Source organism: Terasakiella pusilla DSM 6293 (genome assembly GCF_000688235.1).
GTDB classification, from domain to species: domain Bacteria; phylum Pseudomonadota; class Alphaproteobacteria; order Rhodospirillales; family Terasakiellaceae; genus Terasakiella; species Terasakiella pusilla.
On record NZ_JHYO01000007.1, the window covers coordinates 1 to 57671 of the forward strand.

Here is a 57671-nt window from a genome sequence, read left to right on the forward strand (position 1 = left end):
CCAGAAACCAGCGATAGGCCACATTGACCTCAATCTCGCGCACCAACTGACGCTCGGAGCGAATGCCAAAGAGATAACCGACCAGTAAAGCCTTAAACAACATAGTCGGATCAAGCGGAGGTCGACCATTATCGGCGCAATATAAAGGCGCCACTTTGTCGTGAATGAAACTGAAATCAATATGCGCATCAATTTTGCGCAAAAGATGGTTGGACGGAACCAGACTATCCAGACTGACCATCTCAAGTTCCGTTTGTTGAGGACCGCGTTTTTTAAGCATTCCTCATTGAATCACAAAGGCCTCGCCAAGGCGAGACCTTTGTCAGCAATCTGAAACGGCCCGCACATGCTGGGCCGTTTTTTTTATACATTATCCGAGGTAGTTCAACTATCTTCATAGCCCAAAACCATATCGCGCAACGTTACGATCCCAACGGGGTTGCGTTCATGATCAACCACTAGCGCACGAGACAGGCTGTAGCGCACCAACAAACGCACAGCATATTTAATGTTCATTTCCGCAGCGACTGTCAAAACGGGCTTGGTCATGATCTCATAAACACTGGTGCGTTCTGCCGCACGATCCGTCGCCACAACCTCGCGGGCGATATCGCGAATGGTCAAGACGCCAAACTCATCACTCTCGTCATTTCGTTCTACGACAAGCGAGGCCACATTTGCACTGCGGATCACCTCAATAGCCTCAGCAACCGATGCCACGCGACCGATTGTTTTAACCTCTGGCGTCATCACATCGCTTACACGCACGAATTTTTTCTCAGTCATACTTCACCTGCTATTTCTTCCATAATTTTAGGCAATTGAGTGTTCAGCCCCACGGCATCTTCAATATCAATTTGGAAAGCCAGACCGGCGCCCTGATTTTTATCAAAGCCACCTGCTTCGCAAATATGTTCCAAAATCCGTCGCGCTGATGTGCCTGCCACCAAAAACAAGATGACATCGCGATTTGACGTCAGCTCTAGACCCATAAACCCTTTTTCAGGGGTTAGGCCTTCGCCACGAACGGAACTGATGGTTGTTGCCCCCGTCGCACCGGCTTCGCGCGCCGCTTCGGTCACAACGTCTGTCAAGCTATCGTCAACCATGGCAACGATCAGTTTTAAATTCATGATTTCCTCCGAGATGAAGAGAGTTCCGTTTTCGCCTTTGCACGTTTTGCCATCCACTCGGCAAGTAAAGCGTAAGCTAAAACAGACATAATTGGAAACACACTCGCAAAAGCGATCAGGCCAAAGCCGTCCAGCAACGGGCTACGCCCCGGTACGGTGGATGCCAACCCAAGCCCAAGCGCGGCAACCACTGGCACGGTCACCGTAGATGTTGTCACGCCGCCGCTATCGTATGCAAGCGGAATGATTGTCTTGGCTGCAAAAAAAGTTTGTATGATCACAATGACATACCCGACCATAATATAAACGGGCAGGGATGTCCCGGTCACAATCCTGAATGCCCCAAGCGCCACACCAATTGCGACACCAAGCGCGACAGCTGCCCGCAATCCCCTGGCACTGATCTTACCGCTTGAAATTTCTTCCGCCTTCAGCGCCACCGCTATCAAGGAAGGTTCTGCAACCGTTGTTGAAAAACCGATCGCAGCGGCAAACAAGTAAACCCAATAATAGTCATGCCATTCCAGTATCACACCTTCTTCGCCACCGGACAGAAATTTTGGGTCCGACAGTTGCGTCGCCATCGTTTCCCCAAGCGGGAACAAGGCTTGTTCCAACCCGACCAAAAATAACGTCAGCCCCAGCAGAACATAAACAAACCCGATCAGGATTTTTTTAAAGTTCGGCACGCGCTTGCGAATGATCAGAAACTGAAATCCCAACAAAATGGCGAGAATTGGCAGAACATCCCGACCTGTCGAGATTGCCGCACGAAAAATATCGAACACCCAATCCAGCATCACATCACCATGCCGAACAGCAGAACAAAAATCATAGGCGTCAAACTGGCGAAGGCGATCAGACCAAACCCGTCAATCATCGGGTTACGTCCCTTGATGGTATGCGCAAGGCCAACCCCTAACGCCGTTACCAAAGGCACGGTAACTGTAGAGGTTGTGACCCCACCACTATCATAGGCAATCCCCACGATCTCCGGCGGTGCAAAATTTGTAATGATGATCACAAGGACATAGCCCCCAATAATAAAATACTGGATAGGCCAGCCCTTCAAAATACGAAAGACACCCAAAACAATGGCAAATCCCACCGACAGGGCAACAACCATACGCAATTCGAACGCATAGGCCCCTTGAGCCTCAACTGTTTCGGGGATTTGGCCTCCTTTTGCGGCAATTTCCGCAGCTTCTGCCGCGACCGCGATCAAGGCAGGTTCCGCAACCGTGGTTCCAAACCCCAAACAAAAAGCAAAAGAGAAAAGAGCGATCAGGCTTCCTTTTCGGGCAAAGGCATTTGCCATGCTTTCCCCCAGCGGGAAAAGACCCATTTCAAGCCCTTGGATAAACAAGGCAAGGCCTAACACCACCAAAAATAAACCCGGTATCACTTTATCCAGGTTAGGAAAGGGTTGCTGTAACACCACAATCTGAAAAAAGGCGATAACCAAAATAATGGGTGCCAGATCTCGCAATGCCCCTAAAAATAAGCCGAGAAACTGTTTAATACCCGAATTCAATGCCATTAACAAAAGCACCTTTAAAAAATTAATGCTTACTATTAATGCATTTAGATCGAAACTACAAGTTAACGCTTAATGACATACAGATGAACAGAGGCAGAGCGTCCACGCACATCGGTTGAACCAATACTCTCCAACTCAATATGCTTAATCAATTTCGCCGTGTCTTCAGAAATCAAAATATCTGTACCAAATTGCTTGTTTAGGTTCTCAATACGCGCCGCCAGATTTACTGTATCCCCATGTACTGTATAGGTCAGACGTCCTTTCGCCCCGACAGCACCAGCAACAACATTGCCCGTGTTCAACCCGATCCGGCCTTTCAAGGAAATGCCATCGAATTTTTTATGATGCAACAGGTCCTGAATTTCAATTGCTGCATTCAAAGCATTCTCTGCATGATGTTCGGATTGAATAGGGACGTTGAAGGTCGCCAAGACCGCATCCCCCTGAAACTGTGTCACCACACCACCATGACGTTCCAGAATGTCTACCACCTCGCTAAAATAACAATTCAGGACAGAGACGATGCGTTCCGGCCCGACCTCTTCCGTCAGTTTTGTAAATCCTGCAATATCAGAAAACAAGATGGTCGCCTGCGTCGAAATCGGTTTCAACTCGCCATTTTCGTGCATTAGAGAAGCAGCGATGGACTCTGGGACATATCGCCCGAACACTTCCCGGATCATGTCCCGTTCCCGCAGTCCCTCAATCATATCATTGACGGCCAAAGCCGCTTGATCTAGCTCTTTTAAACGGCTACGCGGAAGGGGGCTAATCGGATTCATCAAACCTTTTCTAATCCAGATCGCCGTTTCAGCAAGCCGAATAATGGGACGCGCAATTTTACGCCCCACCTTAACCGATAGAATCACCGAGATAATCAGAACAACAAAACCCGCACCCGCCATTTCAAACAATTGGGTCGTCGCCGTAACGTCAGATTTTTCCGCATTGATATAAACCCCTGTGATCCACGGTATGCGCCCGAACCGGGTCAGCTTACGCGTTGCGACAAGGTGCATGTCGTCATCAATGCGCGCGACATTAACATCCACATCTTCAAAGGGAGCAATCAATCTTGCAGGCTGCACATCCCGACTGCGCAGTTTAATCAATTTGGTATCAAAAAACTCACTTACACGAGGTAACGGAATTTCACCTTTCCCCTCAACCCAGTCCGCTTTCTTTGATTGCTCCAGTGTGATCGTGCGTCCACTAATCAATAACGGGTGGGCAAGGATATGATCATCCCCATACAGGATAAACGGTGTTAAAAACCGGTCTTTGGAGGTTTCTAAAATCTGCTTTGACAGTTCCGCAACGGTCACCCCGATAAACAAGACCGCTTTTAGCTCCCCATCCTGATAAAGTGGGGCACGGACATCAATGACGGTTTGTTCCAAAGCCTCATAATAAAAAAGCTCCCCCCAGACAAAAGGCTTAACTCCGTTCATAACCTCAAACAAACGGGTATTGTTTTCATCACTTACCTGTTTTTCAACAAGCCATTCATTCGTTTTCCTGAGAATAAAACGGGCATATCCATCAGGGTATTGAATGCCGGCCCCCGTCACATTGGGCGTCGCCCCCAAAATACCTCTTAAAAAAACCTCAACCTGTTCATAGTTATCAACATCCAGCTTTCCATTCTCGACCTGATCACTAAACCATGATGCCTGATATTCAACCGGCACCAACAGTTTCTCGACCTTGCTTTGCATCTTGTCCAAAACAGTTTCGATCAGCATATGGTGGTAGTCTTTGGTTAAACGTGCCGTTGAGCTTAGACCCAAGTATAAAACAACAGCGACTGCCAACAGAATCAATCCACCAAACCCGATAAAAAGGACATTCTGTATAGATTGCCGGGGAAAGGTTATTTTTCTCCATAAATTCATAGAGTTAGACCAAGCCTGCCATATGTTGATGAAAAATAAACTGCTTCCTTGAACCGAGAAACAGGATTAAGGTACAGTGTGCACCAAAACTTCATCCCTTAACAAGAAAAACTAAAATGCAACTCGCTGATTTTGTTCATCTTCGTATTCATACTGCCTACTCCCTCTCCGAAGGTGCCATCCGAATAAAAGAGCTCCCCAAATGGGTCGAGAGCGAGAATATGCCTGCGATCGCCATGACCGACACCAACAATATGTTTGGCGGTTTGGAATTTTCACAAACCATGTCTGGTGCAGGTATTCAACCTATTATCGGCTGCCAGCTTTCCATTGTTGCTCAAGCAAGCAATACAGAAAACAAGGGGATGAAGGGCCGTCAGGTTGGCCCCGCAGAACCAGATCAAATTGTACTCCTTAGTCAAAATGAGGCCGGATACCTCAACCTGATGAAGCTCGTCAGCCGCGCCTTCCTGAACTCCCCCGAAGGCCTCGATCCACAGGTACCACTAGATGATGTGCTAGATAACAATGAAGGGCTGATCTTGCTAACCGGCGGCCACAAAGGGCCGATCGGGAACCTGCTTCTGGAAGGCGAAAAAGAAAAAGCAGAATCAGTTTTATCTAAAATTAACAGCGCACTACCTGGTAGAGTTTACGTAGAACTTCAGCGCCATAATATGCCTGAGCAAAATCAGATCGAACCCGATATGATTGATCTAGCCTACAAACTGGACATTCCACTCGTTGCGACAAACGAAGCCTTCTTCCCCACAAAAGATATGTTTGAGGCCCACGACGCCCTGATCTGTATTGCAGCCGGAAGCTACGTGGATCAGACGGACCGACGCAAGCTAACGCCAGAACATTACCTAAAGTCGCCCGCAGAAATGCGCGAGCTGTTCAAAGACATTCCCGAAGCGTGCGACAACACACTGATTATTGCACAACGCTGTGCTCAAAAGGTCCAAAACATTGACCCGATCCTGCCGCCGTTTGACTGTGGGGAAGGGCGAAACGAGGCCGACGAACTTCGCAAAATGTCTGAAGACGGCCTTAAACGTCGCCTTGAAAAGGATGAATTCAAGGAGGGAATGACACCGGAAGAACGCGACGCCATTGCCAAACCATACTGGGAGCGTCTGGATTACGAACTGGGGATCATCAACCAGATGGGTTTCCCCGGCTACTTCCTCATCGTTGCCGACTTCATCCAGTGGGGCAAAGAACATGACATTCCCGTCGGGCCGGGCCGTGGTTCCGGTGCGGGCTCACTTGTCGCCTACGCTCTGACGATTACCGACCTTGACCCGCTTAAATATCAACTCCTCTTCGAACGCTTCCTCAACCCGGAACGTGTGTCCATGCCTGACTTCGATATCGATTTCTGTCAGGATCGACGCGAAGAAGTCATCAAGTACGTTCAGGATAAATACGGTTACGATCACGTCGCCCAGATCATTACCTTTGGTAAATTACAGGCCCGCGCGGTTTTGCGCGATACAGGTCGCGTCTTGCAGATGCCTTTTGGTCAGGTTGACCGTATCTGTAAGTATGTGCCAAACGATCCCGGCAAAGCCATGACCGTTTCCGAAGCGTTAGAAGCCATCCCCGAATTTAAGCAGGAAGTTGAAGACGACGACACCGTCAAGCGCATGGTTGGCATTGCGAAAAAGCTGGAAGGCTTGTTCCGTCATGCCTCCACCCATGCGGCGGGGGTTGTGATCGGGGATCGACCACTTGATAAGCTGGTTCCCCTATACCGAGACCCGAAATCCGACATGCCCGTCACCCAGTTCAACATGAAATTTGTTGAGCAAGCAGGCCTCGTGAAATTTGACTTTTTGGGCCTGAAAACCCTGACAGTTATCTCTACTGCCCTCAAATTCATTAATGCCAAGCGTGAAACACCGCTTGATATCTCACAAATCCCGCTAGATGACAAACCGACTTACGAAATGTTGGGTCGCGGGGAAGGCGGGGGCGTCTTCCAGTTGGAATCCGAAGGGATGCGTGGCGTCCTGCGTTCCATGAAACCTAACCGTCTTGAAGACTTGATCGCGGTCGTGGCCCTGTACCGACCGGGGCCGATGGATAACATCCCCAGCTACATTAAGCGGAAACACGGTCAGGAAGAACCAGACTACCTTTACCCGACGATCGAACCCATCCTGAAAGAAACCTACGGGATTATGATCTATCAGGAACAGGTCATGCAGATCGCGCAGGTCATGGCGGGCTACAGCCTTGGTGGTGCGGATTTGCTACGTCGTGCGATGGGTAAAAAAATCGCTGAGGAAATGGAAAAACAGCGAAAATTGTTCGTTGACGGTTCCGTTGAACGAGGCGTTCCCCAAAAGAAAGCCAGCGAAGTCTTCGACATCATGGCAAAGTTTGCATCCTACGGCTTCAACAAATCCCACGCAGCGGCCTATGCTTACGTTGCTTATCAAACGGCTTATCTAAAAGCCAACTATCCTGCCGAATTTATGGCGGGCATCATGTCGCTTGACTTGAACAACACAGATAAACTGAACAGCTTCAGACAAGAACTCGACAAACTTAAAATTCCACTACTGCAACCGGACATCAACAAGTCTCAAGTCATCTTCAGTGTAGAAGAAATCCCACATCCGAACGAAGAGATCGGCGGCACCATAAAAGCAGTGCGATACGCTTTATCTGCCATTCGAAATGTGGGCGACGCCGCCATGGTCTCTCTGGTTGCAGAGCGTGATAAAAATGGCCCCTACAAAGATCCGTTTGATTTCGCAAACCGCGTAGACAATAAAAGCATCAACAAGCGGATCATGGAAAACCTCGTCCGCGCAGGCGCGTTTGACAACATTAACAGCAACCGCCGACAAGTGTTCGACGGAATTGAGACGCTGATCAAACATTCCAACCTTGCTGCGGAAGAAAGAAACTCAGACCAGATTGGTATGTTCGGGGCCGATGATACGGCTGCAAAAAAAGCAGCTCAACTCCCCAATGTACCAGACTGGCCATTGATGGACCGATTGCGCGAAGAAGCCTCCGCTATCGGCTTTTACCTATCAGCCCACCCGTTGGACGCCTACAAGACAACACTTAAACGGATTGGTGTTAAGACTTATACGGAAATTTTCCAAGGCGGCATCTCCGGGCCCGTTAAGATGGCCGGCACCGTCATCAGCAAACGAGAAAAGATTTCACAAAAAGGCAATCGCTTTGCCTTTGTTCAATTGTCAGACGCCACCGCAGCCTTTGAGATTGCGGTCTTTTCTGAAGCCCTGTCTGTTTCGCGCGATTATCTGGAACCCGGACAGTCGGTCTTTATTATGGCGGCGGCGCAATTTGAAGAGGAAAGCGTCCGCTTTATCGCAAACGGCATCGAGCTGCTGGATGTAAAAGCCGCACGCGCCTCTGCTGGCCTAAAGGTTTACATCGAAGATCAAAGCGCCGTCCCGCTAATGAAAGAGCTTCTGGAACGCGAAGGCAAGGGCAGGGGGAACGTACTCATTATGGCCCGTGTGGATGCGACAACCGAAGCGGAAGTACATCTTAATCAAGGCTACAGAATCACCCCAAGCCTGCTGCAAGCAGTAAAAGCCGTACCCGGCATTGCAGACGTACAGGAAGTCTAATGCGCTGTCTGCTCGGCGATTATTATTTTTCACTTGCTTTTTGAGCCAATAAAGCTTATCAAGCGCGCCTTAACTTCACACGTAGGGATTTACGGGCCCATGGGGAGACATCCCATGACTCGATCCGGTGTTCTTAAATGAACCATCACCCCCTACGGAGGATCAACCGGAAAAGGATTTATAAGATGGCACTGCCAACCTTTACTATGCGCCAGCTTCTGGAAGCTGGTGTCCACTTCGGACACAACACTCGCCGCTGGAACCCAAAGATGGATCAATATCTCTTTGGTGTCCGCAATGGCATTCACATCATCGACCTTGCACAAACAGTTCCGCTGCTTCACCAAGCAATGGTTCAAATCCGTGACAAAGTTGCTGCTGGTGGTCGCGTTCTGTTCGTTGGTACAAAACGTCAAGCTTCTGAAGTTGTTGCAGAATCTGCAGGCAAATGCGGTCAGTACTACGTCAACCACCGTTGGTTGGGCGGCATGCTGACAAACTGGAAAACTGTTTCCGGTTCCATCAAACGCCTGAAAGAGCTGGAAGCTCAGCTTGCTGGCGACATGGCTGGTCTGACTAAAAAAGAACAGCTGAACCTGACACGTGAGTGCGAAAAACTTGAGCGCACCCTTGGCGGGATCAAAGAAATGGGCGGCCTGCCTGACGTAATGGTCGTTTTCGACACACAAAAAGAAGCGATTGCAATCAACGAAGCCAAAAACCTTGGTATTCCCGTTATTGCGATCCTCGACTCCAACAGCAGCCCGCTGAACATCACGCATCCGGTGCCGGGTAACGATGATTCCATCCGCGCTCTGAAACTGTACTGCGACCTGTTTGCTGGTTCCGTTCTTGACGGCATCCAAAGCCAAATGTCCGCTGCAGGTATCGACGTAGGTGCACAAGAAGAAGCACCGGTAGAGAACCTGCCGGAAGCTGAAGCCGAAGCACCGGCTGCTGCAGAAGCATAAGTATTTAGCGACAGTGGGGACTTTTTTGTCTCCACTGTCATCGCTTTGACACACTAAATGTGTAAAAGCATATAGTTTTTTTAGAGAAAATGAGGATCCTATGGCCCAGATTACTGCTGCGCTCGTAAAGGAACTGCGCGAAACATCCGGCGCAGGCATGATGGACTGCAAAAAAGCATTGAACGAAACAGACGGCGATATCCAAGCCGCACAAGATTGGCTTCGCCAAAAAGGCTTGGCTTCTGCTGCTAAGAAAGCTGGCCGTGTTGCTGCTGAAGGTCTTGTTGCTGTTTCCACAGGTGAAAACTCTGCTGCCGTTATCGAAGTTAACTCTGAAACAGACTTCGTTGCCAAAAACGACCAATTCCAGACTTACGTGAAAAACACTGCAGGTGTCGCAATCGAAGTTGCTGACTTTGATGCGTTGAAAGCTGCGAAATACCCGGGTTCTGAAAAGTCTTGTGAAGAGACCCTGACTGAACTGGTTGGTACAATCGGTGAAAACATGAACATGCGTCGTATGGAAAAACTGTCTGTTTCCAACGGTGTTGTTGCCTCTTACATCCACAACGCAACAGGCGAAGGCCTTGGTAAAATCGGCGTTCTGGTTGCACTGGAATCTACTGGTGATAAAGACAAGCTGAACGGCCTTGGCAAGCAGATCGCTATGCACATCGCTGCGACTAACCCGCTTTCTCTGGACCGCAACAGCGTAAACCCGGAAGATGTAGAGCGTGAGCGCACAGTTCTGATCGAACAAGCTAAAGAAGCTGGCAAACCGGAAGAGATCGCCATCAAGATGGTTGAAGGCCGTATGCGCAAGTTCTACGAAGAGAACTGCCTGCTGGAACAAGCGTTCGTAATCGATCCGGACACAACAGTTGGTAAAGCTGCGGAAGCTCTTGGTAAAGAACTCGGCACTGACATCACTGTCACTGGCTATGTTCGCTTTGAACTTGGCGAAGGTATCGAAAAGAAAGAAGACGATTTTGCTGCTGAAGTAGCTGCTGCTGCAGGCGCATAAGCAAAGCCGGTTCTTTTTTAAAGATACATTCAAACGGCGGTATGGTTTATATCCATGCCGCCGTTTGTTTTTTTTAACCAGTTAGACAAACAGCCGTTGATTCTTCATCAGGGGCAGGGTATTTCTAGCACTCCATCCAAACATGGTAAGAACGGCCCAAACTTATGTCTGATACTCCCGTATTTAAACGCGTCCTTTTAAAGCTTTCCGGTGAAGGCCTTATGGGGAAAAAACAATTCGGCTTAGATACCGAATATGTTGATCAAATCGCCAGTGAAGTTAAAAAAGTTCACGACCTTGGCGCACAAGTCTGCCTCGTCATTGGGGGCGGGAATATCTTTCGCGGCATTTCCGATGCTGCTGCGGGTATTGATAGAACCAGTGCAGACCATATGGGTATGCTTGCAACCGTCATGAATGCTCTGGCCATGCAAAGTGCTTTGGAACGTCAAGGCGTCCAAACCCGGGTCCAGTCGGCCATTCCAATGCAAAGCGTTTGCGAGCCTTATATCCGCCGACGTGCAATCCGCCATATGGAAAAAGGCCGGATCGTTATTTTTGCTGCCGGTACAGGTAACCCGTTCTTTACAACAGATACAGCCGCAGCCCTGCGCGCAGTCGAAATGAATTGCGATGCCATCCTCAAAGGGACACAGGTTGACGGTGTATACTCGGCCGATCCTAAAAAAGACCCAAATGCAGAACGCTACGATACATTGACGTACCGAGATGTTCTGACCAAGGATCTCAAAGTCATGGACGCAGCCGCGATCACACTCGCGCGCGAAAACAACTTACCGATCGTCGTATTTTCAATGCACAAACCGGACTCTTTTGCCAATGTTATCAATGGCCAAGGACTCTTCACGGTTATCAAGAATTAAAAGAGGGGAAGACAAGTGTCTGACGTAAATTTCAATTCCATCAAAAAAGAACTCCACAGCAAAATGGATAAAGCTGTAGAGGTTCTCCATAATGAATTTTCCGGCCTTCGTACAGGGCGCGCATCTACAAGCTTGCTGGACCCAATTCTGATCGATGTTTATGGTGCAAAGATGCCCCTGAACCAAGTCGGCACCGTTGGTGTTCCGGAACCTCGTATGCTCTCAGTACAAGTCTGGGACAAAGGCAACGTGAAAATGGTTGAGAAAGCGATCCGTGAATCAGGTCTCGGCCTAAACCCACAGTCTGATGGCACCTTGATCCGCGTTCCGATCCCGCCACTTAATGAAGAACGCCGTAAGGAATTGGTGAAGATTGCAGGGAAATACGCCGAAGATACACGCATTGCCATCCGCAACGTGCGTCGTGCCGGCAATGATGAACTGAAAAAACTCGAGAAAGACGGTTCGATTACCGAAGATGAACACCGTGATTTTGCAAAAGAAATTCAAGTAGAAACTGATGCGGCCATCAAGAAAGTTGATGAAACTTTGGCCCACAAAGAAGAAGAGATCATGCAAGTCTAACTCGCATGCACAGTATGACTTCTCAAGACAATAACACCCCACATACCTTGCACGTTGCCATCATTATGGATGGCAACGGGCGTTGGGCTAAAAAACGCTTTCTACCGCGCACTGCCGGCCACAAGAAGGGCGCAGACGCAGTGCGTCGTTGCATTGAAGGCGCTGTTGAGCTCGGCGTTACCCATTTGACCCTTTTCGGTTTTTCATCCGAAAATTGGAAGCGCCCGCAAGATGAAGTTAATGACCTCATGGGGCTATTACGCTATTATCTTAAAAATGAAGTTATACGTCTTCATAAGGAAAATATCTCCGTTCGCTTTATAGGCGAACGCAATAAGCTATCTGACGATATCATTCAGGATATTGAAGCCTCCGAAAAGCTTACTGCCCAGAACACGGCTCTGCAACTAACCATAGCTCTGAGTTATGGGGGGCGCGCTGAGATCGTGAATGCCGCGCGCGACCTAGCATATGATGTGCAAGCTGGCCTCATCGCACCACAAGATATTAACGAAAATTCCTTTGCGAACAGGTTGTTCACCAAAGGAATGCCGGACCCAGACTTATTGATCCGCACCAGCGGTGAACAACGGATCAGTAATTTTCTTTTGTGGCAATTGGCTTACACCGAATTTGTATTCCTAGACGTACTTTGGCCAGATTTTGAAAAAAAGCATCTTGAAACCTCACTAAAAGAGCTCTCAAGTCGCGACAGACGATATGGAATGATCAGTGACTGTTAAAAAAACAAACGGACTGTTTTTAAGAATCATTTCTGCACTGATCATTGCCGGTCCGGCATATCTGGCTATCTACCATGGTGCACCGTATTTCAATTTTATGATTGCTCTTTTTGGCCTCCTGATGGGGTGGGAGTGGTCAAAGATGTGCCTTGGTGAATTTAAATTTCCTGGCATCCTGTTATCGACCTTTTGCGGTGGCATTGCCGTTCTACCGTTCCTCGGGATACCGATAGAAGAAGCACTGCTGATAGCGCCAATACTCTGTACAGTTCTCTTCGCCCTCAGCCTGCATAAACAAGGGCGCATTTGGTTTGCCATCGGCAGTCTCTACCTCGCCCTACCAATCTGCGCTTTTCTGTTTCTCAGATCTACGGGTGATATTGGCTTAAGTTTTGTCTTCTGGCTCGCATGCCTGGTTGTCGCGACGGACACAGGCGCCTATGCTGCTGGTATTACGATTGGTGGCCCAAAACTAGCGCCGCGGATTAGCCCTAAAAAAACGTGGGCCGGCTTGCTTGGTGGCATGACATCTGCTTTCCTCACAGGTTTTATCTTTGCCACGGTCTTTGAATGGGAAAAATCCTTACTTATTGCAATCTTGAGCACAGTATTGGCCGTTGTTGCCCAAATGGGTGATCTATTTGAGTCCCACGTTAAACGCCGCTTTGGTGTCAAAGATTCGAGCCAGATTATTCCTGGACATGGCGGAATTTTGGACCGTCTTGATGGTATGATGTCTGCCTCCGTTTTACTTGCCGCGCTCATTATTGCGACCAATGGACACTTACTGACATGGTTTTAAGTCATTCAACAGCACCTAAAAAAGTCAGTATTCTTGGATCAACTGGTTCAATTGGTACCAGTACGGTTGATCTGCTTTTACGCACCCCTAATAAGTTTGACGTCGTTGCATTAACCGGTAATTCAAATGTCAAACTGTTGGCTGAACAAGCGCGTCTACTTCAACCCGAATTTGTCTGCGTCGCTGACCCGAAGAATTATACAGCTCTTAAAGAAGAGCTGTCTGGCCTGAATATTGAGATCGGGGCAGGGGAATCTGCCGTTATCGAAGCAGCACAACGCAATGCCGAATGGGTCATGGCCTCTATCGTGGGGGCCGCAGGTCTCGCCCCGACACTCGAAGCGGTGAAACGTGGCGCAACTGTCGGCCTTGCCAACAAGGAAAGTCTTGTATGTGCAGGCGATTTGATGATGGAGTGCGTGACCCAGCATGGCGCGACACTTCTCCCTGTAGACTCTGAACATAATGCGATCTTTCAGGTTCTAGACTTTAATAAACCAGACAGTATCGAAAAAATCATCCTTACAGCATCCGGTGGGCCCTTTAGAACTTTCTCGCTCGACGACATGCAAATCGTAACGCCGGAGCAAGCCGTTGCCCATCCGAATTGGAGCATGGGGGCAAAAATTTCTGTCGACTCAGCCAGCATGATGAATAAAGGGCTAGAGCTGATTGAAGCCTACCACCTCTTCCCCGTCGAAGAACGAAATATCGAGATATTGGTACACCCACAGTCCGTCATTCATTCCATGGTCTCTTACGTTGATGGTTCTGTCCTTGCTCAGTTAGGCTCGCCTGACATGCGAACACCGATTGCATATGCCTTAGCTTGGCCAGAACGCATGGCGGCACCTTCTCCGAAGTTGGACCTTGCTGAAATTTCGCAGCTCAACTTCGAACGCCCCGACACTGAACGTTTCCCCGCTTTACGCCTTGCGCGAGAAGCTCTACAAGCTGGAAAGTCAGCCCCTTGCGTACTGAACGCAGCTAATGAAGAAGCTGTCAGCGCCTTTCTCAAACGTCAAATTGGTTTTCTTGATATTCCTGCCCTTGTGGAAGAAACTTTGTCACAATTTGACCATCAATCAATGTCATCAATTGATGATGTCCTGACGGTAGATAGAAAAGCGAGACGGATGGCACTTCATGCCATTGAAAAAAATCGTTAATCGCCTTACCTTACCAAAACTTTAAACTCTATTGGTTCTCATTTATGTACGATCTGCTTTTTGCCAATCCTGTTGTCGCATTCATCTTTGCACTTAGTGTTTTGGTCTTTTTTCACGAACTGGGTCACTATTGGGTTGCCCGTCGCAGCGGCGTAAAAGTCGAAGTTTTTTCTATCGGGTTCGGACCTGAACTTTTCGGCTGGAATGACAAAGCAGAAACACGCTGGAAAGTGTGCCTTTTGCCTTTTGGCGGATACGTAAAAATGTTTGGCGACGCTGATGCCGCTAGCTCAGGTCTTGATGAAGGTACGCGCCCGTTTACTGATGAAGAAAAGGCAGTCTCTTTTCACTATAAATCGTTAAAAGCTCGCTCCGCCATTGTTGCTGCTGGACCTATTGCCAATTTCATTCTCGCTGCAGTTCTGTTCGCCTTACTTTATATGGCTGTCGGCGTACCTGAAAAATTCTACGCAGGCATTGGCGATGTGGTAACAGAAAGTGCCGCAGAACAAGCAGGGCTGCAAAAAGGTGACCGGATTCTGTCGCTAAACGGTGAAACAGTCGAAACATTTGATCAACTGCGTGAAATTGTTTTGGTAAACCCCGCCCGAGAACTACAGGCTACTGTTTTACGAGACGGTTCTGAAATTAGCCTCGCAATCACACCACATGCCAAGGAAGCCGGGGATAAGACAGTTGGTGTTCTGGGCGTACGACCAGACCCGGACCAAGCCGAATATGTAACATACAACCCGGCACTCGCACTATGGATGGGCGTAGAAAGAACGTATCAACTTTCTGCACAGATCCTCTCTCACTTAGGCACACTTGTTACTGGCGGTGGGAGCGTTAAAGATCTTGGTGGACCTCTTCGCATTGCCCAAGTTTCTGGAGATGCTGCTAAATCCGGCTTTGATAATCTGATTTATTTGATGGCGGTACTTTCTGTTAACCTTGGTTTGATAAACTTGTTCCCAATTCCGATGCTAGACGGCGGACACTTGGTTTTCTATGCTATAGAAGCCATTCGCGGAAAACCTTTAAGTGAAAAAGCACAAGAATATGGTTTCCGTTTGGGGTTAACTCTGGTATTGGGTTTAATGGTCTTTGCAACATGGAACGACCTTGTCCAGTTGAAAGTATTCGATTTTGTTACGCAGCTCTTCACCTGAGCTAAAACCAATTACGGGGGAATAGGGTGAACAAACGTCAACGCCTCGCATCAATCGGAGCAGCATTTGCTCTTGGTGTAACAACAACAATGACAAGTACCGCAGCGTTGAGCGCCGGACTTATTGAGCAGATTACGATTGTCGGATCTCAACGAGTCGAGCCTGAAACGATCAGAACCTATCTGACTTTTCAGGAAGGAGACGAATTTAGTTCTCGACAGGTTAACCGTTCCCTGAAGAAACTCTTCTCAACAGGCCTATTTGCCGATGTTACCTTCAAACAAGAAGGGGGTAATCTCGTTGTAAATGTTGTTGAAAACCCCGTTATCAACCGTATCGCTTTCGAAGGGAACAGAAAGCTTGATGATGAAACGCTGGAAGCAGAAGTCACGCTGCGCCCACGTGTCATCTATACTCGTACTCGTGTGCAGCAAGATGTGGAGCGTATTTTAACGCTGTATCGACGTAGTGGTCGTTTTGCTGCCACAGTGGAACCAAAAGTCATTCAACTTGACCAAAACCGCGTTGACCTCGCATTTGAGATTAAAGAGGGCTCCCAAACTGGTGTTGAAAAAATTCGTTTTGTCGGTAACCGGGAATATAGCGACGGCAAGTTAAGTGAGATCGTGCGTACTCGCGAGACGCGCTGGTACAATATCCTCACTGCTGATGACAACTATGACCCTGATCGTTTGAACTACGACAAAGAACTCTTGCGTCGTTTTTATCTTTCACGAGGCTATGCCGATTTCAAAGTGACATCTGCTGTCGCAGAACTCAGCCCATCTCGTGAAGAGTTTTTCATTACGTATACAATTGATGAAGGGCCCCGTTACGAAATTCGTAATATCGCCCTCAATAACTCATTACGTGGCTTACAAGAAGAAAGTTTGGACGGCATCGTTACCCTAGAACAAGGGGATTGGTATAATGCAGATGAAGTTGATGAGTCTATTGAAGATCTCGTTGACAATATCGGCTATCAAGGGTTCCCGTTCGTGCGTATCGAACCGCAAATCGAACGTGACACAGCAGAACAAAAGATCGATCTGACATTCAATATTGAAGAAGGTCCGCGCGTCTTTGTCGAGCGTATCAATATTAACGGGAACTTCCGTACGCTTGATAGAGTTATACGACGCGAATTCCAACTCGTTGAAGGTGACGCGCTGAACGCTGCCAAGTTGAAACGCAGTAAAAAACGCATCAATGACCTCAACTTCTTTGAAAAAGTTGAAATTAATCAAGTTGCGGGTAGTGCGCCAGACCAAACAGTCATTGACGTCTCCGTTGCTGAGAAATCCACCGGCTCCCTATCTGTTGGTGCAGGCTACTCCTCTACATCTGGTGCAATCGGTGAATTTGGTATTTCCGAATCGAACCTGTTAGGTAAAGGCCAAAAGCTAGGTTTTAAAGCCAGTATCGCTGCAGAAAAAACAAAATTCGATGTCAGCTTTACCGAACCCTACTTCCTTGATCGGGAGCTGGCTGCCGGCTTTGATGTATATAAGGTCACTCAGGACCTGCAGGATACCAGCTCTTACGATATCTCACGAGTAGGGATGGTTCTTCGAGCAAGTTATCCATTCTCCGACAATATGACACAATCTTGGAACTATAAACTCGACCAGACCACAGTTGAGAATGTTCAGTCAAACGCCTCCACGCTTATTCAAGAGCAAAAAGGTGAAGAAATCACTTCATCTATTACGCATAGTCTGGTCTATGACAAACGGGATAGTCAGCTGATGCCAACTGAGGGTTATCGACTCGGCGTTTCAAACACTTTGGCTGGCCTTGGCGGGACCGTCGCTTATTTGCAAAACCAAGTAAACGGCGCTTATTATTATCCTCTTGATGATCAATGGGTTCTAAGTGCTAAAGGCCGGTTAGGGCATATCATTGGCCTTGGCGAAGATGTCAAAATGCAAAACCGATTCTTCTTGGGCGGTGACAACCTTAGAGGTTTTGAATCCAGCGGTATAGGTCCACGTGATAAACTCACATCTGACGCTTTAGGGGGGGAGTATGTGATGAACGCGACAGTCGATATGCGTTTCCCATTAGGCCTTCCAAACGAATATCAAATTTCCGGTGTCCTCTTCTCTGATGTAGGGACTGTGACAGAAGTAAATCCGAGTAACTCGAATGTCCAAGACGCGAGCTCTATCCGAACTTCTGTTGGCTTTGGCATTTCTTGGATTTCCCCCATGGGTCCGATCGGACTTGATTGGGCGATCCCTCTTATGAAAGAGGATTACGATAAAACCGAATATTTCCGCTTTTCTTTAGGCACAAGCTTCTAGGACAAATTATGCGCTTAAAACGAATTTTACCAACAATCGGTGTCGCTGTTTCACTGTTTTTTGCATCCGCACAAACCTCGCAGGCACAGGATGTTCCTTTAAATATCGCTGTTGTAGACTTCCAAAAAGTCATGACTGTTGCCGCAGCTGCAAAAAACGTGCGCGAACAAGTAAAAGCTATCCGAGAGAAGTACCGCGCTGAAGTTCAAAAGGAAGAAGGTGAGCTGCTCCAAGCAAATCAATCTCTTGCACAAAAACAATCCCTGTTGGCACCGGAAGCTTTTAAAGAAGAGCGTCGTAAATTCGAACAAAAAGTCCGTAACGTGCAAAAGAAAGTTCAGGAAAAGAACCTGAACCTTCAAAAAGCACAGAACGAAGCTCAGAAGAAAATTAACGACAATCTGCGTGAAATCATTTTGAAGATTTCTGCGGAGAAAAACTACACGTTGGTTCTACGTCGTGAAAACACAGTCATTGTCGCCGACAAATTTGATATTTCAGACGAAGTTATTCAACGCCTGAACACCCAACTTCCAACGATCAAGGTCTTTAATTAAGGTCATGGCGGACACTCGTTTTTTTACATGTAAAGGACCCTTTACAGCGGAAAAATTAGCTGAAGTCGCTCAGGCTGACTTGCATGGTTCGCCGGAATCCCTGTATTCTGATGTTGCATCCGTTGATAAAGCCCGCCAATCTGACGTCACTTTTCTAGATAACCGAAAATATCTGGAAAGCTTCAAAGTAAGTGAAGCAGGTTTATGCGTCGTTCACCCGGATCTTGCAAGGCTTGCCCCAGAAGGAATGGCATTGTTGGTGACGCCACAGCCCTACATGGCCTACGCGCGAATTGCTAACCTGTTCTACCCGAATGAAAAGGTAGAAGGCTACATTTCTAAAAATGCATATGTAGACGACACAGCGGAAGTTGACGAAACGGCTAGGGTTGAACCCGGCGCATATATTGGCGCAAATGTGAAGATAGGTGCCAGATCTTGGATCAAACCTAATGCCGTACTGCATGACGGTGTCGTTATTGGTAACGATTGCGTCATTGCAGCCAATGTCACGATCTCACACAGTTTGATTGGAAATGCTGTTACCATTCATGCTGGCGTGCAAATTGGTCAGGACGGTTTTGGTTTTGCCAGCAGTATGGAAGGCCATTTACGTATTCCACAATTAGGTCGCGTCATTATTCACGATCATGTAAATATCGGTGCGAACTCCACAATCGACCGTGGCGCGGGACCTGATACAATTATTGGTGCTGGTACCCAGATCGATAACTTAGTTCAAATCGGGCATAATGTGGAACTCGGGTTCGGTTGTGTTCTGGTTTCGCAATCAGGTATTTCCGGTAGTACAAAACTTGGTAATTTCTGCGTATGTGGGGGACAAGCGGGGCTTGCCGGTCACCTAAAAGTTGGTGATGGTGTAACCATTGCGGCAAAATCAGGTGTGATGAAGAACGTCCCCGCGGGTCAAACAATTGGCGGGTTTCCAGCTATTCCTCAAAAAGATTGGCTTAAAAAACAAGCCGTCATCAATAAAATTATAAAAGAACGAAAGTAAAGGGCAAAAACATGTCTGAACAAGAAGTGACTTCTGTAGATATCATTCGGATCATGGAGATGATCCCACATCGTTATCCTTTTCTTCTAGTCGACCGCGTTGAAGATATCGTTGTCGGGGAAAGTGCCACAGGTATCAAAAACGTCACAATTAACGAGCCTTTCTTCCAAGGTCATTTCCCCTCAAAGCCCGTTATGCCGGGCGTGCTGATTGTTGAAGCCATGGCGCAAACGGCTGCTGTACTTGTGGTGCAAACAGAAGGCGAGGAAATTGAAGGCAAGCTGGTTTACTTTATGTCTATCGAAGGCTGCCGTTTCCGCAAACCAGTTGGCCCTGGCGATACCTTGAACATCAAAGTACAGAAAGAGCGTCAACGCGGCAACATCTGGAAATTCAAGGGTGAAGCCTATTGTGGTGACTCCCTGATGTCCGAAGCTGTCATCACTGCAATGATTGTGAAAGAATAATGGCTGAAATCCATCCCAGTGCGCTTGTTGATCCCAAAGCTGAATTAGCCGACAGCGTGAAAGTTGGCCCATTTTGCATTGTTGGCCCCAACGTTAAATTGGGTGAAAATGTCGAGCTCCTCTCGCACGTTGTTGTAGAAGGATGGACCACCATCGGGAACAACAATAAAATCTTCCCATTTGCTTCCGTTGGCCATTGTCCTCAGGATTTAAAGTACAATGGCGAACAATCCCGTCTTGAAATTGGGGAAAACAACACCATCCGTGAACATGTAACCATCAATCCGGGTACAGAAGGCGGTGGCATGTTGACTAAAATCGGCAACAACTGCTTGATTATGGTCGGGGCTCATGTTGGGCATGATTGCCAAATTGGCAACAATGTTATTCTAGTCAATAATGCCACACTTGCTGGACATGTGACTATTGAAGACTGGGCAATTATCGGTGGCTTGTCTGCGGTTCACCAGTTCTGCCGAATTGGAAAGCACGCCATGATCGGTGGAATGTCAGGCATTGAAAATGATGTCATTCCTTACGGGTCTGTCACGGGTAATCGCGCACGATTGGCTGGCCTAAACATCGTCGGTCTTAAACGTCGAAGCTTTGACAGAGAAGTCATTCATTCCATGCGTACGGCCTACCGTCTACTCTTCGCACAAGAAGGAACGATGGCAGAACGTGTGGAAGATGTTCAGAAAATGTTTAACAACGTTGAACCTGTCATGGAAATTGTCAAATTTATTCGCCAAGAATCATCAAGGGGCGTGTGTACGCCAAAATAACATGGCTGAAAAAATCGGACTTCTGGCTGGACGTGGCGATCTTCCGAAACGCATTATCGATAAATGCGTGAAAGAGGGTCGCCCTTTTCATATTATAGCCTTTAAAGATCAAACAGATCCGGCCCTCGTCAAAGGCCACCCACATGATTGGGTAAGGCTGGGGGCTGCGGGAAAAACCATTTCCCTTCTGAAAGAACAAAATGCAACAACCTTGTTAATGGCAGGGCAAATAAAACGTCCCTCCATGCTGTCAATTCGCCCTGATGCTTGGGGGCTTAAATTCTTAGCGAAAACAGGGGCAGGGGCCTTTGGTGACGACGGGTTACTCTCGCGAATTGTCACAGCGTTGGAAACTGAAGGTTTTAAAGTTATCGGCGCTCATGAAATTCTTGATGACCTATTGGCCCCGAAGGGCATACTCGGTGACGTGCATCCAGACCTGCAGGCGCAGAAAGACATCGAAAAAGGGATCAAGCTCGCACACGAGATCGGTGCGCTGGATATCGGGCAAGGTGTCGTGGTCCAAGATGGTCTCGTCCTCGCTGTCGAGGCGATTGAAGGTACAGACCAAATGCTTGCACGTTGCAAAGATATTGCCAGAGAAGGGCTTGGTGGGGTTTTGGTAAAGGCAAAAAAGCCGGAACAGGAAAAACGGGCAGATCTGCCTACCATCGGGATTAAGACCGTTCAAAACGCCAAAGAGGCGGGTTTACGCGGGATTGCAGTGGAAGCCAATGGAACCATTATTGTTGATCGAGACGCTGTTATTGCCGAAGCGAATAAACTCGGCCTTTTCGTTGTAGGCATCACACCATGACAAAAAAAAGAATTTACTTGATTGCGGGGGAACCGTCCGGTGACTTGCTTGGGGCGCGTCTCATGCGCGGCCTAAAAGAGCAAACAAACAACAATATCGAATTCTTCGGCATTGGTGGTCCGAATATGGAAGCAGAGGGAATGACCAGCCTGTTCCCGATGAAAGAACTCAGCATCATGGGTTTAGCGGAGATCATCCCCCATATCCCGAAAATACTCAAACGGATCAAGCAAACGATCCAAAATATCGAAACCCTAAAACCGGATTGCTTGGTGACCATTGATGCGCCCGGCTTTACCTTTCGTGTTGCAAAGAAACTGAAGGGGAAGGGCATTCCTCTGTGCCACTATGTCGCCCCCTCCGTTTGGGCCTGGAAGCCTAAACGTGCAAAAAAGGTCGCACAATTTCTCGATCACCTGATGGTGCTGCTCCCATTTGAGCCCCCCTATTTTGAAAGGGAAGGTCTGGCAACAACATTTGTCGGTCATAGCGTCATTGAAAGTGAAGTTGAACAAGCCGATGGCGATGCCTTTAGAGCCCGTCACGGCATCCCGCAAGATGTGCCTCTCCTTTGCCTTCTCCCTGGTAGTCGTCAAAGCGAGACTTCACAACTACTGCCGGTCTTTGAAGATGCTTTGGCCCTGATCCGCAAACAAGTACCTAACCTGCGGATTGTCTTGCCGACCGTCTCCACCGTTGCAACAATCGTGAAAGAAACCACGGCAGGCTGGAACATTCCTGTCCTAATCGTGGAGGGGAACGACGAAAAATTCGGTACCTTTAAAGCAGCGAATGTTGCGCTAGCCGCATCGGGCACTGTCAGTCTAGAACTTGCCCTAGCACAGACACCGACCGTCATTACATATCGTATGAAGAAAATAACCCATTGGCTTGCGAAGCGGCTGATTAAGGTTAAATACGCTAGTATCGTTAACTTGCTACATGATCGCGAAGTCATGCCTGAGCTTCTTCAGGATGACTGCACTCCCGAAAATATAGCGACTGAGGTGATTGGACTTCTCAAAAAAGACCGTCTGAACAGCGCGCAACAAGCTGACCTTGAAAGTGCTATGGTCATGTTAGGGAAGGGGGAAGCTGACCTACCTAGCAAACGCGCTGCCAAATGCGTACTGTCCCTCATTACAAAGGAATAACAATGTCACAATTTCGTTTTCTCCACACTATGATCCGTGTTTTTGATCTGGAAAAATCCATTTCCTTTTACACAGAAATCCTCGGTATGAAAGTTTTGCGTCGCACAGATTATCCAGACGGCAAGTTCACCAACGTATTTGTTGGCTATGGTGACGAAAACGCCAACACTGTCGTCGAACTAACATACAACTGGGACCCGGAAACACCTTATACACACGGCAGTGGTTTTGGTCATTTGGCCTTGGGTGTGCCGGATATCTACAAGACGTGTGATGAACTGCGTGCCGCTGGCGCTGCCATCTGTCGCGAGCCGGGCCCCATGAAGCACGGCACAACCGTCATTGCCTTTATTGAAGACCCTGACGGCTATAAAATCGAGCTTATTGAAGAAAAAACTATTTAGTTTGAACCAGTTCCATCTGCGCAATTGCTCTTGTCATTTCGACAACAGATTTAAGGATGGTACTGTCAATATTATGCGAATGGAGATAAAGAGGTCGAATGATCTCTTTATCACATATTTTGACCAACTCCCCATCTTCCAAATATGGTCTGACTTGGTTTTCTGGGACAAGGGCGTAGGCCATCCCCGTTCTCGCTACATTAACAAATCCCTCAGAAGAGGGGACCACATGGCAGGGGAATTCACCCGCTGAAATTCTATAGTGCTGTTTTAAAAATTGCTGATGCAGATCATCATCTCTCCCAAAAATCACCGCCGGCGCTTTCTTGAGTGCGGAAGGTGAAACGCCATCCGGGAAATAGCGGGAAATGAAATCAAGACGCGCAACCGGCACATATCTCATAGCCCCAAGCTTCGACACTTTACAGCCTTGAATGCGCTTGTCCTGCGTACTAATTGCGGCCATTACAGTACCCTGTTTCAACAGATCTAGCGTCTTTGTTTCATCCGCCGTAGAAATATCAACAAGCATATTATAATCTAAAAAGAGCACCTCAGCGACACGCACAAACCATGTTGCCAAACTATCAGCATTTACAGCCAAGGCCACCCGTCTAAAGCGATCCCCTTGCTCATCAGGTAGATCGTTCAGAATTTCCTGTTCCAACATATTTACATGCTGAAAGTGTCGGTATAGCCGGGTCCCCGCGTCCGTTGCCCGAATGGGCTTGGACCGGACCACAAGCGGCTGGGCCACGCGCTCTTCTAGCAGTTTGATCCGTTGAGAAACAGCTGACTGGGTCATCCCCAATTCCAAGGCCGCTTTTTCGAACGACCCCAAACGAATGACTGCGGACACCGCTTCAACTAATTTGTAATCCAGCATGTATTAGAAACCCTTATTTGTCTTTAGAACTATTCAGTTCCCTTTATGAAAAATCTTTAGCATAATCCGCCAACTTTGCCAGTTAATTTTAAGGAATAAAAAGAATGAGCGCTTTCCTGAGTGGAATGGGTATTGGGGCGGGACTGATCATTGCCATCGGTGCCCAAAACGCCTTTGTCCTCGCCCAAGGTTTACGTAAACACCACCATATCAGCGTTGCATTGGTCTGCGCCCTATGTGATGCGATCTTCATCACCATAGGTGTTGCTGGGTTAGGAGCCTTAGTTTCCGAAAACCCTTTATGGTCCAGTATTATGGCATGGGGCGGCGCTGGATTTCTATTCTGGTATGGTTTTTCTAGCTTTCGGGCTCTATTTTCAGACCACAGCCTGAAGCACGAAAAGGCCAAAAACAGAGGCTTGAAAGAAGTCTTGATGATTACCTTGGCGCTTACCCTGCTTAACCCGCACGTCTATTTAGATACGATCGTTTTACTAGGTGGCATTGCAGCCCAATACTCAGACGAACAGCGTCCTTTCTTCGGCATGGGCGCAATTTTATCTAGTTTCTTGTGGTTTACGACCATTTCTGTCGGGGCTGCATGGCTATCACCGTACCTTGCACGCCCCGTCACTTGGAAAATCCTCGACTTTCTGACGGGGGTTGTCATGTGGGTTGTTGCGGCAAGTCTGCTCATCAACTTATATAACTGAACAAAAAAAAGCCGCCTGATATATTCAGGCGGCTTTATCGATCAAAGATCTTTAGATCTTAACGCTCGTGGATCGGAACAAAGTCGCGATCTACTTCACCTGTGTAAAGCTGACGCGGACGACCGATACGCTGGCTCGGGTCTTCGATCATTTCGTTCCACTGTGCAATCCAGCCTGTTGTACGGGCCAATGCAAACAGTACTGTGAACATAGAGGTCGGAATACCCATCGCTTTCAGGATGATGCCTGAATAGAAGTCAACGTTCGGGTAAAGTTTCTTCTCGATGAAGTACTCGTCTTCCAAAGCGATTTTCTCAAGTTGCATTGCAATGTCAAGAAGCGGCTCGTCTTTAATACCCAACTCACCCAAAACTTCATGACACGTCTTCGCCATGATTTTAGCGCGCGGATCGAAGTTTTTGTAAACACGGTGACCAAAGCCCATCAGACGGAACGGATCGTTCTTGTCTTTCGCTTTCGCAACGAATTCACCAACACGATCAGGTGAGCCAATTTCTTGCAGCATGTTCAATACGGCTTCGTTCGCACCACCATGCGCCGGGCCCCACAGGGAAGCAATACCAGCGGCGATACAAGCAAACGGGTTAGCCCCAGAAGAACCAGCCAAACGCACTGTAGATGTAGACGCGTTCTGTTCGTGGTCAGCGTGCAAGATCAAAATACGGTCCATCGCTTTAGCAAGGATCGGGTTGACCTTGTAATCTTCACACGGCACAGCAAACATCATATGCAGGAAGTTTTCAGCATAACGCAGGTCGTTGCGCGGGTACATAAACGGCTGACCTACGGAATATTTGTACGCCCAAGCTGCCAAAGTCGGCATTTTAGCGATCAAACGATAAGACGCAACCATGCGCTGGTGCGGATCGTTGATATCCAAAGAGTCATGGTAGAAAGCAGACAAAGCACCTGTCACACCACAGAGGATCGCCATCGGGTGCGCATCGCGGCGGAAGCCAGCGAAGAATTTGTGCAGTTGCTCATGCACCATCGTGTGCATGGTGATGTCATTTTCGAATTTCGCTTTCTCAGCCATATTCGGCAGTTCGCCTTTAAGCAGGAGATAAGCAACTTCCATAAAGTCACAGTTATCTGCCAGGTCTTCGATGGAATATCCGCGGTGTTGCAAAATACCTTTATCCCCATCAATGAAAGAGATTTTGGATTCACAGGAACCGGTGGACGTGTAGCCAGGATCAAACGTGAAGTGATCTGTTTCAGCGTAAAATTTACGCACGTCAACAACGTTTGGACCTACAGCAGCGTCCAGAACAGGTAATTCATAAGTCTTCCCAGACTGATTGTCTGTAAGCGTAAAGGACTTCTTAGAACTCATAGAGACATCCCCTTAAAGATACGCACCACACTGAATTGCATGATGCAAGGTGAACTGACATAACATTTTTATTCTTTGTGCAGACAATACTGCTTGTTAGTCAAAAAAACAATTATTCTCCTTGATTGGCGGGACCTGTTGACAACCTTTTCGTGGTTTCCTCACGACCGATAACAGCCATGACTTCGAACACGGAAGGTGAAACAGTCGATCCCGTTAATGCCACGCGAATGGGCTGGGCGATTTTACCCAATCCAACTTCTTCGCTTTCTGCGAGTTGTTTCGCTGCATTTTCAAGGTTTTCCTGCGTCCAATCAGACACAGTTTCAAGGCTTGCAACAAACTTAGAAAGAAGTTCCTTTGCATCACCTTTATTAATAAGCTTCAAAGCCTTGTCGTCATACGTAAAGGGCAGGGCGCGCAGATAGAATCCTGCACTCGCTGCCAGTTCCAACAAGGTCTTTGCGCGATCTTTTAAGCCCGGCATACCGGCAACAAGCCAATCTACACCGTCTTTATTCATGCTTTCGCCCAACTCATTTTCAATCAACGGCAAAACCAGATCAGCAAGACGCTGGTTGTCAGCTTGGCGAATATATTCAAAATTCAAAGCGGTTAACTTTGCCGTATCGAAACGCGCTGGTGAGCGGCCGATACCTTCTAGGTTAAACCATTCAATGGCCTTCTCTGTCGGGATAAACTCATCATCCCCATGGCCCCAGCCCAGACGCAACAGGTAGTTTCGCATCGCTTCCGGCAAGAAACCATCCTCGCGATAGCTATCAGCCGCAAGAGCACCATGACGCTTAGACAGTTTTTTACCGTCCGAGCCATGAATCAACGGAATATGGGCAAACTGCGGCGTTTCCCATCCCATCGCATCATAAATCACTTTCTGACGAAACGCGTTGGTCAAATGGTCATCCCCACGAATAGCATGGGTTACCCCCATATCATGGTCATCAACCACAACAGCCAACATATAAGTCGGCGTGCCATCACCGCGCATCAACACCATATCATCGATTTTATCGTTCGATACGGTCACTTCACCCTGAACGGCATCACAAATAACCGTTTCGCCTTCCAGCGGGGCTTTCAAGCGAATAACAGGCTTTACATCGCTGGGGGGCGTAGCATCACTATCGCGCCATCGGCGATCATAGGCAACCGTGCGACCCTCTGCACGTGCTTTCTCGCGCATTTCGGTTAATTCTTCCGGTGTGCAATAACAGTAATAGGCTTTGCCTTCATCCAAAAGTTGTTTTGCAACTTCAGCATGACGCGCAACACGGCTAAACTGAGAAACAGCTTCGCCATCCCAGTCCAAACCAAGCCAGTTCAACCCATCGTAGATTTTTTGAACAGCATCGTCCGTAGAACGTTCGCGGTCTGTATCTTCAATTCTAAGAAGAAACTTGCCACCATGGTGGCGCGCAAAAAGCCAGTTAAACAAAGCGGTACGAGCCCCACCAATGTGGAGATAACCGGTTGGAGAAGGTGCGAAACGTGTAACGACAGTCATAGAGCCATAATCTTAGTTAGTTATTTAGTTGGCGGTTGTGTACCATATAAAAAAGCAAAGTGCATTAGTTGGTTTATAAAAAATGTTGCAAAAAAAACGACATAATTACCTAACTCTTTATAAGAGAAGGATTTTTGACGATTTTGCAGCGCAAGAAAAAGATCATATTTTCCTCCTAATTCCCATACTACTTGCCATCGGTATAGGCCTGTATTTTGGTATGACCAATGAAACACCGCTTTGGGTCGCCTTAACTGGAGCAGTTATAAGTGGTCTGACCACATATTATTTACGCGAATATTACATAGCCTTTTTAAGTACTTTATCAATTGCCATAGTATTAACCGGTTTTAGTTCGGCGCAAATTCGCACGCACTATCTAGATACCAACTTCCTGCCATATAGCTTTGGCCCCACAGGAATTCAAGGTCGAATCGCAAGTGTTACGCCTTCTCAAAAAGGCTACAAAATCATCCTCGAAGACTTACAAATATCTAGACTACGGGCAGATCATATCCCGACACGGGTTCGATTACATGCCAACTCGTTAAAAACGCAAATAAAGCCCGGTCAATGGATAGAAACACGTGCGATGTTGAAACCACCACCACAACCGGCGAGCCCCCTGTCTTTTGACTTTCAACGCCATGCCTATTTTCAAGGGATCGGCGCCATCGGCTTTACCTATGGCCAAATCAAGGTTCTTTCAGAAGAGACAAGTCCATTTTCATTCTTTGAAAACCTGCGTCATGTCATTCAGGAAAAGATCACGCACATTTTCCCCAATACAAACGATGCAGACAAAAAAGCGCTCGCGATTGCACTGCTGAGTGGAAACAAGCAACTGATTAACGAGGAAACCCACGAGGCCGTCCGCGCAGCCGGACTTGCGCACCTTCTTGCGATTTCTGGCCTGCATATTGGTCTGGTTTCAGCCATCTTCTTTTTTGGGCTACGCTCCCTGCTTGCTCTCATCCCGTCAGTTTCGCTAAACTACCCCGTAAAAAAATGGGCCGCTTTTCTTGCCATTGCAGCCGCGCTCTGCTTCACTTTGACAACTGGGGCAAGCACCCCAACTGTACGCGCCTTTCTCATGACATCCATTGTCCTTCTTGGTGTCATACTGGATCGCAAAGCCATTTCCTTACGGACTGTTGCATGGGCAGCAATCGCCATCCTCATACTCCTGCCAGAAAGCCTGCTCAGCCCAAGCTTTCAGCTTTCCTTTGCAGCAGTCACCGCGCTTGTGGCCTATTACGAGAAACGCAGCCCTGATCTCTCAAGCCCCTCATACATTCGATACGTCAAAAGTATTTTCACATCCAGTTTAATTGCAACCGCAGCCACCACGCCCTTTGCCGCCTATCATTTTAACCACATTGCCTTATACGGTGTCGCTTCAAACCTAGTTGCCATCCCCATTACGGTCTTTTGGATCATGCCATCAGGATTACTCGCACTCTGCCTCATGCCATTTGGCCTTGAAGGGGTGGCGCTGCACATTATGGGGTGGGGGATAGAGCTCTTGGTTTCGGTTGCATACCAGACGGCAAATGTACCGTTTTCCCAAATTGCCACCCCTTCAATGGGGGTGCCTGCAATCATCGCCCTGACCATCGCGGGGCTCATGATTTGTCTAATGACCAAAATCTATCGAAAAACTGGTGTCGCTCTCATCGGCGTAGGATTTTTACTCGCAAGCCTTAATCCACTCCCCGATATCGTCATCAACGAAACGGGCAAATTAAGCGCTATAAAAGACCAAGAGGGGAACTCCTACGTCTCCAACCTACGACATGCAAGCTTCACCCGTGAAAACTGGCTGCAAAACTGGGGACTGGAAAACCACAAACCCGTCTCCTTTCAAAAGAAACTACCATGTGATCAAACAGGATGCCAGTTTCAGCACAAAAACGGCACATGGGTCAGCTTCAATGAACAAGCAATCGCCCTCGAAGAAGATTGCCAGAAGGCGGATATCCTAATCACACAATGGGATAGCCCCATGATCTGTGACAACCCAAAACATATCATCGATAAAAAAGCGTTCAAACGCAGCGGTGCCCATGCGATCTACTTAGGCAACGGAAAAATCGAAATCGAAACCGTCCGCGATAATCGTGGTCTTCGCCCATGGACGCAGTACGGTCGTTAGACCTAATATTTGCGGATCAAGCCCACTAAACGCCCTTGGATCTTAACCCGCTCCGGCGGGAAAATGCGAGTTTCATAAGCACTATTAGCAGGTTCCAACGCAATAGAGCCCCCTTTACGACGTAGCTTTTTAAGGGTTGCTTCTTCCTGATCCACCAGCGCAACGATGATCGCGCCATTTTCTGCCGTGGTACAGCGCTGAATGATAACCGTATCACCATCATTGATACCCGCTTCGATCATGGAGTCTCCCTCAACCTCCAACGCATAATGTTCTCCAAGCCCCAAGATACTTGCAGGGACATCAACGCTGGCGGAATGGTCACTGAGCGCCGCAATTGGCGTACCAGCCGCAATGCGCCCAAACATCGGAAGTTCCACCGCTTCGGAGTCTGGTAAAACATCTGTATTGCTGTTCCCACGGGACTTTTTGCGCCCTACTTGCGGCATGTCATTGTCAAAGTCTGTCGGCTTATTGTTTTCTGAGCGCAGCGGCGTTTCCAACTGATCCTTGTTTTCCGGCACCCGCAAAACTTCAACAGCACGCGCCCGATGAGGAAGGCGTCGGATAAAACCACGTTCTTCCAACCCTGTGATCAGACGATGAATACCGGACTTTGATTTCAAGTCCAGCGCCTCTTTCATTTCATCATAAGAAGGGGAAACACCTGTTTCTCTTAATCGTTTTTCAAGAAACAAAAGCAGGTCATACTGTTTTTTGGTCAGCATGTTCACACCCTCCAAAGATTAGAACAAAAGTAAAACACTACCGATGTTCTACTTTAGTTCCGAACCTTGGTCAAGCACAAAGCGTCTTAGACGCTCACCATCGCGTCTTTCAGGTAAATTGCCTGCGTTTTCTCGCCTGCAGACAGGGCTGGTGCATTCACCGGACGAATAATGAAACCTTCACAATGTGCAAGGTTAGCCAACATAGAGCTATCTTGTTTATTGTATGGCGTTGCCACAAGGTTACCATCTGGATCTTGCGAGAAAACAGCACGCATATATTCCTGACGAACACCATTTTCCGGCACAGCGGCCCCTAGGATGACCTGAACGGGTTTATCCTGTTCAAACGCGCCGCCTTGCATTTTACGTAAAGCCGGACGCAAAAACAAAAAGGCCGTCACATAGGACGATACAGGATTACCCGGTAAACCCATCGCCGGTTTATTACCAATATGCCCAAACATAAAGGGCTTCCCCGGTTTCATGGCGATACGCCAAAAATCAATATCCAGCCCTTCTTCCCCCAGAACTTTGCGAACCAGGTCATATTCCCCAACAGAAACCCCGCCAGAGGTTACCAGCAAATCCGCACAGTCCAAGCCGCTCAAGGTCTCGCGCAACGATTCTTCTGTATCCCCCGCAATCCCCAAGTTAACCGCAATCCCGCCCATCGCTTGGACGAGAGCGGCAACCATTAGGCTGTTTGAACTGATAATCTGGCTTTCACGCACCGCTTCCCCCGGCATGACCAGCTCATCACCTGTTGCCAAAATCGCAACGCGCGGACGGCGAAAGACTTTTACCCACGGTACGTTCATGGCGCAGAGCAAGCCTACATCGCGGGCCGAAAGCACACGGCCTTTATGAAGAAGGATATCCCCTTCAGAAAAATCCAGTCCGGCTTTACGAACGAACTTCCCCTCAAAAGCAACTTCTTTCATGGTGATCTGATCACCGAAGACATCTGTATCTTCTTGTATAATGACAGCATCCGCACCCGCGGGGAGGGGGGCACCTGTAAAGATGCGAACGCATTCCCCATCAGCCAATGTTCCGTCATAGGGACCACCGGCTTGCGATTCACCGACGCGGGTTAAGGTAACGGGTTGGGACAAAACGTCTTGTGCGCGTACCGCGTATCCATCCATCGAAGAAACGGGCGCGGGCGGCTGCGTTAAACGGGCAGCGACATTTTCTGCCAACACACGCCCCAGACAGTCCGCGACACTTACCTGTTCAGCACTTAAGACTGAAATACCTTTTTCGACGTTCGCAAACGCCTCTTCCAGAGGGAGTAAACTCATGGCGTTACAAACGTCCCTGACTTGCCACCTTCTTTAAGGGTTAGCCGTACATCCGTAATCGTCATCCCTTTATCAATGGCCTTGCACATATCGTAGACAGTCAACGCCGCAACGGTCACAGCCGTCAGTGCTTCCATTTCAACACCTGTGCGGCCTTTAAGCTTGCACGTTCCGACAACATCAACGGCATTCCGATCAGGATCACAGCTCAGCTCAACTTTCACCGACGTCAGGGCGAGGGGATGACAAAGCGGGATCAAGTCCGCCGTCTTTTTCGCCCCCATAATCCCTGCCAACTGAGCGACAGAAAGGACATCACCTTTTTTCAGCGTTCCCGCCATAATGCGGTTTAAGGTTTCTTCCTGCATGATCACACTGGCTTTTGCCGTCGCCGTACGTTCCGTAATATCTTTATCGGACACATCAACCATGACAGCGTTACCGTCTTTATCGATATGCGTAAACTGATCACCCATGAAAACAATACCTTCCTGTTTCTTTACTTGGTCAACAAAGCACGTGTTGCCGCCTCGACATCATCTTGACGCATCAATGATTCCCCAACCAAGAAGCAGTTTGCATTGACTTTGGACATGCGCGCCAAGTCATCCGGCGTAAATATACCACTTTCACACACAAGCAATTTACCTTCCGGCACCATACCGGACAATCGCTCTGTCGTTGTCAGGCTGATTTCCATGGTCTTGAGGTTACGGTTATTGATGCCGATCAGATCGGACTTCAGCTTCAAGGCCCGTTCCATCTCGTCTTCGTCATGGACCTCAATCAGGCAATCCATACCATAGGACAAAGCAGCGTCCTCAATCTCGCTAGCTTGCGCATCATCAAGTGCCGCCATAATAATCAGAATACAATCCGCACCCAACGCCCTTGCTTCCGTCACCTGATAGGTATCCACCATAAAATCTTTACGTAAAGCCGGCAAAGATACCGCACCGCGGGCCAGCACCAGATATTCATCCGCCCCTTGGAAATACGGCTGATCTGTCAAAACAGACATACAGGCCGCGCCCCCCGCTTCATAAGATTTAGCGATTGAAACCGGACCAAAGTCGGCCCGAATTAACCCTTTGGAGGGAGACGCTTTCTTGACTTCTGCAATCAAACCGTACTGGCCGGCATCCACCTTTGTCTGCAACGCATTTTTAAAACCACGTACGGGAGAGGCTTGTTTAGCCGTCACTTCCAAAATGCTAAGGTCTTTACGTTTCTTGCAATGGGCCACATATTCACGTTTATCATCACAAATCTTTGCCAGAATATCGCTCATCTGCCTCAGGCTCCGTTGGTAATTTCGACAAGTTTGGCAAGGGCCGCTTTCGCTTTGCCATTATCAATCGCTTGCGCTGCCATTTGCATACCGTCTTCCAGTGTCTCAACCTTATCCGCAACAATTAAGGACGCTGCCGCGTTTAACAGGACAACATCACGATAAGGCCCAACTTCACCATCCAGCAAGCGCTTAATGGCAGCTGCATTGTAAGCCCCGTCGCCGCCGATCAAATCTGCTAATTCAACTGTTTTTAGACCCAGATCCAAAGGATTGACTTCAAACTCACGTACAGCACCGTTTTGATATTCCGCCACATAAGAAACGCCGGTCGTCGTCAGTTCATCCATGCCGTCACTACCATGCACAACCCAGACTTTATCACTCCCAAGACGCCCGAGAACTTCTGCAAGTGGACGTACCCAGTGCTTATCAAAAACACCCGTCATTTGACGTTTCACACCGGCCGGATTTGAGATTGGTCCCAACAGATTAAAAATCGTACGGATCCCCATATCAGCACGCGGTCCAGCAACATGCTTCATCGCAGAATGATAAAGCGGTGCCATCAAAAAGCCGATCCCGGCCTCCTTGATTGATTGCTCCACCTCTGCAACCTCCGCCATCAGGTTCACCCCAAGGCAAGAGAGCACATCCGAAGCCCCCGACTTGGAAGACACCGCCTTGCTACCATGTTTTGCAACGCTAACCCCGCAACCCGCGACCACCAAAGCTGTGGCGGTTGAAATATTCAAGGTGTTTCTAGAATCACCGCCCGTGCCGACAATATCAATTGCACCAGCCGGAGCCTGAACTTTTTTCATCTTCTCGCGCATGGTCTGGGCACCAGCAGTAATTTCATCCACTGTTTCCCCCCGCAGGCGCAAGCCCATCATAAAGGCGCCAATCTGCACAGGTGTCGCATTGCCCGACATAATACAGTCAAAAGCGACTTTAGCATCGCCTTGTTCCAGACCTTTTCCTTCACCGACTTTGCCGATGATTTGCTTCATTGCTTCGCTCATTGGGATTATCCTTATTTTCTTGCCAGCGTCAGGAAATTTTCCAGCATCTTGTGCCCGTGTTCGGAGGCGATACTCTCTGGGTGGAACTGCACACCGTGGATCGGTAACTCTTTATGCTGAACCCCCATGATAACACCATCTTCTGTCTGAGAAGTCACTTCCAAACAATCCGGCAATGTCTCCGGCGCGATGGTCAAAGAATGATACCGCGTCACAGATACAGGGGAGGGGATATCCTGAAAGATGCCCTTATTGGTATGGGTGATCGGGCACACTTTGCCATGCATTGGCTCCGGCGCTCTCACAATCTTTGCCCCAAACGCCTGACCGATTGATTGGTGCCCCAGACACACCCCAAAAATAGGGTACTGCCCGCTGGCCTTTTCAATCAGATCAAGACAAATCCCTGCCTGATCAGGATCACAGGGACCGGGGGACAAAATTATACCTTCCGGCTTTAAAGCGAGCGCTTCTTCAACCGTTAACGCATCGTTACGATAAACTTCTATGTCTGCGCCAAGCTCACCAAAATAATGAACCAGGTTGTAAGTGAAGCTATCATAATTATCAATTAATAAAAACATATCAGTACTTTACGAGTTACTTTAAAAGTAAAAAATTAACAGCCTCACAGAAGAAAAAGGCCTTAATTTATCGCAGAATGCAAGCTGACAGCCTCTAGGTCAAGCTGGTTTTTAAATCTCACTCTTGACCTTGCCCTTACTGGAAGGACCATATAACATTCAAGCTAACTGGAAGGTATTAGGATGATTGAATATCAATTAAACATCACAGGCATGACCTGCGCCTCCTGTGCCAGTCGCATTGAAAAAGTTGTCAATCGATTGGATGGAGTTGAACACGCAAGCGTCAACCTCGCAACAGAACAAGCAAGCGTGCGCTTGAGCAACGATCAGCTCGCAGCCGATGACATCATTGCCAAAATTGAAAATGCCGGATTTGGTGCAACGCTTTTAGATGACACCAATCAAGACGAACAGGAAGAAGAGAACAAACGCCACCTTAAGCGCGACAGAATGACCGTGCTTTTTTGTGCACTCCTGACCATTCCACTCGTCGCACCGATGGCCGGGCTCTTCGTTGGTCAGGATTGGCACCTAAACGGCTGGCTTCAGCTAGCACTGGCAACTCCTGTTCAATTGATTGCCGCACAGCGGTTCTATAAATCCGCTTGGGGCGCGTTCAAAGCTCTAACAGGGAATATGGACCTTCTCGTCTCCATCGGCACGACAGCAGCCTATGGATTAAGCCTATATCACCTTCTAAGCCCATCAGAACATGCAAATATGATCTATTTTGAAGCATCCGCTGCAGTTACCACCCTTGTTCTGGTGGGTAAGTTCCTTGAAAGCCGTGCCAAACATGGTGTTACAGCAGCTATTCGGGCGCTTATGCACCTCAGGCCGGAAACCGCACGCCGCGTGGTAAACGGGAAAGAGGAAACCGTTGCAATCAATCTCATCAAAAAAGGCGATCATGTCCTTGTTAAACCGGGGGAACACATCCCCGTCGATGGTCGCATTTTAGAAGGCCACAGCCAAATTGATGAATCGATGCTGACCGGAGAAAGCATGCCCGTGAAAAAAAACACCCGCGACACCGTAACCGGCGGCTCCATCAACGGCTCGGGGCTACTAACCATCGAAACGACCGCGATCGGTAAAGAAACCACACTGGCCAAAATCATCGAAATGATCCAAGGCGCACAAGCCACGAAAGCTCCCGTGCAAAAGCTTGTCGATAAAATCGCAGCCGTCTTCGTTCCCATTGTTTGCGTCATCGCTCTGGTAACTGTCATAGGTTGGGTTTTAGCAGGTGCCACGTACGAACAAGGTTTGATCAACGCAATCACCGTATTGGTTATTGCATGTCCCTGCGCCCTTGGCCTAGCAACGCCAACCGCCATCATGGCGGGGACTGGCGTTGCAGCTAAGCATGGCATCCTGATTAAAGATGCCCAATCCCTTGAACTCGCCCATAAAATCGATACCGTCGTGTTTGATAAAACAGGCACCCTGACAGAAGGTAAACCCCAACTCATTGAACAAACGGGCGCCTTTCTCGATATTGCAGCCAACCTGCAACAAGGTAGCGAACACCCGCTTGCCAAAGCTTTTGTCAGCGAAAACCTGACCGCAATCAAAAACTTCAAAGCGACAAGCGGGCGGGGGATTGAAGCTGACATTGCAAACACTCGCTATCGGTTGGGTAACCGTGCTCATATGACCAATGACCTCACCAGCTTGGAGCCTTTGGCGCTCGAAATGGAGAAAAATGGCCTAACCGTCGTCTGGCTAGAAAATGAAACAAAAGTTCTCAGCCTCTTCGGCATTGGCGACAAAGTAAAAGAAAGCTCTTCTCAAGCCATAAAGCAGCTTAAAAGCAATGGCATTACGCCCATCATTTTAAGTGGTGACAACGAAGTGACCGCCCGCGCCGTTGCGGGTTCCATTGGCATTGAAGACGTCATCGCGCAAGTTCTCCCAGACGAAAAGGCAGGACATATCGAACGCTTGAAACAAAACAATCATGTGGTTGCCATGGTCGGGGATGGTGTCAATGATGCGCCCGCACTTGCAAGCGCTGATGTCAGCTTTGCTATGGGAACCGGGTCCGATGTTGCGATCCATAGTGCAGGCGTAACCCTCATGAGGCCAGACCCCTTATTAGTAGAACAAGCAATCAACATTTCAAAAGCCACCTACCGTAAGATTCAACAAAACCTGTTTTGGGCCTTTATTTACAATATCATCGGCTTGCCCGCCGCCGCTTTCGGCTTACTCAACCCCGTTATTGCGGGGGCCGCTATGGCCCTTAGCAGTGTCTGCGTCGTCACCAACTCTCTTTTGTTAAAAAGGTGGAAACCATGAACATCAGCAAAGTCTCCAAACTTACCGGTGTCAGCAGTAAAACCATCCGATATTACGAAAGCATCAACCTGATGCCACCCCCGGCACGGGCTGAAAACGGATATCGGGATTATTCCAACACTGATGTCGAAATCTTAAAGTTTATCCAGAGCGCCCGCAAAATGGGATTCCCCTTAAAGGATGTCTCAAACCTGTTGGAACTCTGGCAGGATAAAAATCGCGCCAGCAGAGACGTACGCCTGCTAGCACAAAGCCACATTGTCGAAATTGAAGGACGTATTCAGGAACTGCAAAATATTCGCGACACCCTGAAAAACCTTGTAGAGTGCTGCCATGGGGACGACAGGCCAGACTGTCCGATCCTCAATAGCTTCACCACAGAAAAGGACGAAGATTGTGGCTGTTCGTAAAAAGAAGAAAAAAGGTAAATCCAGCCTTTTTATTCTTGGTGCTTTAATATTCAGCTTACTGGCCTATGCCGGTGTTTTGTTTCAGGATCAGCTTTTTGATCCTGACCCCACACCTGCATCCACATCCGCAAAACCATGGTACAAAGAACATGTCAAAAAGCCTGAGCTGATACGCGCGCCCGATGCCCCCCTCCTTCTTGCGGCGACAGAAGCGGAAATTGATGACACAATCACCGAACTCACCCCGAAACAGCCGCTGAAAACAAAGCAGACACCCGCGCCGCAGCCTCGTCTTGCCAATGTCGACATATCGAGCAAGCCAACCCCGCCTGCTCAAGCCGTCTTTTACGAAGAAGCACTGCCAAACGATGTCTATGCGCCCGTTATTGCTATAGCGGAACAACCATCCAAGCCCGCAAATAACGTGACTACACAACAACCCGCCGCCCTATCAAGCTTTGAGCCGCGCTGGATGAAATATGCGGTAAAAATGACACCCGCGATCAACAAACCTATGATCGCGCTGGTCATTGACGATTTGGGACTGGACCGTAAACGCACAGCGCAGACACTTGCCCTTAAAGGGCCCCTAACCATGGCTTTTATCCCTTATGCAAAAAACTTAAACAAACAGACGACAGCAGCAAAAGCCAACGGACATGAATTGCTCGTCCATTTGCCCATGGAGCCTTTAAATAAAAAAATTGATGCGGGTCCCAACCACCTTCACACCCATCTGGCCCACGAAGACCTGCTGGATCGTATTCATTGGAACCTGGAACGGTTCGAGGGATATGTCGGGGTCAACAACCATATGGGAAGCCTTGCCACCACAGATCCTGAGGTCATGAGCGCCCTGATGACAGAGCTTAGAAAAAGGGAAATGCTGTTTCTGGACTCCCGCACGAACCCCAAATCTATCGCCACCGATTTAGCAGGAAAGGAAGGGGTCCCCTTTGCCGTTCGAAACGTCTTTCTAGATAATGTGAATGAAAAAGGCGCTGTGCTCAAACAACTAAGCTTACTTGAAAAAGTCGCGCGACGTTCCGGTTTCGCCGTTGGTATCGGCCACCCCCGGGACGGGACAATCGCAGCGCTCAAAGAATGGCTCCCCTCTATTGAACGCAACGGCTTTAGCCTCGTTCCCATTTCACAAATTGTCTTACATAACCAAGGTCTCAGTTAAGGAGAAAATAATGTCAAACACCTATATCGTCGACGGCATGACCTGTGGTCACTGCGCCCAAGCAGTCACAAATGCCCTTAAATCCGTTAAGGAAGATGCAGAAATCAACGTTGATCTTGCTGCCAAAAAAGTCACGGTCAGCGGGCTGGATGATGAAGCTAAAATCAAGGATGCCATCGAAGAGGCCGGATTTGATTTTATGGGCGCAGCCTAAAACGTCACGCACAAAAAAAGGCTGGGGAAACCCGGCCTTTTTTCGTTTCTATAAAACACTTAATTTCGCGGTCCGTCATCTGCCGCAAATTTATAGGCTTCTTCGGCTGCTCTCACCAAAGCGCGAGCCTTGTTGATGCTTTCCTGATATTCCCCCTCTGCGGAACTATCAGCAACAACACCGCCACCTGCTTGCACATACATTTTGCCATCTTTCAACAATGCTGTACGTAAGGCAATCGCCGTATCCATATCACCGTTGGCACCAAAATACCCGATACAGCCTGCATAGAAACTGCGTCGTTCCGGTTCCAGCTCGTCAATGATTTCCATCGCACGGACTTTCGGGGCACCGGACACCGTGCCAGCGGGGAAGCCGCCAATCAACGCATCCATATTGTCAAACCGGTCCGTATCAAGCTCCCCAACCACGTTAGAGACGATATGCATCACATGGGAATAAAGCTCGACAATAAACTTGTCAGTCACCCGCACAGTCCCAGTCTTGGCAACACGACCGACATCGTTTCGTCCTAGATCCAAAAGCATCAAATGCTCAGCCAGTTCCTTCGGGTCTGAGAGAAGGTCTTTTTTCAAGGCCTCATCTTCTGCTGCATCTGCACCTCGCTTGCGCGTCCCTGCAATCGGGCGAATTGTGACTTCACCGTCACGCTGACGCACCAGAATTTCAGGGCTCGATCCAACCAGTGTAAACTCCCCAAAGTTCAAAAAGAACAAAAATGGCGAGGGGTTTAAACGGCGTAGCGAGCGATACAAGGCAAAATGCGGTAATTCAAAGGGCAGGGTAAAACGCTGCGACAAAACCGCCTGAAAGATATCACCTGCCAGAATATATTCTTTGGCCTTATGCACCATATTATGAAATTCTTCACGGGTCATATTGCTTTCAGGTTCCGGCAAGGTGCCAATTGCCTCATTGAAGTCATGCGTCACCCGCAAGCTACCCTGCAAATCCTCAACAACATCCTGCAAACGATCTTGTGCCAGATCATAGGCGTCTTTGGCGGACAAGCCATCTTGCGGGCGAATAGGGGTGACGATGGTCACGACATCTTCAATATTATCAAAAGCTGCGATAATGGTCGGACGCATAAAGATACCATCCGGTATCCCCAAGGGGTCCGGGTTGCTATCGGGTAACTTCTCCATCAAGCGAACAGTATCGTATCCCATATAGCCGACAAGTCCGGCTGCCATGGGTGGCAAGTGGTCCGGCAAGTCGATTTCACTTTCAGCGATTAGACTGCGCAACGAGTCCAGCGACGGCTTATCGCACGGCTCATAGGCCGCACGGTCGTCACCGGCCTTACGATTAATCTCAGCTTTCTCCCCGAAACAACGCCACGTCAAATCCGGCTTCATCCCCAGAAAGGAATAACGACCGCGCTTTGCACCCCCCTCAACAGATTCCAAAAGAAAACTGTCGGGCTTGTCATTGGCGAGTTTCATCATAGCAGAAACGGGTGTTTCCAAATCTGCCACCAACTTTGTCCATACCACTTGGGCCTTGCCCGCGTTATATAGAGTTTCAAAAACGTCGTAGTCGGGGAGTAGTTTCATCACTGTTGCTCTTGTACAAACAGGCTATTTACGAGATTACGATCAATCGAAACCGTGTAACGGTCACGCAACGCATTTACAAACTGCCCTTGCAGGTCACCTGTCACACTTTCTTGTAACTGACGACGCATCGCATTAATCGCATTTTCATCATCCGCACCTTCGATCGCTTGAACGTTTGTCAACACAGCAACCACATAGCCATCCGAAGCCGCCCCATTGACCGCTTCATCAACTTTTGCTGTAAACAGTTTCCCAACAACAGATTGCGGGAGCGGTGCATCAAAACGGGTAAAGCCTTCCTGACTTTCAACAGTAAAGCCAGATTCTTGTGCGGCAGCTTGAAGGGTCTTACCTTCTTGAACGGCAGCTAACAACGCATCCGCTTTTTCCTGTGCAAGGGTCTGCTTTTTCTCTTGTTCCAGCATCTCAGCGGCAACGGACTTCACTTTGTCAAAGTCACGCGCCTGTGATGCCGTCACCCCATCGACACGAACCATGAAGTATCCGCCGAAACCATCATCTTTCATTGTAGGTTCAGCATTAAGTTCTGCCGTGAAGATTTCGTTCAGGATTTCAGTATTTGATGCGATCTCAGTTTGAGTACCTTCTGTATCCAGACCTTGACGATCTACAGCCGACAAACGCTTAAGCTCGAAACCAGATGCTTTCGCAGCTTCTTCGATGGTTGCACCACCACCAAGGGCATCTTCCACATCGTTGGAGATCGCAAACAGTTCATCAGAAGCCATTTCCATGGCCACACCTTCACGCAATTGATCTTTCACTTCATCAAAAGTCGGGTTTTGTTCAGCAACCACTTCTGTAACCCGTACGATGTGCCAGCCCAATAAGGATTGAATCGGCGCACTCACACCATCTTTCGCAAGGGCAAACACATCTTCACGCAGTTCTTCCGGCAACTCCTCTTTCGTCACATCGCCCAAGACCAAAGAGTCCGCTTCCAAACCCAATGTCTCATTTGCGACATCGGCAAAGCTTTTACCGCTTGCAATCGCGTCAACAGCGGCCTGCGCTTCTTCTTCAGTTGCGAAGACCATTTGCTCGACCGTACGGCGCCCCGGTTTCTTAAACTCGGCCTGACGGGCTGTGAATGCATCTTCGAGCTTTTCCAACGGAACTTCGATGGTTTTAGCAACATCGCTCGGCTGGATATGAAGCAAGCTTACACTGCGATATTCCGGCGCCATGAATTTATCGATATTGTCATCATAATACTTGCGCACTTCTTCGTCCGTTGCTGCCGCAACATCACCAACATTAGCTGTCGTGATCTGGACAAAATCAGCAGAACGCTTTTCCTGACGGTGCTTATAAAGGTCTTTAACCGCAGAAATTGGCATAACAGACCCGTTTACCAGGGCACTCACCAGTTGTTCACGCTGCAAGTCACCACGAACCAGTTCAATAAACTGACCTTCCGTCAGCTGATTCGAAAACAGAACCTGTTCAAAACGTTGGCGGTTGAATTGACCATTATCCTGAAACATCTCTGTCTCTTTGATGGATTGAGCAACCAGTTCATCACTAACCGCGATGTCCATTTCATCTGCGTTGACTTCAAGCAGGGTGCGGTTAATGGCGCGATCCACCACGCTGTTGCCGATAACCAAAGACAATTGACCATCAATTTGCCCCCCCGTTAACTGGCGCATGCGGTTCATTTCACGTTGAAAGTCGTTGAACACTTCCTGTGCGGAAACTTCAACACCTCCAACGGTACCTACACTGCTGCTAGTCGTTGCCGGACGCAACATGTCGCCTACACCCCAAGCTGCGAAACTTGCAATCAGGAGGAAAAGCAGGGCTTTGACGATTATTGAATTTGAATGTTTGCGAAAACCATCGAGCATGATGTACGTGTTCCAAAGATAATAGTGTTATAAATTGCGGTGCGCATCATAAGAGGGGAAACCCAACCTAGCAACAGCTTAAACTATGTAAATGAAGCAAGAATGTGACAAAATGAACAAATCACTGGTGCCTGAAAGACTATTTGTGTAATAAAAAGTCAAAATTCACTGACTTTCAAAAGGACTGTTTCTCATGTCACGTCGCCCGTTGATCGCTGGTAACTGGAAAATGAATGGCCTGCGCGCTGATGCCAAAGCGCTTGCAAGCGAAATCGCCAACCTTAAAAAATCTGATACCGCGGATAACTGTGACCTTCTTGTTTGTCCTCCTTTCACAGTTATGGAAACTGTCGGCACTGCCATTGAAGGATCAGGCGTCTTTTTGGGGGCGCAGACCTGCCATACTGCAGAAAGCGGTGCTCATACAGGTGACATTAGCCCTGTAATGTTAAAAGATGCAGGTTGTACGCACGTTATCCTTGGACACTCCGAACGTCGTACAGACCATGGTGAAAGCGACGCTGATGTTCAGGCGCAATCCATTGCAGCCCACACCAACGACCTGATCGCCGTCATTTGCGTTGGCGAAACAGAAAGTGAAAGAGAAAGCGGCAACGCTCTGCAGGTTGTACGAGAACAAATCATCGGGTCCGTCCCCGCGGGGGCCTCAGCCCAAAATACAGTGATCGCCTACGAGCCCGTTTGGGCCATCGGCACAGGCAAAGTTGCGACTCCTGATGATGTCCAGACAATGCATGCAGACATCCGAAACACCTTAAAAGACAAATTGGGTGAAGATGCAGCCAACGGCATGCGCATTTTATATGGCGGCTCCATGAAGCCTGCAAACGCCAAGGAATTGCTGGCTTTGGCTGATGTTGACGGCGGTTTGATCGGCGGTGCTTCCTTAAAATCTGAAGATTTTTGGGCAATTGCGCAAAGTTGTCCTAGCAATTAAGTTTTCTTCGCGTTAAAAGAAGCCCCAAGTTTCTGGAAATTTGAATTTAAGGATGGAAGAGCAGCGATGACAAACGTTCTTCTCGCTATACATTTGATCTTGTGCCTCGGCCTGATCATTCTGGTTTTGATCCAACGCTCTGAAGGCGGCGCCTTAAGCGGTCTTGGTGGCGGCGGTGGCGGCGGCGGTATGAGTGGCCTCATGACAGGTCGTTCTGCGTCTAACCTGCTAACGCGCACAACTGCTTTACTTGCTGCTGGCTTTATGGTGACAAGCTTGGTCTTGTCTCTGTTGGCAAATGCCGAGCGTAACTCAGGGTCCATTCTGGATGACAATTCACTGAAGCCTGTCATTCAAACACCGGCAGAGCAAAAGCCGACTGAACCAGGCGCGCCTCTGGCACAATAGGGTTCGCTTTCATTTTTTTGAAATGCGTTCTTGAAATTACATTGAAGAGGCGGTCAAATGGCCGCCTCTTCTTCTTTGATTAAAAAAGTAGACGTTTAGGTTTTTAAACATGGCAGCACGTTATATTTTCATTACTGGTGGCGTTGTTTCTTCACTGGGTAAAGGCTTGGGTTCCGCAGCTTTGGGCGCCTGCCTGCAAGCACGTGGTTTCAAGGTTCGTTTGCGTAAACTGGATCCGTATCTAAACGTCGATCCCGGCACCATGTCCCCATACCAACATGGGGAAGTTTTTGTAACAGATGATGGTGCTGAAACCGACCTCGATCTTGGTCACTATGAGCGTTTTACTTGTGTAAATGCAATGCAAAGTGACAACGTCACCTCCGGTCGCATCTATTCCAGCGTTATCCAAAAAGAACGCGCCGGCGAATATCTTGGTGCAACAGTACAAGTTATCCCGCATGTTACTGAAGCGATCAAAAACTTTACCAAAGCCAACGTCACAGACGAAGACTTCATTCTCGTGGAAGTTGGCGGGACAGTAGGGGATATCGAATCTCTGCCGTTCCTTGAAGCGATCCGCCAAATGGGGAACGAATTGGGTCGTGGCCGCGCAATGTATTTGCACACCACACTGGTCCCTTACATTCCGGCAGCAGGTGAACTTAAAACCAAACCGACACAGCACTCTGTAAAAGAATTGCTAGGCCTTGGCATCAGCCCGGATGCCTTGCTCTGTCGTTGTGACCGTGAAATTCCCGCAAGTGAACGTCGCAAAATCGCACTGTTCTGTAATGTTGCAGACGATGCGGTTATTCCGGCACTTGACGTAGATACAATCTACCGCGTGCCACTGTCTTACCATGCAGAAGGTCTGGACACGGTTGTGTTGAAACACTTTGGCATGGCGGCCCCGGAACCTGATCTGTCCAAATGGGAAGAGATCGTCCACCGCGTTCTTGAGCCGGAAGGGGAAGTCAACGTTGCCATCGTTGGTAAATATGTTGAACTTTTGGAAGCCTATAAATCTTTGGGTGAAGCGCTGACGCATGGCGGCATTGCCAACAATGTCAAAGTCAACCAGCACTGGATTGATGCTGAAACACTTCTGGCAGAAGACGGCATGAAACAGTTAGAAGACAAAGACGCTATCCTCGTCCCCGGTGGTTTTGGGGAACGTGGCGCGGAAGGTAAAATCGCAGCCGTTAAATATGCCCGTGAACAAAAAGTTCCTTACTTCGGAATTTGCCTTGGTATGCAGATGGCTGTTGTTGAAACAGCGCGCAATATGGCAGGCATTGAAGGGGCGGGTTCTTCTGAATTCGGCAACTGCAAAACGCCAATCGTTGGCCTGATGACCGAATGGGAAAAGGAAGACGGCTCCAAAGAGACACGCGCAGAAGACGGCGATCTTGGCGGCACCATGCGTCTTGGTGCTTACCCTTGTAAATTGGTGCCCGGCACGCTAGCACATGACATTTATAATGGTGCAAAAGAGATTTCCGAACGTCACCGTCACCGTTACGAAGTAAATGTCGACTTCAAAGATAAACTGGAAGCGGCTGGCATGAAATTCTCCGGCCTATCACCCGATGGGATCCTGCCAGAGATTGTAGAACTGCCGGATCATCCATTCTTCATCGGCGTACAGTTCCACCCAGAACTGAAATCCCGCCCGACGGACCCGCATCCAATTTTCACCGCCTTTATCAAAGCAGCAATTGAACAAAACAGATTGGTCTAATAATGGTCGCACAAAAGCATGTTCAAGTCGGTAACGTCACCTTTGGTAACGATTTACCGTTTTGCCTGATCGCTGGTCCCTGCTCCATGGAAGGGCGCAACCACGCCCTTGAAATGGCGCACGCCTTGACAGAAATGTGTAACGAACTCGGTATCGGCTTAATCTATAAGTCCTCTTTTGATAAAGCCAACCGCACGAGTGTTGAAGGCAACCGCGGCATCGGCATTATGCCCGCCATGTCTATCTTTCAGGAAGTGAAAGACACCTATGGCTGCCCTGTGATCACCGACGTTCACAACGAAGGGCAATGCGCTGTTGTCGGCGAAGTTTGTGACATGATGCAAATCCCTGCGTTTTTGTGTCGTCAGACAGACTTGTTGCTGGCTGCAGGTCAAACCGGTAAAGCGGTCAACGTTAAAAAAGGTCAATTCCTTGCCCCTTGGGATATGGCCAACGTGGTTAAAAAAGTCGCCTCCACAGGCAATGAGAACATCCTCATCACAGAACGTGGCTCCAGCTTCGGCTACAATACACTTGTTACCGATATGCGTGGTCTGCCCCAGATGGCTCAGGATACAGGCTACCCGATCATCATCGATTGCACCCATTCCGTCCAGCAACCGGGCGGGCAGGGCAATTCGTCTGGCGGTCGTCGCGAACTGGCCCCCGTCGTCGCGCGTTCTGCTATCGCGCTTGGGATTGCAGGTGTGTTTGCAGAAACACATGAAGATCCGGACAAAGCCATTTCTGATGGTCCGAACATGATCCCGGTGCAAAAATTAAAAGGCGTCCTTCAGACCCTACAAGCACTGGACGAAGTTGCAAAAGCCAATCCGGTCGATCTGGTCGGTATGGCGACTTACTAAGAACAAAGCCTGACGTGCCCTTTGCGTCAGGCTTTTTTGTTTAGGGCCAAAGCGCAACTAAGCGAGAGTCTTTTCTTGCATTTTTGGCCCTAACACAGTATTCAACCCCCGACAGGGTAACGGGCCCTGTTATCATCTTCTGTCATCATTTATCTCAGAAAAGAGAGCATCTCAAATGAGCGCTATTATTGATATTCACGGTCGCGAAATTCTCGATAGCCGTGGTAACCCTACTGTTGAAGTTGACGTCCTTTTGGAAAGTGGCGCGTTTGGCCGCGCAGCCGTTCCCTCTGGCGCCTCTACAGGTGTACATGAAGCCGTTGAATTACGCGATGGCGACAAAGGCCGTTACCTCGGGAAAGGCGTCGAAAACGCTGTAGAAGCTGTAAACGGTGAGATTTTTGATGCTCTTGTTGGTCTGGAAGCTGACGAACAGCTGTTGATCGACCAAACCATGATCGACCTTGATGGCACAGAAAACAAAGGCCGCCTTGGCGCCAACGCCATGTTGGGCGTTTCCATGGCTGTTGCCCGCGCAGCTGCTGAAGAAGCAGGCCTGCCGCTTTATAAATATCTGGGCGGCGTTTTCGCACGTGAACTGCCGGTTCCTTTGATGAATATCATCAACGGTGGCGCACACGCGGACAACCCGGTTGATATTCAAGAATTCATGATCATGCCAGTTGGCGCCTCTTCTATCCGCGAAGCCATCCGCATGGGTGCTGAAGTCTTCCACGCGCTGAAAGCGGCTTTGAAAGCTGCCGGTCACAACACCAACGTTGGGGATGAAGGTGGCTTCGCACCGGGCGTTGCATCTTCTGAAGAAGCCCTGTCTTTCATCATGACCGCAATTGAAAACGCTGGTTATAAAGCGGGTGACGATATCGTACTGGCCCTCGACGTTGCCTCTTCTGAATTCTACAAAGACGGCAAATATGAACTGGCTGGCGAAGGTAAATCCCTGTCTTCTGCTGAAATGGCAGATTACCTTGCTGATCTGGTCGAGAAGTTCCCGATCGTTTCCATCGAAGACGGCATGGACGAGGACGACTGGGAAGGCTGGAAAATCCTGACAGAAAAAATCGGCGACAAATGTCAATTGGTTGGGGATGACCTGTTCGTAACTAATCCAAAGCGTCTGTCTGACGGTATTGATCAGCAAGTTGCCAACTCCATTCTGGTAAAAGTTAACCAGATCGGCACATTGTCTGAAACACTGGAAGCTGTCGAAATGGCACAAAAAGCCAATTACACAGCCGTGATCTCTCACCGTTCGGGTGAAACCGAAGATTCGACAATCGCGGACATCGCTGTTGCCACAAACGCAGGTCAAATCAAGACAGGCTCCCTGAGCCGTTCTGACCGCGTTGCTAAATACAACCAGCTGATTCGCATTGAAGAAGAGCTTGGTTCAAGCGCTGTTTATGCAGGTCGCAAAGTTCTGCGCTAAAGTTAATTTTCTTTCGTAAAAACTTTTAAAAGGCTGCTTCAGTTGAGGCAGCCTTTTTTCTGTTCAGCCCTCTGCTAACCCTTTGACTCTCAAAGAGAGTGTTACCAATCCCCTAAAGCTTCTACCCATTCTATCAAAAACTTTCTAACGCCGCGCCCGGTTTATACTTCTAAAGTATAGAATTTATTTACCAATTGCCTTCATAAACGATACTGTATCTACAGCACGAGAACTGGCATCGATCCACAAAATGAGAGCATGGTTTAGACATATACCCAAGATTCAGCCGGGGGTGTTCCTTCCGGTCATTGGCGTGTGCGTTGTGCTGTATTTTGCCTATCACGCCGTCCAAGGTGATCGCGGTATCCGCGCGCTACTGGATTATCAGCACCGGATTGAAAAAACAAAAATCCAACTGGCGCAAATCCGTGAAGAACGCATGCGTCTTGAACATCGCGTTTCCTTGCTACGGTCTGACAGTCTTGATCCGGACCTTCTGGAAGAACGCGCCCGTGCTGTTTTAAACTTCGCTCACCCAAAAGAAATTGCCATTATTGTAAAGCGTTAGATCATGTCTGCACAAAACTTACCCAATCCACCGTACTATGCCGTGATTTTTATCAATCAACGAACAGAAGACGACGCGGAAGGGTATGGCATGACCGCGGATCGAATGGTTGAACTCGCTCAACAACAAGATGGCTACCTTGGCATTGAGAGCGTTCGCGATGACACAGGCAAAGGCATCACCGTTTCCTACTGGAAAGACATGGACGCTATCCAATACTGGAAGAATGACGTCGAGCATCAAGATGCACGCGCCAAAGGGAAGTTAGATTGGTATCAAGACTATCAGCTGCAAATTGCCAAGGTCGAACATGGCTATCGCTGGATCAAAAACTAAAGATACGAATCCATTGTAGGTTCCGGTATTCAAATACCGCTTCGTGACCAAACAAGGTGATATTGCATCGCAAAACACCTCAGTTTCAGTTATATGACAGCCTCCCTGCCTTAATTGACAAGCATTCCGTCACCAAAATTAACCATTATTAAGTTTATACACTGGACTTTCAAAGGGTTGGCGCACATAAAAAATCAGGTTTTCGTAAACCCCTTGCATCTAGCGGTCTGCACCAAGATTAACTAAAGTGTAGTTAATTGTTCATTTTGCATTGCAACACAGTAAGTTAGTTGAATGTGAAACATTTGCATTTGCCCCGATTTTGCGTTTCATAGAGAGATAATTTTGCATCAAAGCATGCTTCACGCCTAGCCAAGGGGAGTCCTATGGCAACACAAACAAAACGCACGACACGGGGTAAGAACAAACAACCCGAAGCGACACCTGAAGAACTCTTAAAGTTCTATAAGGAAATGCTTTTGATCCGCCGCTTTGAAGAAAAAGCCGGTCAACTATATGGTATGGGCCTTATTGGCGGTTTCTGTCACCTGTATATCGGTCAGGAAGCCGTTGTTGTTGGTATTCAGTCCATCGCAAACCCGCAAGACACGCTGATCACGTCTTATCGCGATCACGGTCATATGCTGGCCTGCGGTATGGACCCAGACGGTGTTATGGCAGAACTGACCGGTCGCATCGGCGGCTATTCCAAAGGGAAGGGCGGTTCCATGCACATGTTCTCCAAAGACAAAGGGTTTTATGGCGGCCACGGGATCGTTGGCGCCCAAATCCCATTGGGGACAGGTTTGGCCTTTGGTCACAAGTATAATGAAGATGGCGGCGTAAACTTTGCCTATATGGGCGATGGCGCGGTCAACCAAGGCCAAGTCTACGAAGCCTTTAACATGGCTGCGCTTTGGAAGTTGCCTGTTGTTTACGTTATCGAAAACAACCAGTATGGCATGGGGACATCCCTAGAGCGCGCCTCCAGCAACACCAACCTGTATGAGCGTGGCGCAGCACACGGCATTCCGGGTATTCAAGTGAACGGCATGAGCGTCCTTGAAGTCCGTGAAGCCGCAAAAGAAGCTGCTGACAAATGTCGCCGTGGGGAAGGCCCCATCATCCTAGAGATGAAAACCTATCGCTATCGTGGTCACTCTATGTCTGACCCGGCAAAATACCGCGCGAAAGAAGAAGTTCAAAAAATCAGATCCGAAAGCGATCCGATTGATTACGTTCGCGCATTGTTGACCGAAGGTGGTCATGCCGACGAAGCCGCTTTGAAAGAGATCGATAAAGAGATCAAAGCCGTCGTTACAAAATCTGCCGACTTTGCCCAAACCAGCCCAGAACCGGATCCAAGCGAACTGTGGACCGATGTGGTGGTAGACGCATAAAGCATAGAGATAGAGAGAAAATACATGCCAATTCAAATTCTTATGCCTGCGCTTTCACCGACAATGGAAGAGGGTAACCTCGCCAAATGGTGCAAGGCCGAAGGTGACAAAGTCGAAAGCGGTGATGTCATCGCTGAGATTGAAACCGACAAAGCCACGATGGAAGTCGAAGCCGTGGATGAAGGTATCCTCGGTAAGATCGTGATCCCCGAAGGGACCGAAAACGTCAAAGTAAACGAAGTCATCGCCCTGCTGCTTGAGGAAGGTGAAGACGCGTCTGCTGTTGACAATTTCTCAACGGATAGTGCCAGCCCGGCACCTGCAACAGAAACAGCTTCTTCCTCAAGTGAAGAAGCAAGCACTGCGCCAACCGCATCTGCAGCACCCGTCGCTGTCCAAGAAGATGCCTACACTGGCCCAACAGAAGAAATGACTGTGCGCCAAGCGTTGAACACAGCCTTGTTCGAAGAATTCCGCAAAGATGACAAAGTCTTCATCATGGGGGAAGAAGTTGCCGAATATCAGGGCGCTTACAAAATCACCCAAGGCCTGTTAGACGAGTTCGGCGCCAAACGCGTTGTTGATACGCCGATTACGGAAATCGGCTTTACAGGTGTTGGTGTCGGTGCTGCATGGTCCGGCCTCAAGCCCATCGTTGAATTTATGACCTTCAACTTTGCAATGCAGGCGATTGATCATATCATCAACTCCGCAGCGAAGACCCTTTATATGTCTGGTGGGGAAATTTCCTGTCCAATCGTGTTCCGTGGGTGTAACGGCGCTGCGGCGCGCGTTGCTGCTCAGCACTCTCAGTGCTACGCCTCTTGGTATGCGCATTGCCCGGGCCTGAAAGTAGTTGCACCTTATTCTGCTGAAGATGCAAAAGGTCTTTTGAAAGCAGCGATCCGTGATCCAAACCCGGTTGTGGTGTTGGAAAACGAAGTTCTCTACGGCAAAAAATTCGATTGCCCGACAGACGAAGACTTCACCATTCCGTTTGGTAAAGCGAAAATCGAACGCTCAGGTACTGACGTAACCTTGGTAGGCTACTCCATCTCAGTTGGTTGGGCACTGGAAGCGGCTGAAAAACTCGCGGAAGAAGGTATTTCTGCGGAAGTCATCAACCTTCGTTCACTGCGTCCGCTTGATACGCACACCATCATCGAGTCTGTTAAAAAGACCAACCGTCTGGTGACTGTCGAAGAAGGTTGGGCATACTCCAACATCGGTTCTGAGATTTCCTCACAAGTGATGGAACATGCCTTTGATTATCTGGACGCCCCCGTGACACGCGTTGCCGGTAAAGACGTCCCGATGCCATATGCCGCCAACCTTGAAAAACTCGCTTTGCCAACTGTGCCGGATATCGTCGCAGCCGCAAAAGCAGTTTGTTACAAGTAATCGGTCGAAAGGAAATCGCATTATGCCTATTCAAATCCTAATGCCAGCACTTTCACCGACAATGGAAGAAGGTAATCTGGCAAAATGGTGCGTCAAAGAAGGCGACACTGTGGAAAGCGGCGATGTTATCGCTGAGATTGAAACTGACAAAGCAACAATGGAAGTTGAAGCCGTTGACGAAGGGACGATCGGTAAAATCCTCGTACCCGAAGGCACCGAAGGTGTAAAAGTCAATGAACTGATCGCCCTGTTGCTCGAAGAAGGTGAAGACGCAAGTGCGTTAGAAGCTGCAACAGAGACTGCATCTACAGCGCCTGCCAAAGCTGAAGACAAGCCGGCTGAGGCACCAGCCGCAGCACCACAAGCAGCGCCGGCTCCTGCCGCACCTGTATCTGAGAGTGGTGATCGCATCTTCTCTAGCCCCTTGGCACGCCGTATTGCCGCCAATGAAGGTCTAGAGATCAAAGACATCAAAGGTAGTGGCCCACGCGGTCGTGTTGTAAAACGCGATGTAGAAGCCGCCATTGCGTCCGGCACCGGTAAAACAGCTGCACCAACAGCCGACAAGCCCGCACCAAAAGCTGCTGCACCTGATGCGAAAACCATCAGTCAAGATGATCCGATCTTCAAACTTCTGCCTGAATTTGAAGCCGTGCCGAACTCCAACATGCGTAAAACAATTGCCAAGCGCCTGACAGAGTCTGCCCGTGACATCCCGCACTTTAACCTGCAAGTGGATGTCGAAATCGACAAGCTGATGGCCTTGCGTAAAGAGTTGAACAGCCGGGAAGGCGCTGACTACAAAATCTCAGTCAACGACTTCCTCGTCAAAGCCACATCCCTTGCCTTGACACGTGTACCGGATTGCAACGTTGCCTTTACAGACAACGCCATCCTCAAGTTTAAACGTGTTGATATGGCAATCGCGGTCGCTGTTGAAGGCGGCCTGATCACGCCGATCATTAAAGATGCGGCGTCTAAAGGATTGGCGACACTGGCAAATGAAGCCAAAGATTTGGCAGCACGCGCACGTGACGGCAAGCTCGCCCCGGAAGAATATCAAGGCGGTACATTTACCATTTCCAACTTGGGTATGTTCGGGATCAAAAGCTTCAACTCCATCATCAATCCACCGCAAGGCGGCATCCTGTCCATCGGGGCAGGGGAACAACGCCCTGTTGTGAAAAATGGTGCTTTGGCTGTTGCGACGGTCGTGACGCTGACACTGGCTGTTGATCACCGCTGCATTGATGGCGCAACTGGCGCGGCCTTCATCAAGGAATTGAAAGCCCTGATCGAAGACCCGATTGCCCTCATGCTGTAAGGATAGGAAACAATATGTCTGATACAAATTTTGACGTTATTGTCGTAGGTGCAGGCCCCGGTGGATATGTCGGGGCCATCCGCGCCGCACAGCTTGGCCTGAAGACAGCCTTGGTGGAAGCCAATCACCTTGGTGGGATCTGCCTCAATTGGGGCTGTATTCCGACCAAAGCCTTGCTGCGCTCTGCGGAAATCTATGAACATATGAAACATGCAGCAAGCTTTGGGCTTGGTGCGAAAGATATTTCATTCGATATCGCAAAAATCGTTGAACGCTCCCGCGGCGTGTCCAAACAGCTGTCCGGCGGTGTTGGCCATTTGCTGAAGAAGAATAAAGTAAAAGTCTTTGACGGTTACGGCAAACTTCTCGGTGGCGGCAAATTGTCTGTTGAAAAAGACGGCAAAGTCTTCACGACCTTGTCCTCCAAACATATCATCATGGCAACCGGTGCACGGGCGAAATCTTTCCCCGGTCTGGAACCTGATGGCAAACAGGTTTGGACCTACATGGAAGCTTTGGTCCCGACCGAAGTGCCAAAATCCATGCTGGTGATCGGTTCTGGCGCAATTGGTATCGAATTTGCCAACTTCTTCCACACCTTTGGCTCTGACGTGACAGTTGTCGAAGCGTTGGATCAAATCATGCCCGTTGAAGATAGCGAAATTTCAGCTTTTGCCCAAAAGAGCATGGAAAAACGTGGCTTGAAGTTCAAAACTGCAACAAAAGTTGTGAAACTGGACAAAGCGGCGGACGGCGTAACAGCAACACTCGACAAAAATGGCAAGACTGAGACCATCAAGGTGGACAAAGTCATTACCGCTGTCGGTGTTGTGCCAAATGTGGAAAACCTTGGCCTCGACAAAGCAGGCGTTAAACTGGATGAACGTGGCTTTATCCAGATTGACGGGTACTGCAAAACATCAGCTGAGGGCGTTTATGCCATCGGTGATGTTGCTGGTGCCCCTTGTCTGGCCCACAAAGCGTCCCACGAAGCCATCATCTGCATTGAAAAAATCGCAGGCCAAAAAGGCGTTCATCCGCTTGATAAATCCTTGGTCCCTGGTTGTACATATTGTCAGCCGCAAGTGGCTTCTGTCGGCCTGACGGAAAAAGCTGCCAAAGACAAAGGCTATAAAATCAAAGTCGGTCGTTTCCCCTTCATGGGCAACGGTAAAGCCATCGCGCTTGGTGAACCAGAAGGCCTGATCAAAACAGTCTTTGATGAGAAAACCGGTGAGCTTTTAGGCGCCCATATGGTCGGTGCCGAAGTGACCGAACTCATTCAGGGCTACGGCATCGCCAAGACATTGGAAACAACTGAAGAAGACCTGATGCACACCGTCTTCCCGCATCCAACCCTGTCTGAAATGATGCATGAAAGCGTGCTGGATGCTTATGGTAAAGCCATCCACTTCTAGCCTCGCCTAAGCAATCCAAGAAAATCGGGGAGGGGAGAATTATCCCTTCCTCGTCTTTCTCTGCGGTTGTTTTTATTGTCTGGCTTCTGTAAAAGACATTTCCCCTTCGGTTGAGAAACACCGAAAACAGCCTAAATATCTTATTGCGGGTAGGAACACTTGCAAACAAAAAGGATCATAAGGTCATGAGTGAAGCACCGAAACTGCGTCACCCCGAGAAGCAGAAAAACCCGGATAATCCAATCCAACGCAAACCGGACTGGATTCGCGTTAAAGCCCCGACGTCAAAAGGCTACAACGAAACCCGCAAGCTCATGCGCGAAAAAAAGCTTCACACCGTTTGTGAGGAAGCCTCTTGCCCCAATATCGGTGAATGTTGGGAACGTAAACACGCAACCTTTATGATTCTAGGTGAAATCTGCACCCGTGCCTGTACCTTCTGTAACGTTATTACCGGCAAACCAAACGCTGCCGACCCAATGGAGCCGGAAAACGTCTCCATCTCCGTTGCGACCATGGGCGCCAAACATGTGGTGATCACCTCAGTTGATCGCGACGATATGGATGATGGTGGCGCGGACCAGTTTGTCCAGTGCATTGAGCGCATCCGCGAAAAGTCACCGGAAACAACCATTGAAATCCTGACACCGGATTTCCGCGGGAAAGAAGGGGCATTGGAACACGTCATTGCTGCCAAGCCAGACGTGTTCAACCACAACCTAGAAACCGTGCCTCGCTTGTTCCCATCCGTACAACTTGGCTCACGTTATTTCTATTCTTTGCGCGTCCTGCAAAAAGCCAAAGAACTGGACCCACATATGTTTACCAAATCCGGCATTATGGTTGGATTGGGTGAAACAAAAGAAGAAGTCATTCAGGTTATGGACGATATGCGCTGTGCCGATGTTGACTTTTTAACCATTGGGCAGTACTTAGCACCCACGCCAAAGCACGCGCCGGTCGATCGCTTTGTAACGCCTGATGAATTTGCGGAATATGCTCGAATTGCCAAACGTAAAGGCTTCTTGCTGGTATCTTCCTCTCCATTGACGCGTTCCAGCTATCATGCGGATCAAGATTTCGCCCGCTTGCGTGCTGCCCGTGAGGAACAGCTAGCTAAGAAATAAAATGCCAACGCACGCAGAAAAAAAATATTGCCCCTATTCAGCACAACAAATGTACGATTTGGTGGCAAATGTTGATGCATACCCGGACTTTTTACCCTGGTGTGTAGCCACACGTGTGCGCGATCACCAAGGCAATCATATGATTGCCGATATGGTTATTGGCTTTAAAATGATCCGGGAAAAATATACGTCCGAAGTGACAATGGATCCCGGTAAAGAGGTCAAGATCGTCTATAAAAACGGTCCGTTTAAATACCTGAACAGTCACTGGAAATTTGACGATGAATCCGATGGAGGGTGCAACATCGACTTTTTCGTCGATTTTGAATTTCGCTCAGCCCTCTTGCAAAAAGTCATGGGCGCGGTTTTCAATGAGGCCGTCCAGCTTATGATGTCCGCCTTTGAAAAGCGCGCCAACGAGCTTTATCGCGACGCCTGATCCGCAATCAATTCAAGGGCACGTTTAACGGTCTGGCAGCGCACGTCAGCGCGATCACCATCAAAGATATGCTTTTCAACAATCGTTAAAACGCCTTTTTTGGCACAACTCAGGTAAACCAGTCCCACCGGCTTATCCTCAGTTCCCCCGCCCGGACCGGCGATCCCGGTAACTGCCACGCAAATATCCGTACCAGCCGCTTTCATCCCACCTTCGGCCATCTCTTGGGCGACCACGTCACTTACCGCACCGTAGGCCTCTAGGTCAGCGCGCAAAACACCCAAAACCTCATGTTTTGCCTTGTTGGAATATGTGACAAACCCCCGGTCGACCACATCAGACGACCCTGCAATTTCCGTCAAGGCACCTGCAATCAAACCACCCGTGCAAGATTCTGCGGTTGCGACTGTCAACTTCTTGCTGCGACACAATTCAAGAACTTCACTTGCTAACTCGTCAAACATAGGCTCACCCCGCCAATTGAATACTTAAAAAATAGACCACGCCCAGACCATACAGGGCCGCCACCACATCATCTAGCATAATCCCCAAGCCCCCATGAACGTTGCGATCAAACCAACAGGCAGGCCACGGCTTAAAGATATCAACCAGACGGAATAAAACAAAACCGACCAGATAGAGCAGGGGGTCCAACCCTGCTGGCAACAGCACCAGCCACTGCCCTGCAACTTCATCGATCACAACAGCCCCGGGATCTTCAACGCCAGCTTCTTTTTCAAAAATGTGAGACGCCCACCAGCCGATGAGAAATACGACGATGCTTGCGATTAACAGAGCAATCCAGCCGCCATAATATTGAATGAAATAGGCAAAAGGCAAAGCAGCAAGCGATCCCCACGTCCCCGGCGCGAATGGCATAAGCCCCGACCAAAACCAAGTTGCAAGAACACCTGCAGGGCTTCTCAAAAAAGACTTGCTGATGTTGGCATTTTTTGACGACACTTTTAATCTCCCATTTCATGGCTTTGCCTTAACACAATTGCGATGCGTACCAGTAGGCAAGTTTTTACATTTTTTTGATTATTAGCATAGCGTTAAGATGCAAACCCTTGTATAAATGGCGGGGTTTTTGGGGAAAGCTATATGCATAAAAACACTCCTCAAAGTCCAAAGCAAAACCTAAAAGATTGAAATATAACAAATTTCAATCCAAGTATTTAGTTAAGTGGCATTTGGGGCATATGAGCGATTTTCAAAACCGTGTAAAAGCATTCAAAGAAAAAACTCTTGAGCTAACCGACAAATATTTTCCAGAACGCCAGATCGTACTGCGTACAGATGGTGATCTTAAATATATTTGCCTCTCTAAGCGTCTTCAGATGGCCGCCTCGGCGTGCGCCTTCGCCCTCTTGAGCTGGACTGTTTTCACCAGCACAACGCACTTTCTTCACGATGCGGAACTCGTCGAAAAAGATAAAGAGATCCTCAGCGTCCAAGTTGCCTATCGCAGCTTACTTAGTGAAGTCACCGAGTATCAAAACAAATTCACAAACATCAGTGACGAATTGGAAGCTAATCATTCCATGCTCATTGCCAGCATTGATCAAGAAGCAATAAAAAACAAAGACAAATTGGTTTCTGCAGAAGCTGCACGCAAAGAAGCACAGATCGCACGTAAACACTTGAACCGCCAGCTGGTTTCCATTGAAGAGTCCATGCGTGAGCTTGCTAATCGCAACTACTCCCTTAAGGGGGACTTATCCCTAAAAGAAATGGACTTGCAAACTGCCTTGGCAGAACGCAACGCCGCACGTTCCCAAAAAGAACGCCTCGAAGAAAAGCTGCGTAACATCGAAGTGGAAATGGCGCGTCTCAATCACACGCAGGAAGACCTCATCAAGCGCGTGAGCACGCAAGCCAACGAAGAAATCGCAGATATTGAAGAAATTCTGACCCTTGCAGGTCTTGACCCAGATGAAATGTTGAACAATCTGGATGATGACGCCACCGCCTCCGGCGGACCATTTATCGCTGCATCTCCTGCCGATGGTGAAACAGTACAGAATGCCAAAACCCA

At 48.7% G+C, this 57671-nt stretch carries 56 protein-coding genes (1 of these 56 running past the window's edge); 37 read left to right on the top strand and 19 right to left on the bottom strand.

The genetic code is table 11. The features are described from left to right. From Q397_RS21335 to Q397_RS0106000, 6 genes are all read right to left on the bottom strand, one after another. Positions 1-280, bottom strand: a 280-nt coding sequence (locus Q397_RS21335) for a transposase (RefSeq protein WP_028880740.1), incomplete at its 3' end; no start/stop codon positions are given. A gap of 104 nt (positions 281-384) precedes the next feature. Beyond that, positions 385-786: a CBS domain-containing protein gene (locus tag Q397_RS0105980; protein WP_028878627.1), complete on the bottom strand. Its 402-nt coding sequence runs from the start codon at positions 784-786 to the stop codon at positions 385-387. Beyond that, positions 783-1133: a P-II family nitrogen regulator gene (locus Q397_RS0105985; RefSeq protein ID WP_028878628.1), complete on the bottom strand. Its 351-nt coding sequence runs from the start codon at positions 1131-1133 to the stop codon at positions 783-785. Before Q397_RS0105985 ends, Q397_RS0105980 begins: the two co-directional genes overlap by 4 nt. Beyond that, on the bottom strand, positions 1130-1933 hold the full coding sequence (locus tag Q397_RS0105990; RefSeq protein WP_051609767.1) for a DUF1538 domain-containing protein: 804 nt from the start codon (positions 1931-1933) through the stop codon (positions 1130-1132). Before Q397_RS0105990 ends, Q397_RS0105985 begins: the two co-directional genes overlap by 4 nt. Then, positions 1933-2673, bottom strand: a complete 741-nt coding sequence (locus Q397_RS0105995; protein WP_038012939.1) for a DUF1538 domain-containing protein — start codon at positions 2671-2673, stop codon at positions 1933-1935. Before Q397_RS0105995 ends, Q397_RS0105990 begins: the two co-directional genes overlap by 1 nt. Before the next feature lie 62 nt (positions 2674-2735). Next, positions 2736-4490 carry an adenylate/guanylate cyclase domain-containing protein gene (locus tag Q397_RS0106000; RefSeq protein ID WP_169737978.1) on the bottom strand — a complete coding sequence of 585 codons (1755 nt, stop codon included), beginning with the start codon at positions 4488-4490 and terminating at the stop codon, positions 2736-2738. Positions 4491-4687: 197 nt separating this feature from the next. Here Q397_RS0106000 and dnaE point away from each other — a divergent pair, with 197 nt between their 5' ends. The 17 genes from dnaE (at position 4688) to gloA (ending at position 23052) form a co-directional block, all read left to right on the top strand. Further along, positions 4688-8194, top strand: a complete 3507-nt coding sequence (gene dnaE, locus Q397_RS0106005; RefSeq protein ID WP_028878632.1) for a DNA polymerase III subunit alpha — start codon at positions 4688-4690, stop codon at positions 8192-8194. Between the two features lie 185 nt (positions 8195-8379). Further along, a complete protein-coding gene (rpsB, locus tag Q397_RS0106010; protein ID WP_038012940.1) occupies positions 8380-9165 on the top strand; it encodes a 30S ribosomal protein S2 in 786 nt (261 codons plus the stop codon). A gap of 100 nt (positions 9166-9265) precedes the next feature. Next, the gene (tsf, locus tag Q397_RS0106015; protein ID WP_028878634.1) at positions 9266-10189 is read left to right on the top strand and encodes a translation elongation factor Ts; all 924 of its coding nucleotides are present in this window, start codon (positions 9266-9268) and stop codon (positions 10187-10189) included. A 164-nt stretch (positions 10190-10353) separates the two neighbouring features. Beyond that, complete coding sequence (pyrH, locus tag Q397_RS0106020) at positions 10354-11073, top strand: UMP kinase (protein ID WP_028878635.1); 720 nt, start codon at positions 10354-10356, stop codon at positions 11071-11073. 63 nt (positions 11074-11136) lie between these two features. After that, on the top strand, positions 11137-11658 hold the full coding sequence (gene frr / locus Q397_RS0106025; RefSeq protein WP_417782623.1) for a ribosome recycling factor: 522 nt from the start codon (positions 11137-11139) through the stop codon (positions 11656-11658). A 5-nt stretch (positions 11659-11663) separates the two neighbouring features. Then, on the top strand, positions 11664-12401 hold the full coding sequence (locus tag Q397_RS0106030) for an isoprenyl transferase (RefSeq protein ID WP_028878637.1): 738 nt from the start codon (positions 11664-11666) through the stop codon (positions 12399-12401). Beyond that, entirely contained in the window at positions 12391-13203 is an 813-nt protein-coding gene (locus Q397_RS0106035) for a phosphatidate cytidylyltransferase (RefSeq protein ID WP_028878638.1), read from the top strand. Before Q397_RS0106030 ends, Q397_RS0106035 begins: the two co-directional genes overlap by 11 nt. After that, positions 13194-14372, top strand: coding sequence for a 1-deoxy-D-xylulose-5-phosphate reductoisomerase (locus Q397_RS0106040; RefSeq protein ID WP_028878639.1), 1179 nt, complete (start codon positions 13194-13196; stop codon positions 14370-14372). The genes Q397_RS0106035 and Q397_RS0106040 overlap by 10 nt, the downstream gene beginning before the upstream one ends. A 44-nt stretch (positions 14373-14416) precedes the next feature. Further along, entirely contained in the window at positions 14417-15544 is a 1128-nt protein-coding gene (gene rseP / locus Q397_RS0106045) for an RIP metalloprotease RseP (RefSeq protein WP_028878640.1), read from the top strand. Between the two features lie 26 nt (positions 15545-15570). After that, the gene (bamA, locus tag Q397_RS0106050; protein ID WP_240475034.1) at positions 15571-17850 is read left to right on the top strand and encodes an outer membrane protein assembly factor BamA; all 2280 of its coding nucleotides are present in this window, start codon (positions 15571-15573) and stop codon (positions 17848-17850) included. Positions 17851-17858: 8 nt separating this feature from the next. Continuing rightward, a complete protein-coding gene (locus Q397_RS23910; protein WP_051609768.1) occupies positions 17859-18407 on the top strand; it encodes an OmpH/Skp family outer membrane protein in 549 nt (182 codons plus the stop codon). Between the two features lie 4 nt (positions 18408-18411). Further along, the gene (lpxD, locus tag Q397_RS0106060) at positions 18412-19425 is read left to right on the top strand and encodes a UDP-3-O-(3-hydroxymyristoyl)glucosamine N-acyltransferase (RefSeq protein ID WP_028878642.1); all 1014 of its coding nucleotides are present in this window, start codon (positions 18412-18414) and stop codon (positions 19423-19425) included. 11 nt (positions 19426-19436) lie between these two features. Beyond that, positions 19437-19892: a 3-hydroxyacyl-ACP dehydratase FabZ gene (fabZ, locus tag Q397_RS0106065; RefSeq protein ID WP_028878643.1), complete on the top strand. Its 456-nt coding sequence runs from the start codon at positions 19437-19439 to the stop codon at positions 19890-19892. Beyond that, complete coding sequence (gene lpxA, locus Q397_RS0106070) at positions 19892-20677, top strand: acyl-ACP--UDP-N-acetylglucosamine O-acyltransferase (protein WP_028878644.1); 786 nt, start codon at positions 19892-19894, stop codon at positions 20675-20677. The genes fabZ and lpxA overlap by 1 nt, the downstream gene beginning before the upstream one ends. Before the next feature lies 1 nt (position 20678). Next, entirely contained in the window at positions 20679-21494 is an 816-nt protein-coding gene (locus Q397_RS0106075; protein WP_028878645.1) for an LpxI family protein, read from the top strand. Further along, complete coding sequence (lpxB, locus tag Q397_RS0106080; RefSeq protein ID WP_028878646.1) at positions 21491-22648, top strand: lipid-A-disaccharide synthase; 1158 nt, start codon at positions 21491-21493, stop codon at positions 22646-22648. Before Q397_RS0106075 ends, lpxB begins: the two co-directional genes overlap by 4 nt. Positions 22649-22650: 2 nt before the next feature. Further along, positions 22651-23052: a lactoylglutathione lyase gene (gene gloA / locus Q397_RS0106085; protein ID WP_028878647.1), complete on the top strand. Its 402-nt coding sequence runs from the start codon at positions 22651-22653 to the stop codon at positions 23050-23052. On the opposite strand, the gene Q397_RS0106090 is transcribed toward gloA, so the two are convergent. Next, positions 23045-23938 (bottom strand): LysR family transcriptional regulator ArgP, encoded by an 894-nt coding sequence (locus Q397_RS0106090; RefSeq protein ID WP_028878648.1) that lies wholly within the window; start codon positions 23936-23938, stop codon positions 23045-23047. The genes gloA and Q397_RS0106090 overlap by 8 nt on opposite strands. Before the next feature lie 104 nt (positions 23939-24042). Here Q397_RS0106090 and Q397_RS0106095 point away from each other — a divergent pair, with 104 nt between their 5' ends. Then, on the top strand, positions 24043-24651 hold the full coding sequence (locus Q397_RS0106095; protein WP_028878649.1) for a LysE/ArgO family amino acid transporter: 609 nt from the start codon (positions 24043-24045) through the stop codon (positions 24649-24651). A 58-nt stretch (positions 24652-24709) separates the two neighbouring features. Here the strand turns inward: Q397_RS0106095 and gltA are convergent, their stop codons facing one another. Both gltA and gltX read right to left on the bottom strand, forming a co-directional pair. Continuing rightward, on the bottom strand, positions 24710-26008 hold the full coding sequence (gene gltA / locus Q397_RS0106100) for a citrate synthase (protein ID WP_028878650.1): 1299 nt from the start codon (positions 26006-26008) through the stop codon (positions 24710-24712). Positions 26009-26120: 112 nt separating this feature from the next. Further along, a complete protein-coding gene (gene gltX / locus Q397_RS0106105) occupies positions 26121-27533 on the bottom strand; it encodes a glutamate--tRNA ligase (RefSeq protein WP_028878651.1) in 1413 nt (470 codons plus the stop codon). Between the two features lie 82 nt (positions 27534-27615). On the opposite strand from gltX, the gene Q397_RS0106110 reads away from it, so the two are divergent. Then, complete coding sequence (locus Q397_RS0106110) at positions 27616-29688, top strand: ComEC/Rec2 family competence protein (protein WP_084148962.1); 2073 nt, start codon at positions 27616-27618, stop codon at positions 29686-29688. A gap of 2 nt (positions 29689-29690) precedes the next feature. On the opposite strand, the gene lexA is transcribed toward Q397_RS0106110, so the two are convergent. The 6 genes from lexA to Q397_RS0106140 form a co-directional block, all read right to left on the bottom strand. Further along, positions 29691-30416, bottom strand: a complete 726-nt coding sequence (lexA, locus tag Q397_RS0106115) for a transcriptional repressor LexA (protein WP_028878653.1) — start codon at positions 30414-30416, stop codon at positions 29691-29693. 86 nt (positions 30417-30502) lie between these two features. Further along, on the bottom strand, positions 30503-31723 hold the full coding sequence (locus Q397_RS0106120; RefSeq protein WP_028878654.1) for a molybdopterin molybdotransferase MoeA: 1221 nt from the start codon (positions 31721-31723) through the stop codon (positions 30503-30505). After that, a complete protein-coding gene (gene moaC, locus Q397_RS0106125) occupies positions 31720-32199 on the bottom strand; it encodes a cyclic pyranopterin monophosphate synthase MoaC (RefSeq protein WP_028878655.1) in 480 nt (159 codons plus the stop codon). Before moaC ends, Q397_RS0106120 begins: the two co-directional genes overlap by 4 nt. A 23-nt stretch (positions 32200-32222) precedes the next feature. Next, a complete protein-coding gene (gene trpC, locus Q397_RS0106130) occupies positions 32223-33014 on the bottom strand; it encodes an indole-3-glycerol phosphate synthase TrpC (RefSeq protein WP_028878656.1) in 792 nt (263 codons plus the stop codon). A gap of 5 nt (positions 33015-33019) precedes the next feature. Further along, on the bottom strand, positions 33020-34039 hold the full coding sequence (gene trpD / locus Q397_RS0106135; protein ID WP_028878657.1) for an anthranilate phosphoribosyltransferase: 1020 nt from the start codon (positions 34037-34039) through the stop codon (positions 33020-33022). Between the two features lie 11 nt (positions 34040-34050). Beyond that, entirely contained in the window at positions 34051-34623 is a 573-nt protein-coding gene (locus Q397_RS0106140; RefSeq protein WP_028878658.1) for an anthranilate synthase component II, read from the bottom strand. A 183-nt stretch (positions 34624-34806) separates the two neighbouring features. Between Q397_RS0106140 and Q397_RS0106145 the strand changes: the two genes are divergently transcribed. The 4 genes from Q397_RS0106145 to Q397_RS0106160 are packed head-to-tail and all read left to right on the top strand — an operon-like array spanning position 34807 to position 38740. Further along, positions 34807-36930 (top strand): heavy metal translocating P-type ATPase, encoded by a 2124-nt coding sequence (locus Q397_RS0106145; RefSeq protein WP_028878659.1) that lies wholly within the window; start codon positions 34807-34809, stop codon positions 36928-36930. Continuing rightward, positions 36927-37340: a Cu(I)-responsive transcriptional regulator gene (gene cueR / locus Q397_RS21345; RefSeq protein ID WP_051609769.1), complete on the top strand. Its 414-nt coding sequence runs from the start codon at positions 36927-36929 to the stop codon at positions 37338-37340. The genes Q397_RS0106145 and cueR overlap by 4 nt, the downstream gene beginning before the upstream one ends. Continuing rightward, positions 37327-38526 carry a divergent polysaccharide deacetylase family protein gene (locus tag Q397_RS23915; protein ID WP_051609770.1) on the top strand — a complete coding sequence of 400 codons (1200 nt, stop codon included), beginning with the start codon at positions 37327-37329 and terminating at the stop codon, positions 38524-38526. The genes cueR and Q397_RS23915 overlap by 14 nt, the downstream gene beginning before the upstream one ends. A gap of 10 nt (positions 38527-38536) precedes the next feature. After that, positions 38537-38740 carry a heavy-metal-associated domain-containing protein gene (locus Q397_RS0106160; RefSeq protein ID WP_028878660.1) on the top strand — a complete coding sequence of 68 codons (204 nt, stop codon included), beginning with the start codon at positions 38537-38539 and terminating at the stop codon, positions 38738-38740. 59 nt (positions 38741-38799) lie between these two features. Here the strand turns inward: Q397_RS0106160 and trpE are convergent, their stop codons facing one another. After that, positions 38800-40320, bottom strand: a complete 1521-nt coding sequence (trpE, locus tag Q397_RS0106165) for an anthranilate synthase component I (RefSeq protein WP_028878661.1) — start codon at positions 40318-40320, stop codon at positions 38800-38802. Next, a complete protein-coding gene (locus tag Q397_RS0106170) occupies positions 40320-42194 on the bottom strand; it encodes a SurA N-terminal domain-containing protein (protein WP_028878662.1) in 1875 nt (624 codons plus the stop codon). Before Q397_RS0106170 ends, trpE begins: the two co-directional genes overlap by 1 nt. Before the next feature lie 193 nt (positions 42195-42387). Here Q397_RS0106170 and tpiA point away from each other — a divergent pair, with 193 nt between their 5' ends. The 13 genes from tpiA (at position 42388) to Q397_RS0106235 (ending at position 55633) form a co-directional block, all read left to right on the top strand. Further along, on the top strand, positions 42388-43152 hold the full coding sequence (gene tpiA, locus Q397_RS0106175; RefSeq protein ID WP_038012941.1) for a triose-phosphate isomerase: 765 nt from the start codon (positions 42388-42390) through the stop codon (positions 43150-43152). Between the two features lie 66 nt (positions 43153-43218). Beyond that, positions 43219-43560 carry a preprotein translocase subunit SecG gene (gene secG / locus Q397_RS0106180; protein ID WP_028878664.1) on the top strand — a complete coding sequence of 114 codons (342 nt, stop codon included), beginning with the start codon at positions 43219-43221 and terminating at the stop codon, positions 43558-43560. Between the two features lie 109 nt (positions 43561-43669). Next, positions 43670-45304 (top strand): CTP synthase, encoded by a 1635-nt coding sequence (locus Q397_RS0106185; RefSeq protein WP_028878665.1) that lies wholly within the window; start codon positions 43670-43672, stop codon positions 45302-45304. A gap of 2 nt (positions 45305-45306) precedes the next feature. Next, a complete protein-coding gene (kdsA, locus tag Q397_RS0106190; RefSeq protein ID WP_038012942.1) occupies positions 45307-46170 on the top strand; it encodes a 3-deoxy-8-phosphooctulonate synthase in 864 nt (287 codons plus the stop codon). A gap of 175 nt (positions 46171-46345) precedes the next feature. Then, the gene (eno, locus tag Q397_RS0106195; RefSeq protein ID WP_028878667.1) at positions 46346-47620 is read left to right on the top strand and encodes a phosphopyruvate hydratase; all 1275 of its coding nucleotides are present in this window, start codon (positions 46346-46348) and stop codon (positions 47618-47620) included. 292 nt (positions 47621-47912) lie between these two features. Then, positions 47913-48188, top strand: coding sequence for an FtsB family cell division protein (locus Q397_RS21355; protein WP_240475035.1), 276 nt, complete (start codon positions 47913-47915; stop codon positions 48186-48188). Between the two features lie 3 nt (positions 48189-48191). Further along, the gene (locus Q397_RS0106205) at positions 48192-48524 is read left to right on the top strand and encodes an antibiotic biosynthesis monooxygenase family protein (RefSeq protein ID WP_028878669.1); all 333 of its coding nucleotides are present in this window, start codon (positions 48192-48194) and stop codon (positions 48522-48524) included. A 386-nt stretch (positions 48525-48910) separates the two neighbouring features. After that, positions 48911-49924, top strand: coding sequence for a pyruvate dehydrogenase (acetyl-transferring) E1 component subunit alpha (gene pdhA, locus Q397_RS0106210; RefSeq protein ID WP_028878670.1), 1014 nt, complete (start codon positions 48911-48913; stop codon positions 49922-49924). Between the two features lie 24 nt (positions 49925-49948). Continuing rightward, complete coding sequence (locus Q397_RS0106215; protein WP_028878671.1) at positions 49949-51325, top strand: pyruvate dehydrogenase complex E1 component subunit beta; 1377 nt, start codon at positions 49949-49951, stop codon at positions 51323-51325. 22 nt (positions 51326-51347) lie between these two features. Further along, positions 51348-52649, top strand: a complete 1302-nt coding sequence (locus Q397_RS0106220; protein ID WP_028878672.1) for a pyruvate dehydrogenase complex dihydrolipoamide acetyltransferase — start codon at positions 51348-51350, stop codon at positions 52647-52649. Between the two features lie 14 nt (positions 52650-52663). Then, complete coding sequence (lpdA, locus tag Q397_RS0106225) at positions 52664-54067, top strand: dihydrolipoyl dehydrogenase (RefSeq protein ID WP_028878673.1); 1404 nt, start codon at positions 52664-52666, stop codon at positions 54065-54067. Positions 54068-54252: 185 nt separating this feature from the next. Then, on the top strand, positions 54253-55194 hold the full coding sequence (gene lipA / locus Q397_RS0106230; protein WP_028878674.1) for a lipoyl synthase: 942 nt from the start codon (positions 54253-54255) through the stop codon (positions 55192-55194). A 1-nt stretch (position 55195) separates the two neighbouring features. After that, positions 55196-55633 (top strand): type II toxin-antitoxin system RatA family toxin, encoded by a 438-nt coding sequence (locus tag Q397_RS0106235; protein WP_028878675.1) that lies wholly within the window; start codon positions 55196-55198, stop codon positions 55631-55633. On the opposite strand, the gene Q397_RS0106240 is transcribed toward Q397_RS0106235, so the two are convergent. Beyond that, positions 55618-56097: a CinA family protein gene (locus Q397_RS0106240; protein WP_028878676.1), complete on the bottom strand. Its 480-nt coding sequence runs from the start codon at positions 56095-56097 to the stop codon at positions 55618-55620. The two genes, Q397_RS0106235 and Q397_RS0106240, sit on opposite strands and share 16 nt — an antisense overlap. Before the next feature lie 4 nt (positions 56098-56101). Continuing rightward, complete coding sequence (locus Q397_RS0106245) at positions 56102-56596, bottom strand: phosphatidylglycerophosphatase A (protein ID WP_084148964.1); 495 nt, start codon at positions 56594-56596, stop codon at positions 56102-56104. A 239-nt stretch (positions 56597-56835) separates the two neighbouring features. Here Q397_RS0106245 and Q397_RS25370 point away from each other — a divergent pair, with 239 nt between their 5' ends. Continuing rightward, on the top strand, positions 56836-57671 hold the 5' portion of the coding sequence (locus Q397_RS25370) for a M23 family metallopeptidase (protein ID WP_051609772.1). It continues 475 nt past the right edge of the window; the window shows 836 of its 1311 coding nt (coding positions 1-836); it begins with the start codon at positions 56836-56838; its stop codon lies beyond the right edge, outside the window.

Excerpts from the sequence above, each read along its gene's own strand:
- Q397_RS0105980 (WP_028878627.1), bottom strand. The coding sequence starts at position 786 with ATGACTGAGAAAAAATTCGTGCGTGTAAGCGATGTGATGACGCCAGAG.
- Q397_RS0105985 (WP_028878628.1), bottom strand. The coding sequence starts at position 1,133 with ATGAATTTAAAACTGATCGTTGCCATGGTTGACGATAGCTTGACAGAC.
- Q397_RS0105990 (WP_051609767.1), bottom strand. The coding sequence starts at position 1,933 with ATGCTGGATTGGGTGTTCGATATTTTTCGTGCGGCAATCTCGACAGGT.
- Q397_RS0105995 (WP_038012939.1), bottom strand. The coding sequence starts at position 2,673 with ATGGCATTGAATTCGGGTATTAAACAGTTTCTCGGCTTATTTTTAGGG.
- dnaE (WP_028878632.1), top strand. The coding sequence starts at position 4,688 with ATGCAACTCGCTGATTTTGTTCATCTTCGTATTCATACTGCCTACTCC.
- rpsB (WP_038012940.1), top strand. The coding sequence starts at position 8,380 with ATGGCACTGCCAACCTTTACTATGCGCCAGCTTCTGGAAGCTGGTGTC.
- tsf (WP_028878634.1), top strand. The coding sequence starts at position 9,266 with ATGGCCCAGATTACTGCTGCGCTCGTAAAGGAACTGCGCGAAACATCC.
- pyrH (WP_028878635.1), top strand. The coding sequence starts at position 10,354 with ATGTCTGATACTCCCGTATTTAAACGCGTCCTTTTAAAGCTTTCCGGT.
- frr (WP_417782623.1), top strand. The coding sequence starts at position 11,137 with ATGGATAAAGCTGTAGAGGTTCTCCATAATGAATTTTCCGGCCTTCGT.
- Q397_RS0106030 (WP_028878637.1), top strand. The coding sequence starts at position 11,664 with ATGCACAGTATGACTTCTCAAGACAATAACACCCCACATACCTTGCAC.
- Q397_RS0106040 (WP_028878639.1), top strand. The coding sequence starts at position 13,194 with ATGGTTTTAAGTCATTCAACAGCACCTAAAAAAGTCAGTATTCTTGGA.
- rseP (WP_028878640.1), top strand. The coding sequence starts at position 14,417 with ATGTACGATCTGCTTTTTGCCAATCCTGTTGTCGCATTCATCTTTGCA.
- Q397_RS23910 (WP_051609768.1), top strand. The coding sequence starts at position 17,859 with ATGCGCTTAAAACGAATTTTACCAACAATCGGTGTCGCTGTTTCACTG.
- lpxD (WP_028878642.1), top strand. The coding sequence starts at position 18,412 with ATGGCGGACACTCGTTTTTTTACATGTAAAGGACCCTTTACAGCGGAA.
- fabZ (WP_028878643.1), top strand. The coding sequence starts at position 19,437 with ATGTCTGAACAAGAAGTGACTTCTGTAGATATCATTCGGATCATGGAG.
- lpxA (WP_028878644.1), top strand. The coding sequence starts at position 19,892 with ATGGCTGAAATCCATCCCAGTGCGCTTGTTGATCCCAAAGCTGAATTA.
- Q397_RS0106075 (WP_028878645.1), top strand. The coding sequence starts at position 20,679 with ATGGCTGAAAAAATCGGACTTCTGGCTGGACGTGGCGATCTTCCGAAA.
- lpxB (WP_028878646.1), top strand. The coding sequence starts at position 21,491 with ATGACAAAAAAAAGAATTTACTTGATTGCGGGGGAACCGTCCGGTGAC.
- gloA (WP_028878647.1), top strand. The coding sequence starts at position 22,651 with ATGTCACAATTTCGTTTTCTCCACACTATGATCCGTGTTTTTGATCTG.
- Q397_RS0106090 (WP_028878648.1), bottom strand. The coding sequence starts at position 23,938 with ATGCTGGATTACAAATTAGTTGAAGCGGTGTCCGCAGTCATTCGTTTG.
- Q397_RS0106095 (WP_028878649.1), top strand. The coding sequence starts at position 24,043 with ATGAGCGCTTTCCTGAGTGGAATGGGTATTGGGGCGGGACTGATCATT.
- gltA (WP_028878650.1), bottom strand. The coding sequence starts at position 26,008 with ATGAGTTCTAAGAAGTCCTTTACGCTTACAGACAATCAGTCTGGGAAG.
- gltX (WP_028878651.1), bottom strand. The coding sequence starts at position 27,533 with ATGACTGTCGTTACACGTTTCGCACCTTCTCCAACCGGTTATCTCCAC.
- Q397_RS0106110 (WP_084148962.1), top strand. The coding sequence starts at position 27,616 with ATGTTGCAAAAAAAACGACATAATTACCTAACTCTTTATAAGAGAAGG.
- lexA (WP_028878653.1), bottom strand. The coding sequence starts at position 30,416 with ATGCTGACCAAAAAACAGTATGACCTGCTTTTGTTTCTTGAAAAACGA.
- Q397_RS0106120 (WP_028878654.1), bottom strand. The coding sequence starts at position 31,723 with ATGAGTTTACTCCCTCTGGAAGAGGCGTTTGCGAACGTCGAAAAAGGT.
- moaC (WP_028878655.1), bottom strand. The coding sequence starts at position 32,199 with ATGGGTGATCAGTTTACGCATATCGATAAAGACGGTAACGCTGTCATG.
- trpC (WP_028878656.1), bottom strand. The coding sequence starts at position 33,014 with ATGAGCGATATTCTGGCAAAGATTTGTGATGATAAACGTGAATATGTG.
- trpD (WP_028878657.1), bottom strand. The coding sequence starts at position 34,039 with ATGAGCGAAGCAATGAAGCAAATCATCGGCAAAGTCGGTGAAGGAAAA.
- Q397_RS0106140 (WP_028878658.1), bottom strand. The coding sequence starts at position 34,623 with ATGTTTTTATTAATTGATAATTATGATAGCTTCACTTACAACCTGGTT.
- Q397_RS0106145 (WP_028878659.1), top strand. The coding sequence starts at position 34,807 with ATGATTGAATATCAATTAAACATCACAGGCATGACCTGCGCCTCCTGT.
- cueR (WP_051609769.1), top strand. The coding sequence starts at position 36,927 with ATGAACATCAGCAAAGTCTCCAAACTTACCGGTGTCAGCAGTAAAACC.
- Q397_RS0106160 (WP_028878660.1), top strand. The coding sequence starts at position 38,537 with ATGTCAAACACCTATATCGTCGACGGCATGACCTGTGGTCACTGCGCC.
- trpE (WP_028878661.1), bottom strand. The coding sequence starts at position 40,320 with ATGAAACTACTCCCCGACTACGACGTTTTTGAAACTCTATATAACGCG.
- Q397_RS0106170 (WP_028878662.1), bottom strand. The coding sequence starts at position 42,194 with ATGCTCGATGGTTTTCGCAAACATTCAAATTCAATAATCGTCAAAGCC.
- tpiA (WP_038012941.1), top strand. The coding sequence starts at position 42,388 with ATGTCACGTCGCCCGTTGATCGCTGGTAACTGGAAAATGAATGGCCTG.
- secG (WP_028878664.1), top strand. The coding sequence starts at position 43,219 with ATGACAAACGTTCTTCTCGCTATACATTTGATCTTGTGCCTCGGCCTG.
- Q397_RS0106185 (WP_028878665.1), top strand. The coding sequence starts at position 43,670 with ATGGCAGCACGTTATATTTTCATTACTGGTGGCGTTGTTTCTTCACTG.
- kdsA (WP_038012942.1), top strand. The coding sequence starts at position 45,307 with ATGGTCGCACAAAAGCATGTTCAAGTCGGTAACGTCACCTTTGGTAAC.
- eno (WP_028878667.1), top strand. The coding sequence starts at position 46,346 with ATGAGCGCTATTATTGATATTCACGGTCGCGAAATTCTCGATAGCCGT.
- Q397_RS0106205 (WP_028878669.1), top strand. The coding sequence starts at position 48,192 with ATGTCTGCACAAAACTTACCCAATCCACCGTACTATGCCGTGATTTTT.
- pdhA (WP_028878670.1), top strand. The coding sequence starts at position 48,911 with ATGGCAACACAAACAAAACGCACGACACGGGGTAAGAACAAACAACCC.
- Q397_RS0106215 (WP_028878671.1), top strand. The coding sequence starts at position 49,949 with ATGCCAATTCAAATTCTTATGCCTGCGCTTTCACCGACAATGGAAGAG.
- Q397_RS0106220 (WP_028878672.1), top strand. The coding sequence starts at position 51,348 with ATGCCTATTCAAATCCTAATGCCAGCACTTTCACCGACAATGGAAGAA.
- lpdA (WP_028878673.1), top strand. The coding sequence starts at position 52,664 with ATGTCTGATACAAATTTTGACGTTATTGTCGTAGGTGCAGGCCCCGGT.
- lipA (WP_028878674.1), top strand. The coding sequence starts at position 54,253 with ATGAGTGAAGCACCGAAACTGCGTCACCCCGAGAAGCAGAAAAACCCG.
- Q397_RS0106235 (WP_028878675.1), top strand. The coding sequence starts at position 55,196 with ATGCCAACGCACGCAGAAAAAAAATATTGCCCCTATTCAGCACAACAA.
- Q397_RS0106240 (WP_028878676.1), bottom strand. The coding sequence starts at position 56,097 with ATGTTTGACGAGTTAGCAAGTGAAGTTCTTGAATTGTGTCGCAGCAAG.